General features: G+C 62.4%; 55 protein-coding genes. 28 read left to right on the top strand and 27 right to left on the bottom strand.

Translation table 11 applies throughout. The annotated features are described in order from the left end of the window. Positions 1–59 precede the first annotated feature (59 nt). From A3722_RS10320 to A3722_RS10310, 3 genes are all read right to left on the bottom strand, one after another. Positions 60–704: an SDR family NAD(P)-dependent oxidoreductase gene (locus tag A3722_RS10320; protein ID WP_067626934.1), complete on the bottom strand. Its 645-nt coding sequence runs from the start codon at positions 702–704 to the stop codon at positions 60–62. 58 nt (positions 705–762) lie between these two features. Further along, positions 763–1,221 carry a DUF1178 family protein gene (locus A3722_RS10315; RefSeq protein ID WP_067626936.1) on the bottom strand — a complete coding sequence of 153 codons (459 nt, stop codon included), beginning with the start codon at positions 1,219–1,221 and terminating at the stop codon, positions 763–765. 94 nt (positions 1,222–1,315) lie between these two features. Next, the gene (locus tag A3722_RS10310) at positions 1,316–1,783 is read right to left on the bottom strand and encodes an NUDIX hydrolase (RefSeq protein ID WP_067626937.1); all 468 of its coding nucleotides are present in this window, start codon (positions 1,781–1,783) and stop codon (positions 1,316–1,318) included. Positions 1,784–1,894: 111 nt separating this feature from the next. Between A3722_RS10310 and modA the strand changes: the two genes are divergently transcribed. From modA to modC, 3 genes are read left to right on the top strand one after another with little or no spacing between them, the layout of a single operon-like run. Continuing rightward, on the top strand, positions 1,895–2,632 hold the full coding sequence (gene modA / locus A3722_RS10305) for a molybdate ABC transporter substrate-binding protein (protein WP_067626939.1): 738 nt from the start codon (positions 1,895–1,897) through the stop codon (positions 2,630–2,632). After that, entirely contained in the window at positions 2,622–3,314 is a 693-nt protein-coding gene (gene modB, locus A3722_RS10300) for a molybdate ABC transporter permease subunit (protein WP_067627439.1), read from the top strand. Before modA ends, modB begins: the two co-directional genes overlap by 11 nt. Then, positions 3,314–4,399, top strand: coding sequence for a molybdenum ABC transporter ATP-binding protein (modC, locus tag A3722_RS10295; RefSeq protein ID WP_443068612.1), 1,086 nt, complete (start codon positions 3,314–3,316; stop codon positions 4,397–4,399). The genes modB and modC overlap by 1 nt, the downstream gene beginning before the upstream one ends. On the opposite strand, the gene A3722_RS10290 is transcribed toward modC, so the two are convergent. After that, complete coding sequence (locus A3722_RS10290) at positions 4,400–5,167, bottom strand: EcsC family protein (protein WP_067627437.1); 768 nt, start codon at positions 5,165–5,167, stop codon at positions 4,400–4,402. A gap of 51 nt (positions 5,168–5,218) precedes the next feature. Continuing rightward, the gene (locus A3722_RS10285) at positions 5,219–5,698 is read right to left on the bottom strand and encodes a GNAT family N-acetyltransferase (protein WP_067627435.1); all 480 of its coding nucleotides are present in this window, start codon (positions 5,696–5,698) and stop codon (positions 5,219–5,221) included. 105 nt (positions 5,699–5,803) lie between these two features. Here A3722_RS10285 and A3722_RS10280 point away from each other — a divergent pair, with 105 nt between their 5' ends. Further along, a complete protein-coding gene (locus A3722_RS10280) occupies positions 5,804–6,409 on the top strand; it encodes a flavin reductase family protein (RefSeq protein WP_067627329.1) in 606 nt (201 codons plus the stop codon). 271 nt (positions 6,410–6,680) lie between these two features. Here A3722_RS10280 and A3722_RS10275 read toward each other — a convergent pair whose 3' ends face one another. Next, the gene (locus A3722_RS10275) at positions 6,681–8,312 is read right to left on the bottom strand and encodes a SulP family inorganic anion transporter (protein ID WP_067627330.1); all 1,632 of its coding nucleotides are present in this window, start codon (positions 8,310–8,312) and stop codon (positions 6,681–6,683) included. Positions 8,313–8,600: 288 nt separating this feature from the next. On the opposite strand from A3722_RS10275, the gene A3722_RS10270 reads away from it, so the two are divergent. Both A3722_RS10270 and A3722_RS10265 read left to right on the top strand, forming a co-directional pair. Further along, positions 8,601–9,473, top strand: coding sequence for an S-methyl-5'-thioadenosine phosphorylase (locus A3722_RS10270; RefSeq protein ID WP_067627332.1), 873 nt, complete (start codon positions 8,601–8,603; stop codon positions 9,471–9,473). Between the two features lie 168 nt (positions 9,474–9,641). After that, positions 9,642–10,172 (top strand): adenine phosphoribosyltransferase, encoded by a 531-nt coding sequence (locus tag A3722_RS10265; RefSeq protein ID WP_067621880.1) that lies wholly within the window; start codon positions 9,642–9,644, stop codon positions 10,170–10,172. Here the strand turns inward: A3722_RS10265 and A3722_RS10260 are convergent. The 10 genes from A3722_RS10260 to coxB all read right to left on the bottom strand — a co-directional run bounded on the left by A3722_RS10260 (position 10,169) and on the right by coxB (position 19,235). Continuing rightward, positions 10,169–11,584, bottom strand: a complete 1,416-nt coding sequence (locus A3722_RS10260) for an FAD-binding oxidoreductase (protein ID WP_067621883.1) — start codon at positions 11,582–11,584, stop codon at positions 10,169–10,171. The two genes, A3722_RS10265 and A3722_RS10260, sit on opposite strands and share 4 nt — an antisense overlap. Before the next feature lie 135 nt (positions 11,585–11,719). Then, positions 11,720–12,304 (bottom strand): GNAT family N-acetyltransferase, encoded by a 585-nt coding sequence (locus A3722_RS10255; RefSeq protein WP_067621886.1) that lies wholly within the window; start codon positions 12,302–12,304, stop codon positions 11,720–11,722. Then, positions 12,304–13,566, bottom strand: coding sequence for a M16 family metallopeptidase (locus tag A3722_RS10250; protein ID WP_067621889.1), 1,263 nt, complete (start codon positions 13,564–13,566; stop codon positions 12,304–12,306). The genes A3722_RS10255 and A3722_RS10250 overlap by 1 nt, the downstream gene beginning before the upstream one ends. Continuing rightward, positions 13,563–14,951: a threonine synthase gene (gene thrC / locus A3722_RS10245; protein WP_067621892.1), complete on the bottom strand. Its 1,389-nt coding sequence runs from the start codon at positions 14,949–14,951 to the stop codon at positions 13,563–13,565. Before thrC ends, A3722_RS10250 begins: the two co-directional genes overlap by 4 nt. Before the next feature lie 4 nt (positions 14,952–14,955). Then, positions 14,956–15,642, bottom strand: coding sequence for an SURF1 family protein (locus A3722_RS10240; protein ID WP_067621896.1), 687 nt, complete (start codon positions 15,640–15,642; stop codon positions 14,956–14,958). A 95-nt stretch (positions 15,643–15,737) separates the two neighbouring features. Beyond that, positions 15,738–16,544: a cytochrome c oxidase subunit 3 gene (locus tag A3722_RS10235; protein ID WP_067621899.1), complete on the bottom strand. Its 807-nt coding sequence runs from the start codon at positions 16,542–16,544 to the stop codon at positions 15,738–15,740. Positions 16,545–16,579: 35 nt separating this feature from the next. Continuing rightward, positions 16,580–17,155 carry a cytochrome c oxidase assembly protein gene (locus tag A3722_RS10230; RefSeq protein ID WP_067621902.1) on the bottom strand — a complete coding sequence of 192 codons (576 nt, stop codon included), beginning with the start codon at positions 17,153–17,155 and terminating at the stop codon, positions 16,580–16,582. Then, positions 17,155–17,322, bottom strand: coding sequence for a cytochrome C oxidase assembly protein (locus A3722_RS10225; protein WP_067621905.1), 168 nt, complete (start codon positions 17,320–17,322; stop codon positions 17,155–17,157). Before A3722_RS10225 ends, A3722_RS10230 begins: the two co-directional genes overlap by 1 nt. Further along, entirely contained in the window at positions 17,319–18,257 is a 939-nt protein-coding gene (gene cyoE, locus A3722_RS10220; RefSeq protein WP_067621908.1) for a heme o synthase, read from the bottom strand. Before cyoE ends, A3722_RS10225 begins: the two co-directional genes overlap by 4 nt. A gap of 60 nt (positions 18,258–18,317) precedes the next feature. Continuing rightward, positions 18,318–19,235 carry a cytochrome c oxidase subunit II gene (coxB, locus tag A3722_RS10215; protein ID WP_067621911.1) on the bottom strand — a complete coding sequence of 306 codons (918 nt, stop codon included), beginning with the start codon at positions 19,233–19,235 and terminating at the stop codon, positions 18,318–18,320. Positions 19,236–19,415: 180 nt separating this feature from the next. Here coxB and tldD point away from each other — a divergent pair, with 180 nt between their 5' ends. The 6 genes from tldD to A3722_RS10185 all read left to right on the top strand — a co-directional run bounded on the left by tldD (position 19,416) and on the right by A3722_RS10185 (position 27,171). Then, positions 19,416–20,837, top strand: coding sequence for a metalloprotease TldD (tldD, locus tag A3722_RS10210; protein ID WP_067621914.1), 1,422 nt, complete (start codon positions 19,416–19,418; stop codon positions 20,835–20,837). 96 nt (positions 20,838–20,933) lie between these two features. Then, positions 20,934–22,094 (top strand): DNA-processing protein DprA, encoded by a 1,161-nt coding sequence (gene dprA, locus A3722_RS10205; protein WP_067916108.1) that lies wholly within the window; start codon positions 20,934–20,936, stop codon positions 22,092–22,094. 242 nt (positions 22,095–22,336) lie between these two features. Then, positions 22,337–25,009, top strand: a complete 2,673-nt coding sequence (gene topA / locus A3722_RS10200; protein WP_067916106.1) for a type I DNA topoisomerase — start codon at positions 22,337–22,339, stop codon at positions 25,007–25,009. A gap of 151 nt (positions 25,010–25,160) precedes the next feature. After that, positions 25,161–25,748, top strand: a complete 588-nt coding sequence (locus tag A3722_RS10195; RefSeq protein WP_067622006.1) for a L,D-transpeptidase — start codon at positions 25,161–25,163, stop codon at positions 25,746–25,748. A gap of 95 nt (positions 25,749–25,843) precedes the next feature. Further along, positions 25,844–26,548: a CoA transferase subunit A gene (locus A3722_RS10190; RefSeq protein ID WP_067621994.1), complete on the top strand. Its 705-nt coding sequence runs from the start codon at positions 25,844–25,846 to the stop codon at positions 26,546–26,548. Continuing rightward, positions 26,548–27,171 (top strand): CoA transferase subunit B, encoded by a 624-nt coding sequence (locus A3722_RS10185; protein WP_067621991.1) that lies wholly within the window; start codon positions 26,548–26,550, stop codon positions 27,169–27,171. The genes A3722_RS10190 and A3722_RS10185 overlap by 1 nt, the downstream gene beginning before the upstream one ends. 55 nt (positions 27,172–27,226) lie before the next feature. Here A3722_RS10185 and A3722_RS10180 read toward each other — a convergent pair whose 3' ends face one another. Then, complete coding sequence (locus tag A3722_RS10180; protein WP_201722009.1) at positions 27,227–28,042, bottom strand: lytic transglycosylase domain-containing protein; 816 nt, start codon at positions 28,040–28,042, stop codon at positions 27,227–27,229. Between the two features lie 358 nt (positions 28,043–28,400). Between A3722_RS10180 and A3722_RS10175 the strand changes: the two genes are divergently transcribed. From A3722_RS10175 to A3722_RS10105, 16 genes are all read left to right on the top strand, one after another. After that, positions 28,401–28,604: a Flp family type IVb pilin gene (locus tag A3722_RS10175; protein ID WP_067621986.1), complete on the top strand. Its 204-nt coding sequence runs from the start codon at positions 28,401–28,403 to the stop codon at positions 28,602–28,604. 112 nt (positions 28,605–28,716) lie between these two features. Continuing rightward, positions 28,717–28,884 (top strand): hypothetical protein, encoded by a 168-nt coding sequence (locus tag A3722_RS24555; protein WP_201722008.1) that lies wholly within the window; start codon positions 28,717–28,719, stop codon positions 28,882–28,884. Positions 28,885–29,026: 142 nt separating this feature from the next. Next, on the top strand, positions 29,027–29,887 hold the full coding sequence (cpaB, locus tag A3722_RS10170; protein WP_067621983.1) for a Flp pilus assembly protein CpaB: 861 nt from the start codon (positions 29,027–29,029) through the stop codon (positions 29,885–29,887). A 206-nt stretch (positions 29,888–30,093) separates the two neighbouring features. Continuing rightward, positions 30,094–31,521: a type II and III secretion system protein family protein gene (locus tag A3722_RS10165; protein WP_067621980.1), complete on the top strand. Its 1,428-nt coding sequence runs from the start codon at positions 30,094–30,096 to the stop codon at positions 31,519–31,521. A gap of 4 nt (positions 31,522–31,525) precedes the next feature. Beyond that, entirely contained in the window at positions 31,526–32,200 is a 675-nt protein-coding gene (locus tag A3722_RS10160) for an OmpA family protein (protein WP_236627384.1), read from the top strand. Positions 32,201–32,489: 289 nt separating this feature from the next. Further along, positions 32,490–33,734, top strand: a complete 1,245-nt coding sequence (locus tag A3722_RS10155) for an AAA family ATPase (protein WP_067621975.1) — start codon at positions 32,490–32,492, stop codon at positions 33,732–33,734. A 23-nt stretch (positions 33,735–33,757) separates the two neighbouring features. Further along, positions 33,758–35,236: a CpaF family protein gene (locus A3722_RS10150; protein WP_067621972.1), complete on the top strand. Its 1,479-nt coding sequence runs from the start codon at positions 33,758–33,760 to the stop codon at positions 35,234–35,236. A gap of 11 nt (positions 35,237–35,247) precedes the next feature. Further along, on the top strand, positions 35,248–36,210 hold the full coding sequence (locus tag A3722_RS10145; RefSeq protein ID WP_067621969.1) for a type II secretion system F family protein: 963 nt from the start codon (positions 35,248–35,250) through the stop codon (positions 36,208–36,210). Between the two features lie 10 nt (positions 36,211–36,220). Further along, on the top strand, positions 36,221–37,198 hold the full coding sequence (locus tag A3722_RS10140) for a type II secretion system F family protein (protein ID WP_201722007.1): 978 nt from the start codon (positions 36,221–36,223) through the stop codon (positions 37,196–37,198). Continuing rightward, positions 37,198–37,797 carry a tetratricopeptide repeat protein gene (locus A3722_RS10135; protein ID WP_201722006.1) on the top strand — a complete coding sequence of 200 codons (600 nt, stop codon included), beginning with the start codon at positions 37,198–37,200 and terminating at the stop codon, positions 37,795–37,797. The genes A3722_RS10140 and A3722_RS10135 overlap by 1 nt, the downstream gene beginning before the upstream one ends. A gap of 27 nt (positions 37,798–37,824) precedes the next feature. Next, a complete protein-coding gene (locus A3722_RS10130; RefSeq protein ID WP_067621966.1) occupies positions 37,825–38,676 on the top strand; it encodes a tetratricopeptide repeat protein in 852 nt (283 codons plus the stop codon). Positions 38,677–38,679: 3 nt separating this feature from the next. Next, positions 38,680–39,174, top strand: coding sequence for a prepilin peptidase (locus A3722_RS10125; protein WP_067621963.1), 495 nt, complete (start codon positions 38,680–38,682; stop codon positions 39,172–39,174). Between the two features lie 121 nt (positions 39,175–39,295). Then, the gene (locus tag A3722_RS10120) at positions 39,296–40,603 is read left to right on the top strand and encodes an ATP-binding protein (protein ID WP_067621960.1); all 1,308 of its coding nucleotides are present in this window, start codon (positions 39,296–39,298) and stop codon (positions 40,601–40,603) included. 44 nt (positions 40,604–40,647) lie between these two features. Beyond that, positions 40,648–43,101 carry a ligase-associated DNA damage response DEXH box helicase gene (locus A3722_RS10115; protein WP_067916104.1) on the top strand — a complete coding sequence of 818 codons (2,454 nt, stop codon included), beginning with the start codon at positions 40,648–40,650 and terminating at the stop codon, positions 43,099–43,101. A gap of 285 nt (positions 43,102–43,386) precedes the next feature. Next, positions 43,387–44,058 carry a ligase-associated DNA damage response endonuclease PdeM gene (gene pdeM / locus A3722_RS10110; RefSeq protein ID WP_067624266.1) on the top strand — a complete coding sequence of 224 codons (672 nt, stop codon included), beginning with the start codon at positions 43,387–43,389 and terminating at the stop codon, positions 44,056–44,058. Next, positions 44,058–44,480: a PaaI family thioesterase gene (locus A3722_RS10105; RefSeq protein ID WP_067624263.1), complete on the top strand. Its 423-nt coding sequence runs from the start codon at positions 44,058–44,060 to the stop codon at positions 44,478–44,480. The genes pdeM and A3722_RS10105 overlap by 1 nt, the downstream gene beginning before the upstream one ends. Here the strand turns inward: A3722_RS10105 and folD are convergent. The 10 genes from folD to A3722_RS10055 form a co-directional block, all read right to left on the bottom strand. Further along, complete coding sequence (gene folD / locus A3722_RS10100) at positions 44,477–45,367, bottom strand: bifunctional methylenetetrahydrofolate dehydrogenase/methenyltetrahydrofolate cyclohydrolase FolD (protein ID WP_067624260.1); 891 nt, start codon at positions 45,365–45,367, stop codon at positions 44,477–44,479. The genes A3722_RS10105 and folD overlap by 4 nt on opposite strands. 74 nt (positions 45,368–45,441) lie before the next feature. Continuing rightward, positions 45,442–47,118 (bottom strand): formate--tetrahydrofolate ligase, encoded by a 1,677-nt coding sequence (locus tag A3722_RS10095; protein WP_067624257.1) that lies wholly within the window; start codon positions 47,116–47,118, stop codon positions 45,442–45,444. A 111-nt stretch (positions 47,119–47,229) separates the two neighbouring features. Further along, positions 47,230–47,814 (bottom strand): MOSC domain-containing protein, encoded by a 585-nt coding sequence (locus A3722_RS10090; protein ID WP_067624271.1) that lies wholly within the window; start codon positions 47,812–47,814, stop codon positions 47,230–47,232. A 45-nt stretch (positions 47,815–47,859) separates the two neighbouring features. Continuing rightward, a complete protein-coding gene (locus A3722_RS10085; protein ID WP_067624254.1) occupies positions 47,860–48,513 on the bottom strand; it encodes a hypothetical protein in 654 nt (217 codons plus the stop codon). Between the two features lie 148 nt (positions 48,514–48,661). After that, positions 48,662–50,578: an ATP-dependent zinc metalloprotease FtsH gene (gene ftsH / locus A3722_RS10080; RefSeq protein ID WP_067624252.1), complete on the bottom strand. Its 1,917-nt coding sequence runs from the start codon at positions 50,576–50,578 to the stop codon at positions 48,662–48,664. A gap of 101 nt (positions 50,579–50,679) precedes the next feature. Further along, positions 50,680–51,951 (bottom strand): tRNA lysidine(34) synthetase TilS, encoded by a 1,272-nt coding sequence (gene tilS, locus A3722_RS10075; protein ID WP_067624248.1) that lies wholly within the window; start codon positions 51,949–51,951, stop codon positions 50,680–50,682. A gap of 6 nt (positions 51,952–51,957) precedes the next feature. Next, the gene (gene ybgF / locus A3722_RS10070) at positions 51,958–52,818 is read right to left on the bottom strand and encodes a tol-pal system protein YbgF (protein WP_067624268.1); all 861 of its coding nucleotides are present in this window, start codon (positions 52,816–52,818) and stop codon (positions 51,958–51,960) included. Between the two features lie 73 nt (positions 52,819–52,891). Then, positions 52,892–53,422 carry a peptidoglycan-associated lipoprotein Pal gene (pal, locus tag A3722_RS10065; protein ID WP_067624244.1) on the bottom strand — a complete coding sequence of 177 codons (531 nt, stop codon included), beginning with the start codon at positions 53,420–53,422 and terminating at the stop codon, positions 52,892–52,894. Positions 53,423–53,522: 100 nt separating this feature from the next. Next, complete coding sequence (tolB, locus tag A3722_RS10060) at positions 53,523–54,869, bottom strand: Tol-Pal system beta propeller repeat protein TolB (protein WP_067624240.1); 1,347 nt, start codon at positions 54,867–54,869, stop codon at positions 53,523–53,525. Position 54,870: 1 nt separating this feature from the next. After that, positions 54,871–55,923, bottom strand: a complete 1,053-nt coding sequence (locus A3722_RS10055) for an energy transducer TonB (protein WP_082849441.1) — start codon at positions 55,921–55,923, stop codon at positions 54,871–54,873. Positions 55,924–55,925 lie beyond the last annotated feature (2 nt).

Genomic DNA, 55,925 nt, shown 5'->3' with positions numbered 1-55,925 from the left:
GTCTAAGCCCACGGCACGGCAAGGGCAAGCCTATTTAACATGACGTTATGTCGAGTGCCCTAGAACGGATGCGCCCGGCCATCCCATGTCTCAAACGCGCCCGTCCGCGCCAGATCCAGCGCAGCGATCCGCTGGGCAAGACCTTGGGCAGACTCCGCCACGCTGATTTCGCCCTGATCACCACCCATATCGGTGCGCACCCAGCCGGGGTGGTAAATCCCCACCGCGATACCCTCTGACTTCAGGTCCACCGCCAAATTGCGCCCCAGATTGATCGCCGCCGCCTTGGAGGCGCGGTAGATATAGCTGCCCCCCGGTGCCCGCGTCTGCGACCCCATCTGCGAAGCAATGATCGCGATTTTCGCGCCCTTTGCCGCGCGCAGGTTCGGCATGAGCGATTGCACCGTCAGAAAAACCCCGGTCACATTGGTCGCGAAACTCTGCGCCCAAAGGTCGGGGCCAAAGCCGGTATCCAAGTCATCGCCCTTGTCCAGATAGACGCCCGCATTGCAGATCAGCAGGTCCAGTGGTCGGCCTTGCAGGTTTGCGGCAAAAGCGGCGTGGCTTGCCGGGTCGGTCACATCCAACACGGCCCCTGCCCCCGCGCTGCGGGCGGTGCCGATCACCTCTTCGCCTGCATCTTTATACTGTGCGGCCAGCGTCGCGCCGATGCCGCGGCTCGCGCCGGTGATCACAATGGTCATGGAGGGTCCTTTATCAGAATGGGCCTTTACCAGAATGCGCCTTTGCGAGAACGCGCCTTCAGGAAAGTTGGCGTTTGGGTTTGAACGGCAGGGGCATCAACGGTACGCCTTCTTCGACCAAGGCGCGGGCCTGATCCAGCCGCGCTTCGCCATAGATCGCACGTTCGGGCGTGCGCCCTGCGTGCATGTCGCGCGCTTCCCGAACGAAATTCTTGCCGACATAGTCCGAGGTCGCCTCGACCTTTTTGCGCAGCGCGGTCAGCGCTTTTTCCACATCGCTCACCGGGTTGGACAAAGCCGGCGCGGGCTTCTCCGCAGGCTGCGGTTTCTCGACCGCTTCGGGGGCGCACTCGCCCGACGTCACCCGCGGGGCCATCAGCGATTTGCGCACCTCGGCCGACCCACAGACGGCACAGCTCAGATGGCCCCCGCGGGCGAGGCTGTCAAAGGCTGCCGCCGATTGGAACCAACTGTCGAAACCATGCCCGGCCTCGCATTTCAACGCATAACGGATCATTCGCCCGGTCCTTGAACTCTCAATTCTAAATGGGCTGCCGCAGGAACGAGGTCAAGACAGGCGGGATCGGCCCGCACGTGCCATTGTCGCGCAATCAGCCCGCCAGACCGCCGCTGCGCGGATCGAAATCGCGGATCAACCGCGCCAGATCGGGCGCATCCACCAGCTGCGCAGCTTTCCGGCGCGAGCACCACAGCCGCTTGCGCTGTCCCTTCTCGGGGAACTGTTTCGCCAATGTCTTGACCTTGACCGGGTACAGCATCGCCAAACAGGGCACTGCCCCATCCTCCCCGGTTTTGGCATAGCTATAAACGCCCAGACATTGCCCGCGCACCTGCCCCACAACGCCGCCTTCCTCCCATGCCTCGACCAGAGCCGAGGCGGCGGGGGTTTTACCGTCCATCGGCCAGCCCTTGGGAATGATCCAACGCTTGCTGCCGCGCGAGGTAATCAGCAAGATCTGCAACTTGCCACGTTTACGACGCCAGCAAAGTGCTGAAAATTGAATGCGCAGATCGTCCTTTTGTCCGCCGTTCAGCGATATCGGTGCCTGTGTCGTCATCCGTCGCAGCCGCGCCCTCTGGCTGGTTGTTTTCGCCTTCACCCTAGCGCGGCAATCCTTGTCTGACCATATGCACTTGCCCCCCTTCAATGCATCAAAGATACTACCAAAATGATAAGATTTTGCGCCCTTCTGACCCTGTTCTGCGGCCTTGCCCTCCCCCTTCGGGCCGAGGCACCGCTGACCGTCTTCGCCGCCGCCAGCCTACGCGGCGCGCTGGAGGAGATCGCAGAAGCGTTCCCCGCGCCATTGGCCTTGGCCTACGGCGGGTCGGGCACGATGGCGCGGCAGGTCGCTGCCGGAGCGCCTGCCGATGTCGTCCTTCTCGCGAACACCGATTGGATGGATTGGCTGTCATATCAAGGGGTTAGCACCGCCGAGCAGGCCCAGATCGTCGCCCGCAACCACTTGGTGCTGATCGCCCCCCGTGGCACCGCCGCGCTGTCCCAGCCTGCCGACCTGCCCGCCCGGCTGGGCCGCATGGGGCGGCTCGCCATGGGCCAACGCGATGCGGTGCCCGCAGGCAGCTATGCCCGCGAATGGCTGACCCATGAGGGTCTATGGGAGAGCCTGCAAAGCCAATTGGCCGAGACCGACAATGTCCGCGCCGCACTGGCTTTGGTCGCGCGCGGTGATACGCCTTTTGGCGTGGTTTATGCCAGTGACGCCCATGCTGAGGAGGACGTGCAGATCGTCTATGAGGTGCCTGCCGATACCCATGCCCCCATCACCTATCCCGCCGCTGCCCTGACGCCGGAAGGCACCGCGCTGGTCGATTTCCTGAACACGCAAAAGGCGCAGACGATCCTTGAGAATCATGGTTTCCTTCGGGCCGATCATGGATCTTGACGCTGCCGCTTGGGCCGCGCTCTTGTTGTCGCTGCGGGTGGCGACTGTGGCGATGCTCTGCTCTCTGCCGCTGGCGCTTTGGGTTGCGTGGATCCTCGCCCGGAAGCAGTTTCGTGGCAAAGGCGTGTTAAGCGCGTTGGTCCATCTGCCACTGGTTCTGCCGCCAGTGGTGACGGGCTATCTGCTGCTGTTGAGCTTTGGCCGCAACGCCCCCATGGGTCGTCTGTTGGAGAGTTTCGGCATCGGCCTTGCTTTCCATTGGACCGGCGCAGTGCTGGCCGCTCTGATCATGAGCTTTCCGCTGATGGTCCGCGCCATGCGGCTGGCGATCGAAGCCGTTGACCCACGGATCGAGGCCGCCGCCGCCACGCTTGGCGCGCCGCGCATCAGCGTGTTCTGCCGCGTCACCCTTCCGCTGATCTTTCCCGGCATCCTTGCCGGGGCGGTGATGGGCTTTGCCAAGGCGATGGGCGAATTCGGTGCCACGATCACCTTCGTTGCCAATATCCCCGGCCAGACCCAAACCCTGCCGAGCGCAATTTGGACGGCACTGCAGGTGCCGGGCGGCGAGAGCCGCGCGCTGACCATGGCGGCGCTGGCCGGGCTGGTGGCGCTGGCCGCCGTGCTCCTTTCCGAAGCTTTGGCCCGGCGGGTCGCCAGACGCATCTCGGGGGCGCGCTGATGCTGGAGGTCACGCTGCGCCATCGGTTCGACGGCTTTGATCTGGACCTGTCATTCACCACCGAAGGGGGCATCACCGCGCTTTTTGGCCGCTCGGGTGCAGGCAAGACGACGGTGATCAACGCGCTTGCCGGATTGCTGCGCCCTGATGTCGGCCGCGTGGTGTTGGAGGGTGAGGTGCTCGTGGATACGCAGCGCGGCATCTGGGTGCCGCCACATCGCCGCAGGCTGGGCTATGTCTTTCAGGATGCGCGGCTTTTTCCGCATCTTGATGTGCGCAAGAACCTGACCTTCGGCACGCGCTATGCCCCGCGTGACAGCCTAGGTGCGGGCTTTGAAGATGTCGTGGCACTCTTGGGGATTGAACCCCTGCTCGACCGTGCCCCGGCGACCCTGTCGGGCGGAGAAAAACAGCGTGTTGCCCTTGGCCGGGCGCTGCTGTGCCATCCGCGTATGTTGTTGATGGACGAACCGCTGGCCAGCCTCGATGGGCCGCGCAAGCAAGAGATCCTGCCCTATCTCGAACGCCTGCGCGACGGGGGATTGGGCCTGCCGATCCTCTACGTCAGCCACGCGGTGGATGAGATTGCCCGGCTCGCCGATCGGCTGGTCTTATTGCAAAACGGGCGGCTAAAGGCGCAGGGCGCATTGTTCGACGTCATGGCCGACCTCGCCGCCGTGCCCCTGCTGGGCGTGCGCGAAGCGGGTGCGGTGCTGGAGGCCGATGTCATCGCCCATGCCGAAGACGGGCTTTCGACCCTCGCCGTGCGGGCGGGGCAGCTGGAATTGCCGGGGGTGCAAGCGCCGATAGGCACGCGGGTGCGGCTGCGGGTCTTAGCGCAGGATGTGATCTTGTCGCGCCAGCGGCCCGAGGGGCTGTCTTCGGTTAACATTCTGCCCGTGCGGGTGGATGCGGTGCATCCCGGTGACGGGCCGGGCGCTGCCATTGCGCTGGACGCGGGCGGTGACCGCCTGCTTGCCCGCGTCACGGCGCGGGCAGTGCGCGATCTTGATCTGCGCGAGGGGATGGGGTGCTACGCCATCATCAAGGCCACCACCGTAGCGCCGGGCAGTATCGGGCGCTGATCAGATCTTGGACGGCGTCCGACCCATCTTCTGTCTCAGTCGGGCAACCAGTTCCTCTTGCGGGATATCCGCCTCTATCGCCAGGCTGCGCAGGCCGAAATGCACATGGGCCATGTCTTGGTAATAGCTGGTATAGGCATAGTTCGTCGCCGCCCCGGCCACTGCGCCCAGCACCGGTACCGCCTGCGCGGCGAGCTTTTGCCCCATCACCAATGCCAGCCGTGGGGCCACGCGGGCGATCACTGCGTTCATCGCCCGGCCCGTCAGCGCCATGCGGACCGTCAAAAACCCCAGATCGGCGCTATCGTCATCGGCCAACGGCCCTGCAGCGGTGAAGACATGGACGCAGTCGAACTGCACATTCTCAGCCGCCGGATCAAACCCATGTTCCGCCGCCACGCCTTGGATGACCCGCAACAGCAGCGTTGTGGTCACCGGCAGTTCGGCCAGCGCCGTGGGCAGCCCCCCGGCCCCGCCAGCGGCCCCCATGGCGGTTGAGACCGCTTGGTTCAGCCAACCCTGCTGGTCCTTCACATAGCTGCGGCTGGAATGGGCGGCCTGCATGGCATGGCCAAGCGCCTTCATCGTCGCCCCTTCGAGGTTGCGGCGCACCGCCCCCGGCAAACGGTCGATCAACCCATCCGCGCTGCCGCCGATGAGGTTCAGCACATGAATGCCCACGCCGCCCGCCTGTTTATAGCGGCGGGCGATTTCATCCAGCCGGGCGTCGACATCAATAGTGCTGGGCAGGTTGCTTTCGATCTGCATGGGCGTCCCTCTTTGAGCTTAGGCTCAATGTGGGTCGGGTCTGGGGTAAAATCAATCGTGCCAGCGGCGAACCTTGCCGGTGACCCCGGCCCAAGCCCCCTCGGCTAAGGCGCGGCCCAAGATGCGCGCGGGGTTCGTGGGCGGGGGCATCTCTACGTCTTGCAGCAGGGTAAAGCCGAAGCGGTTATAGTAAGGCGCATCGCCCACCAGCATCACACGTTCCCACCCCAGCGGGGCCGCCTGCGCCAGTGAGGTTTCGATCAGTGCCGCGCCCAGCCCTTCGCCTTGCCTTGTGGGGTGCACCGCCACCGGGCCAAGTAACAGTGCGTTCGCCGCGCCGATGCGCACGGGCCAATAGCGGATCGCGCCCGCCAGAATGCCCGCACTGTCGCGCGCCACATGGCTCAGCCCCGCCACAGGCGGCACGCCGTCGCGTAGCCGGTAAGACGACAGCGCCTCGCGCCCCGGCGCGAAACAGGTGTCGTAAAGCGCTTCGACCTCCCAATGGTCAGCGGGCCCCTCCGGGGTCATCTTGTAGGGCGTCTGATGCAAGGCCGGAGGCTTTCAGGAGCAATTGCGGGTGGCGCTGGACGTAGCATGAGGCTAGCCATGGGTGCAAACCTTCAAGGAGTGTTCATGTTCTATCGTCCCGAAGACGGCCATGGTCTGCCGCATAATCCGTTCAACGCCATCGTCAGCCCCCGCCCCATCGGCTGGATCTCCAGCCGTGACGGTCAGGGCCGCGACAACCTCGCGCCCTATTCTTTCTTTAACGCTGTGGCCTATGTGCCGCCGCAGGTGATGTTCGCCTCGACCAGCGCCAAGGAAGACGTGGACGGCACCAAGGATTCCGTGGCCAACATCCGCGAGACCGGGGTGTTTTGCGTAAACGTGGTGGAATATGCGGCGCGCGACGTGATGAACGTGACCTCGGCCACCCTGCCCCATGGCGAAGACGAATTCGCGCGCGCCGGGATCGACAAAGCCGAATGCGAACAGATCGCCTGCGCGCGGGTGGCCAATGCGCCTGCCAGCCTCGAATGCAAGCTGACACAAATCGTGCAATTGCCGGGCGAGGCGAATTTCGCGGTCTTCGGCGAGGTCGTGGGCGTGCATATGCGCGACGATTGCGTGGTCGATGGGCGGTTCGACGTGACCCGGTTCCAGCCGCTGTCGCGTCTGGGGTATCGTGACTACACGGTGGTGCGGGATGTGTTTGAGTTGAAGCGACCGGATGATTGAATGACGAGGGGTATCGCCTGCCCGCGGGTCGGCGATGAGACAATGCCAGCTGCCACTTTATGGTTCAGTCGTGATGTGCGTTCTCTATGTCGCGCCTAGCCTCGCCGGATCGCCTACCCGGTCGCACCGGAGGTGCGCTCAGAATGATACGGCACGCCTTTGGCGTGACGGGCGGGCAGGCGATGGCCCGGCGCCTTCGGCTTGATTCCGGGCCGGTGGTAACCTCGAACAAAAAACAAAACCCGGCACCTCTTGGCGCCGGGTTTTCTATTCAGTGCCCGCCCAGAACCCCGGTGCGCACGTCGTAATCAACCGCCAGTTCATAATCAGGGTCGTCATCGCTATCGACCATCAGATGCCCCGCCTTGGTCAGCAACCGGTGACAATCGCGGCTCAGGTGACGCAACTGCAGACGCTTGCCCGCCGCCTCGTATTTCGCGGCTATCGCCTCGATCGCCTGTAGCGCGGATTGATCCACCACACGGCTGTCGGCGAAATCGACGATCACCACCTCGGGGTCGTTCTCTACGTCGAAAAGCTCGGCAAAGCCATCGGACGAGCCGAAGAACAGCGGGCCGTGGATCTCATAGACCTTGGCGCCCTCTTCGGTCACTGACCCCCGCGTGGTCGCATGGATACGGCGCGCGTTGTTCCACGCATAGGCCAGCGCCGAGACGATCACACCGACGACCACCGCCACGGCGAGGTCTTCCATCACGGTCACCACCGTCACCAGAATGACAACGAAGGCATCGATCAGCGGCACTTTCCGCAAGATGGTGAGCGAGTTCCAAGCGAAGGTGCCGATCACCACCATGAACATCACGCCAACGAGGGCGGCAAGCGGGATAAGTTCAATCACCGAGGACCCGACGAGGATGAAAAGCAGCAAGAACACCGCCGCCGCGATCCCGGCAACGCGGGTGCGGCCACCGGATTTCACGTTGATCATCGACTGACCGATCATCGCGCAGCCGCCCATGCCACCGAAGAAACCGGTGACCGTGTTGGCCACACCTTGGGCGATGCACTCTTGGCTGGCGCCGCCGCGCTTGCCGGTAAGATCACCCACAAGGTTCAGTGTCAGCAAGCTTTCGATCAGGCCAATGGCGGCGAGGATCACGGCATAGGGCAAGATGATCTCAAAGGTTTCCCAAGTGAGTGGCACCATGGGGATATGCAGGCTCGGCAATCCGCCTTGGATCGAAGCCAGATCGCCCACCCGCGGCACGTCGAGGCCAAAACCAATCACCAAAACGGCGATGATCCCGATGCCTGCAAGCGGCGCGGGGATCAGTTTGGTGATGCGCGGAGTGATCCAGATGATCGCCATGGTCGCCGCCACCAGGGCCAGCATGAGATAGAGCGGCTGGCCCGAAAGCCATTCGCCACCGCCCATGCCGTGGCCGGTATCGACCATGGTGCCGGGCACTTTGAACTGGCTCATCTGGGCCAAGAAAATCACAATCGCCAGACCGTTGACGAAGCCCAACATCACCGGATGCGGCACCAGCCGGATGAATTTGCCCCATTGCATGACGCCTGCGAAGATCTGCAAAAGCCCCATCAGCACCACGGTGGCAAAGAGGTATTCAACCCCATGCTGCGCTACCAAGGCCACCATGACCACTGCCAGCGCGCCTGTGGCGCCCGAGATCATACCCGGCCGACCACCGATCAGCGCGGTGATGAGACCGACGAGGAAGGCAGCATAGAGCCCGACCAGAGGGTGTACCCCGGCGACAAAAGCAAAAGCCACCGCTTCGGGCACCAAGGCCAGCGCCACGGTCAGCCCCGACAGCAATTCGATGCGCAGCCGCCCGATGGAAAAACCATCATCCGGCATCCAACGCAGATCGGTCACATCAAGGTTCTTGGCAAAATTGTGCAGCGTGGCGCGCATGGGGGCGTCCTTTGACTTTCGGAAAACGAATATAGCGCCCTGACCGCGGATGCGGGGCGCTTTTGGCTGCATCTAGAGGAATTTCGCCGCGAAGAAAAGCGTATTGCCTCCCTTCGGGCAGAGTTTGCTGCAATGCAGAAACGCTTTTGCGGGCCGAGTGAGCGGCGCAGGACCGGCATCCCCTGACGCAGACGTGTCGCGTCTCTTGGCAAAAACACTTGATCCCCGTGGCATTCTATGAGGTTCTTTGGGCCTTACCGGCAACCATCCAAGGCACAGGCTCCCTCCATGACAGATACGAAAATCGCCGTGATCGGCGGCTCCGGCATTTACGACATCGACGGGCTTCAGGATGCCGATTGGGTCACGGTTGAGACTCCTTGGGGCGCGCCGTCGGATCAGGTGCTGACCGGAACGCTGAACGGGGTCGCCATGGTCTTTCTGCCGCGCCATGGCCGGGGGCATGTGCATACGCCGACCTCTGTCCCCTACCGCGCGAATATCGACGCGCTTAAGCGATTGGGCTGTACGGATGTGATAAGCGTTTCCGCCTGCGGGTCGTTCCGCGAGGAAATGGCACCGGGGGATTTCGTGGTCGTCGATCAGTTCATCGACCGCACCATGGCCCGCGAGAAAAGCTTTTTCGGCCCCGGCTGCGTGGCGCATGTCTCTGTCGCCCATCCCACCTGCCCGCGGTTAAGCGACGCCTGCGAGACCGCCGCGCGGGAGGCGGGCATCAACGTGCACCGTGGCGGCACTTATCTGGCAATGGAGGGGCCGCAGTTCTCAACATTGGCGGAATCGAAAATGTACCGCGAAAGCTGGGGCGCGGATGTGATCGGCATGACCAATATGCCCGAGGCAAAGCTCGCCCGCGAGGCCGAGCTTTGCTATGCGAGCGTGGCGATGATAACTGATTACGACAGTTGGCACCCCGACCATGGCGAGGTGGATGTGACGCAGATCATCGCCACGCTGATGGGCAATGCCGACAAGGGCCGCGCCATGGTCTCGCGACTGCCCGCGCTTTTAGGTGCCGAGCGCGCGCCCTGCCCGCATGGCTGTGACCGGGCGCTGGAGTTTGCGATCCTAACCCAGCCGGATGCGCGCGATCCTGAGTTGCTGGCCAAACTGGATGCGGTGGCGGGGCGGATGCTTTGAACGCGGGCGGCGGCCCTGCATGGCTGAGTGCGGACGGTATTTAAGAAAGGATGAAGGGAGGGGGTTTGGTGCCCCTTTTCGGATGTTGGGCGGCGGGCGCAGATGGGGGGTTCGCCCGGGCGGCGCGTTGCGCTAAGACGGGTCCGGTCAAACACGCGGAAGGGCGGCATGAAACAGGTTCAGGACTATATTCGCACGATCATAGATTTCCCCCATGAGGGGATCATGTTTCGTGACGTGACAACGCTTTTTGCCGATCCGCGCGGGTTTCGCATGGCGATCGACCAGATGCTGCACCCCTATGCGGGGATCAACATTGACAAGGTGGTGGGGCTCGAAGCGCGTGGCTTTATTCTGGGCGGGGCGATTGCGCATCAGTTGAGCGTGGGTTTCGTGCCGATCCGCAAGAAGGGCAAGCTGCCCGGCACGGTGATCAGTCAGGAATATAAGCTTGAATATGGCGAGGCCATTGTTGAGCTGCATGACGATGCGATCAAGCCGGGTGAGAAGGTTTTGGTTGTGGATGATCTGCTGGCCACCGGCGGCACCGCGGAGGCCGGGATCAAACTGATCGAGCGTTTGGGCGGCGAGATCGTTTCCTGCGCCTTTATCATCGACCTGCCGGAACTTGGCGGGCGCAAGCGTTTGGAAGCGCTTGGCAAAGAGGTGCATGCGCTCTGCGCTTTTGACGGGCTTTAAGGCCTTAGGACGGCACCGGGGTTCATGATGCCCTTGGGATCGAGGGCCGTTTTGATCGCCCGCATGGCGGTGAGTTTGGCGGGGTCGCCGTAGCGTTCGAGGTCATCGACCTTGACGCGGCCCACGCCATGTTCCGCGCTGAACGAACCGCCGAGGTCGTGGACGAGGTCATGGACCACACGTTTCACCGCGTCGCGTTGGCCTTCGTAATCGGCGCGGTTTCTGCCCTTCGCGGGGAAGACGTTGTAGTGCAGGTTGCCGTCCCCGACATGGCCGAAACAGTTGATGCGGAAGTCGCCGAGCGCCGAGAGCGCATCGGTGGCGCGGGTGATGAACTCGGGGATCGCGCCGAGGGGCACTGAGATGTCGTGGCTTGAGACCGAGCCGATCAGGCGGTTGGCCTCGGGAATGGTTTCGCGGATGGTCCAGAAATCTTGGGCCTGCTGGGCGTTCTGCGCGATGAGGCCGTCCGAGACGAGGCCCGCGTCAAGCGCTGCGGCGAAGAGCGCCTCTAGCGCGGCGTCGGTGTCGATCTCTCCGGGGGTGCCGATGTCGATCAGGACGCACCATTGCGGGGTTTCGGCGAAGGGTTGGCGGATGTTGGGCAGGGTTTCGTTAAGGAAATCGAAACCTCTGCGGTGCATCAGTTCGAAAGCGCTGATCATTTCGCCCAAGTGGTCCCGCGCGAGGGAGAGAAGCGTCAGCGCCGCCGCTGGGCTTTCGACGACCATCAACGCGGTGCCACTGCGGGCGGGGCGCGCATAGAGTTTGAGGGCGGCGGCGGTGATCACGCCGAGCGTGCCTTCGGCGCCGATCAGCAGGTTGCGCAGATCGTAGCCGGTGTTGTTTTTGCGCAGGCGGGTGAGGCCGTGCCAAACTTGGCCGTCAGGCAGGACGGCTTCGAGGCCAAGGCAAAGGTCGCGGGCATTGCCATAGCGCAGCACGCCAGTGCCGCCTGCGTTGGTCGAGAGCGTGCCGCCGATCCGCGCGGTCCCTTCGGCAGCGAGGGACAGGGGAAAGAGGCGGTTTGCCTCTTCGGCGGCGGCTTGGACATCGGCGAGGATGACGCCCGCTTCGGCGACCAGTACGTTCTCTTCAGGCAGGACGGCGCGGATGCGGTTCATGCGCTCAAGGGAGAGGATCAGCGGTGCCGGGCCATCGCTGCTGATCTGCCCGCCAACAAGCCCGGTGCCGCCGCCATAGGGCACGACCGGCACGCGGGCGGCATGGGCGGCGCGGATCAGGGAGGCGACCTCTTCGGTGGTGCGCGGCAGGGCCAAGACGCCACCCTGCCCTGCATAACGGCCGCGGGGTTCTTCGAGGTAGCGCTGCTCGGGGTCGCGCAGCACATCGTCTGGCAGTTGTGCGCGCAGGGCGTCGATGAAGGCGGTGTCGGCGGGATTCAGTATCATGGGCCTTTGATCCTGCGCGGGGCGCGCGGATGCAAGGGCAAAGCGCCGGAACGGCTGGGAGAATGCGGGGCGTGAGGCGGGGCAATAATGCCCCGGCGATGCTTGTATCAGCAGCGGAGCGCTCCGCGCAGAGGCTTAGCCTACGTCCGTGCGCCCGCGCCGATCTTTGCGCAGGGAGGCGTAGAGCACATGGGTCCGCCAGCGGCCATCGATTTGCAGATAGCTCTGCGCGACGCCTTCGTATTTAAAGCCCGCCTTTTCAAGCAGGCCGCGGGAGGCTTGGTTTTCTGGCAGGCAAGCGGCCTCGATGCGCGACAGGTCGAGCCGGGTGAAGGCCTGATGCACCGTCGCCTCTATCGCCTCACGCATGTAGCCTTGGCGGGCGAAGGGCTCACCCGTCCAATAGCCGAGCGTGCCGGATTGGGCAGGACCGCGGCGGATGTTGTCGAGGGTGATCGCACCGACGAGATTTTGATCGCTGCGCCGGATCAGGAAGAGCGGCATCGCGTTGCCCGAAGACACCGAGCGCTGCGCCCAGTAGACGCGGTTGGTGAAAGCCTTGCGGGTCAGGTGATCCTCGGCCCATGTCGGCTCCCACGGGCGCAGGTAGTCGTTGCTGGCGCGGCGCAGGGCGGACCAGGCGCGGAAATCGGCATGGATCGGCGGACGCAGGGTCAGCCGTTCCGTTTCGATCCGCAGTTTGCGTCGCCCCAGCAGCATCAGGCGGCGCGTCTGCTGTGAAGCTCGTCGAGCGTTGGTGCGCTGTCGACCGGGCCGTAGAGGGCCAACGCCGCCGGAGCTTGGGTCGCCATGCGCTCGGCGAAATCGCGCACATCGCCGGTGGTGACGGCGTCGATCTGGGCCACGGTCTCTTCGAGGGGCGGAACGCGGTCCCAGATTTGGATGAGGCGGGCCAGACGTTCGGCGCGGTTTGAGGGGCTTTCCAGCCCCATCAGCAGCCCGGCTTTCATCTGGGCGCGGGCGCGGGCGACTTCGGCGGGGGACATGTCAGAGGCCGCGCGTTTCATCTCGTCGATGGTGATGTTTGCCAGTTCGGGCAATTGCTCGGCGCTGGTGCCGGCGTAGATCGTGGTCATGCCCGTATCGGCATAGGCACCGGCTTGGGCAAAGATCGTATAGCAAAGGCCGCGGTTCTCGCGGATCTCTTGGAACAGGCGCGAAGACATGCCGCCGCCCAAGGCAGAGGCGTAGATTTGGGCGATGTAGATGTCATCCGAGCGGTAGCCGGGGCTTTCAAAGCCAAGGGCGAAATGGGCCTGTTCAAGCTGCTTGACCTGCCGGAACTCGCCCCCGCCGAAACGGGCGCTGTCGATCTGGTAGAGCTTTTTCGAGGGCATGTCGCCAAAGAGGCTTTCGGCTAGTTTTACGATCTTGTCGTGGTCCACGGCACCGGCAGCCGAGAGGATCATCTGCTCGGGGCCGTAGTGGTCCGCGATGAAGCGTTGCAGATCGTCGCGCGAGAAGGCCGAGACACGTTCAGACGGGCCGAGGATGGTGCGGCCGATGGGTTGATCTGGATAGGCCTGCTCTTGGAGCCAGTCGAAGATCACATCGTCGGGCGTGTCGAGGGCTTGGCCGATCTCTTGCAGGATCACGCCGCGTTCGACTTCAACCTCAGAAGGGTCCAGCACCGGGTTGCGCAGGATGTCGGCGATCACGTCGAGGCCGAGCGCCACGTCGTTTTCCAGCACGCGGGCGTAATAGGCGGTGACTTCGCGCGAGGTATAGGCGTTGATATAGCCGCCCACGTCTTCGATCGCTTCGGCGATTTGCAGCGACGAACGGGTGGCGGTGCCCTTGAAGGCCATGTGCTCAAGGAAATGCGCGATGCCGTTTTGTTGAGGCGTTTCGTGCCGTGCGCCTGCGTTCACCCAGACGCCGATGGCGGAGGAGGCGAGCCCCTCCATATGTTCGGTGACGATCCGGAAGCCGTTGGGCAATGTGGTCTGTTTGAGGCTCACGCGGGGAGGTTTCCTTTGATATGCGCTTTCAGCGCGTCGAGGTCATTGGGCAGCCGGGTGAAACGTTCTTCCCGGTCGAAAAGGTCCGCCATGCGCGGCGGCAGGGGCGGGCGAATGCCGGTGGCGGCTTCCACCGCGTCGGGGAATTTGGCCGGATGCGCGGTGGCCAGCGTGACCATCGGGGTGGCCGGATCGCGCAGCTCATCTGCGACTTTCACGCCAACGGCGGAATGTGGGCAGAGCAGCTCGCCCGTGGTGCGGCGGCGGTCGGTGATGGTGGCACTGGTTTCTTCTTCCGAGGCGCGGCCCGAGCGGTAGGTGTCTTGCAGCGCCTGCATGGCGCCTTGAGAGACATCGAAACCGCCCTGCCCCAGTTCGTCCATCAGTTGGGCTACGGCACCGGCGTCGCGGTCATAGGCGTCGAAGAGGGCGCGCTCGAAGTTCGAAGAGACCTGAATGTCCATCGAAGGGCTGATCGAGGGGGTCACGCCGCCTTTGTGGTAGCCTTGACCTGAGAGACAGCGGTGCAGGATGTCGTTCTGGTTGGTGGCGACCACCAGATCGGCGATGGGCAAACCCATGCGTTTGGCGATGTAGCCCGCGAAGATGTCACCGAAGTTGCCGGTGGGCACGGTGAAGCTGATTTCGCGGCCCGGTGCGCCGAGGCTGGTAGCGGCTGTGAAGTAGTAAACCACCTGCGCCAGCACCCTGCCCCAGTTGATCGAGTTCACCCCTGCCAGCCGCACGGAATCACGGAAGTCGAAATCGTTGAACATGTCTTTCAGGCGCGCTTGGCAGTCGTCGAAATCGCCATCGATGGCCAGCGCGTGGACGTTGGACTCCGCTGGCGTGGTCATCTGGCGGCGCTGCACGTCAGACACCCGACCATGCGGGTAGAGGATGAAAACATCGACGTTATCAAGCCCCTTGAAGGCTTCGATCGCGGCCGAGCCGGTGTCGCCCGAGGTCGCGCCGACGATGGTCACCCGCTCGCCCTTGCGACCCAGAGCGGCCTGAAACATCTGGCCGATCAACTGCATGGCGAAGTCTTTGAACGCCAATGTCGGGCCGTGGAAGAGTTCCAGCAGGAAGTGGTTCGGAGACAGTTGCACCAGGGGTGCGCGGGCGGTGTGGCCGAAACCCTTGTAGGCGCGGGCGATGATCGCGCGAAATTCGTCATCGGTAAACGTGTCGCCGATGAAGGGGCGCATAACCGTAAAGGCGACCTCTTCGTAGCTTTGGCCCTGCATGGCGTTGATTTGCTCAGGCGTAAGCGTCGGGATGGTTTCGGGTACATAGAGCCCGCCGTCACGGGCAAGGCCGGTCAGCATCGCCTCTTCGAAGGACAGGACAGGGGCGGTGCCACGGGTAGAGATATAGCGCATAGGGTCAGTCGACTTTCGGCGTTGCAGGGGCGCGGCGGCGGCGCAGGAAAAGAACGGTCATCGCCAGCCAGATGGCGGCGAGGGAAAACCAGGTGATCGCATATTGCAAGTGATCGTTGGGGATACGGGTGGTATCCACGGGCAGCGGCGTGATCTTGGGGTCCGGCCCGCTGCCATCGCGGACCACGACGAGGAGCGGCTCGGTGTTAAGCGTGTCAGCCATGACCTCCACATCCCGGGCGAACCAGATGTTGCTTTCGGTGTCGGCTTCGGGCGTGAAACTGTCGACCTCTTGGGGCCATTGCAAGTTGCCGGTCAGGGTGGCGCTGCCCGCGGGGGCGATGGCGTCTTTGTTCGCTGTGGCGGTAAAGCCGAGGTCGACGAGGATGCGGCGGCCATCCTCCAAGGTCATGGGCGCGATGACACGGTAGCCTGCGCCTTTCTGCTTCTGGCTGACCAGCACATGCAGCGCCTCGGCCCCGATCTCTCCGCTGACCGTGACGGGCAGATAGGCGTCGGCTTGTGGGTCAGGATCGCGGGGCAAGGCCACCGGAGCGGCGGTGATCCGGGCGTTGATATCGGCGATGATCGCCTCTTTCCATGCCAGTCGCTGCACCTGCCAGACCCCGAGTGCAACGAGGATGGCTGCCCCGCCAAGGCCGACGATGATGAAGAACAGGCTGCGCCGCATTCGAATCTCTCTGGCTGAAACGACAAACGCGCGAAGAGGGCTTCGCGCGTTTGGGTTTTACGGGTGTGGGGCGCGGATGCAACCCCGCCTTATGTTTAGGGCTGGCCCCACATGTAGACGGCAAAGAAGAGGAACAGCCAGACCACGTCAACGAAGTGCCAGTACCACGCCGCCGCCTCGAAGCCGACGTGGCGTTCGGGGGTGAAGTGGCCGCGCATGGCGCGCAGCAGGCAGACGAAGAGGAAGATCGTGCCGATCACAACGTGGAAGCCGTGGAAGCCGGTCGCCATGAAGAAGCTGGAGAAATACATATCGCCGCCGAAGGTCCAATCGTCATGGACCAGCAGTTCGTAGTATTCGTAAGCCTGCAACGCGGTGAAGAGCACGCCGAGGATCACGGCGATGGTCAGGCCCGAGATCAGGTCCCTGCGGTTGTTCTCATGCGCCAGCGCGTGGTGGGCCCATGTCACGGCACAGCCCGACAGCAGCAGCACCAGCGTGTTGATCAGCGGCAGGTGAAAGGCGTCAACCGCGTGGATTTCGGGCTGGACGTACTCTGAGCCGACATACTCATACATCGGGTAAAGGGCCTGTTTGAAGAAGGACCAGAACCACGCGACGAAGAACATGACTTCGGACATGATGAACAGGATGAAGCCATAGCGCAGGCCGATCCGCACCACACCGGTGTGATCGCCCACTTCGCTTTCAGAGACCACTTCGGACCACCATGCGAACATGACGTAAAGTGTGGCGACCAGCCCGCCCAAGAAGACGAAGGGCGTCATTCCGTGCATCCACAGGACGGCGCCCGCCAGCATGGCAAATCCGCCTACCGACCCCAAAAGCGGCCAGGTCGAGGGGGGGAGAATATGGTAGTCGTGGTTCTTTGCATGGGCCATGGTTGCGGGTCCCTCACCTTTGTTTAATCAGGTCGTTAATTCGTTGTTGTGGCGCTGTCCTGATCGAGGGCGGCATAGCCCTCGGGCAGGTCAATTTCGTAGAATGTATAGGACAGAGTGATGGTATGTACAAACTTCCCATCGCGGTCTTCGACCATTTCCGGATCGACGAAGAAGCTTACCGGCATCTGCACGCGCTCACCCGGTGCCAGCACCTGTTCGGTAAAGCAAAAGCAGTCGATCTTTTCGAAAAACGGCCCGGCGGTATAGGGGGTCACGTTGTAGCTGGCCTGCCCTGCGACCGCATGGTCGGTGGGGTTGTAGGCTTCATAGAAGGCCAGCCCGGTCTCGCCGATCCGCACTTCCATTTCACGCACCACGGGTTTGAACTCCCAAGGCATGCCGTCGTTGAGCGAGCCGTCAAAGCGGACCTTGACGGTCTGGTCCAGCACATCCGCGCTGCCTGCCGATACCTGCCCTGGCGTCCCGCCGAAGCCTGTCACGCGGCAGAACCAATCGTAGAAAGGGACAGATGCCCAAGCCAAACCGCCCATCAGCACCACGACACTCACGGTTTGCATTACTGTTTTCTGAGGACCGGAAAGCGCCATTATTGGGTCACCTCACGCTGATTGGCTGGCAATTCAAAATCCGTTTGCGTGATCTTGACGTAGGTTAACGCCATGATCAGCACCACGAAGGCACCCAGCATCAGGCCCACGCCGATATTGCGGCCACGGCGGCGTTTGTGCAGTTCATGCTCAGGACGAAAGCTCATGCCCAGCCCCCCAATCCAAAGGTGCGCAGGGCGGCTTCGCCCAGAATCGCCCCGAAGTGCAAAAAGAGATAGGCCAGCGACAGACGGAAGAACTTGCGCTCTTCGGCATAATCGTCACCCTCGGCTATGACCTCGTTCCGCTTCCAGATGCGGTAAGCGCCCAGCAGGAAGGCGGCGTTCAAGACCAGCGCCACGGCGAAGTAGAAGATCCCACCGATGGCGGTGAAGGCTGTGCCAATGGCCAGTGCGGCCAGCAGAACCGTGTAGACGAGGATATGCAGCCGCGTCGCCGGGCGGCCGTGGGTCACGGTCAGCATCGGCACTTTGGCATCGTCATAGTCAGAGCGCATGAAGAGCGCCAGCGCCCAGAAATGCGGCGGGGTCCACATGAAGATTAGCGCGAACATCAGCCAAGCCTCGACCGAGAAGCTGCCCGTGGCGGCGACCCAGCCGATCACCGGTGGGAAGGCCCCGGCGGCACCGCCGATGACAATGTTCTGCGGCGTCAAACGCTTGAGCCACATGGTGTAGAACACGGCGTAGAACAGGATGGTAAAGAGCAACATCCCCCCCGCCAGAAGGTTGGTCGCCAGGCCCAGCATCATCACCGACAGACCCGACAGCGCCACGCCGAGGGTCAACGCCTCTCCGGGTTGGACCCGGCCCGAGGGGATGGGACGCCCGCGCGTGCGGCGCATCACCGCGTCGATATCGGCATCCCACCACATGTTGAGCGCGCCCGAGGCGCCGCCGCCGATGGCGATGAACAAGATTGCGCAAAAGCCGATGACGGGATTGACCGAGACCGGCGCGGCCAACAGCCCCACGAAGGCCGTGAAGACGACAAGCGACATGACGCGCGGTTTCAGCAGGGCGAAGTAATCCCCCAGCTGCGCGTCGTATTCACGTGTTGGCGTATTGGTGATGTCAGTCATCCCGAACCCTCCAAGGGTAAACACGGGGCACGGGCCTGCGCCCTGCCCCGTGGCACTGGCTTACTTAGAGGCGACGGTCAGCGGCTGTTCGATGCCCGCATATTCCGCCTTGGCGTTGCCAAGCCATTCCGCATAGGCCTCTTCCGAGACGACTTTGACGGTGATCGGCATATAGGCGTGGGCCTGCCCGCAAAGCTCGGAACACTGACCGAAGTAGACGCCTTCCTGTTCGGCGGTGAACCACAGTTCCGCCAAACGGCCCGGCACGCCATCCTGTTTCACGCCGAAGGCGGGAATGGTCCAAGAGTGGATCACGTCGCTTGCCGTGACCTGCACGACAATGGTCTTGCCCACGGGGATCACCACCGATGTGTCGGTGGCCAGCAGGAAGTCTTCGCGGGCATAGCCTTCGTCTTCGAGCTTGGCGACCATCGCGTCGTTCAACACGAAGGGGGTCACATCTTCGTCGCCGTCACCCAGCGTGGCTGGGGCACCGATCATATAGCTGTCAAAGGCAATCTCTTCGTCGACATATTCATAGGTCCAGTACCACTGGTTGCCGATCGCCTTGATGGTGATGTCCGCTTCGGGGATTTCCTGCTGGCGGAACAGGATCGGCAGCGAATAGGCACCGATCAGCACAAGGACGAGAATCGGCAGGATCGTCCAAGCGATCTCAATCGGGGTGTGGTGCGTGAAGGACGAGGGGTTCGGGTTCCGCTTTTTGTTGTAACGGATCATGACCCAGATGATCAGACCGGTCACGAAAATGGTGATCAGCGTGATGATCACGAGAATCAGGTAATCCAGATCGTGAATATCCTGCGCCAACCGCGTCACAGCGGGTTGAAAGCCTGTCTCGCCGTCAACAGGTCTGCCGATGACATCAAGCCCGTCAATGCGCAGGCTGTCCTGTGCCAATGCAGGCAGGGCGGCAAGGCTGGTCAAAAGACCGGAAAGGGGGAGTAGATGTTTCATATGTCGTCCTGATCTTGTGACCATTAAGAAGCCGATAAGGCACCCCAAACCGCTGCTGCGATCCGGTGCCGTTGTAATCCTGGGTGCTTACAATCATATTCTGCCTACAAGATAAAGTCACATGCTTGCGTCATAGAGCCGCGCGAGACAGTTTTGTGACAGCAAGCAAGGATACCCCCAATGAGCCGCGCGCATTTCACCCCCTTCGAGGCCGATCTGGACCGAGAAACCGCTCTGAGCGTGCTGCGCGAGGCCGTGGCCGGTGCCGATGACGGGGAATTGTTCCTCGAACGGCGCCGCTCCGAGGCACTGGTGTTCGATGACGGACGTCTCAAAACCGCCAGCTACGATGCCGCCGAGGGCTTTGGCCTGCGCGCCGTGCGCGGCGAAGTGGCAGGCTATGCCCATTCGACCGAACTGAGCGAAGCCGCCCTGCGCCGCGCGGCAGAAACGGCGCGGCTGGCGGTGGGCGATGGCGGCGGCACATGGGCCGATGCTCCGCAGGCCAGCAATACGCGGCTCTATACGGACGAAGACCCGATCGCGGGCCATGCCTTTCCGGTCAAGGTCGATACCCTGCGCGAGATCGACGCCTATGCCCGTAGCCTCGATTCCCGCGTGGTACAGGTGAGCGCCACGATCGCGGCCAGCATTCAAGAGGTCGAGATCCTCCGCCCCGAGGGGCATTCGGTGCGCGACGTGCGCCCCATGACACGGGTCAATGTCTCGGTCATTGTCGAGCAGGATGGCCGCCGCGAGAGCGGAGGTGTCGGCGGCGGCGGGCGGATTGGGCTTGATGGCATGCTCGCGCCCGACGACTGGCAGGCCAAGGTCCGCGAAGCCCTGCGCATCGCCTGCGTGAACCTAGAGGCCGTCCCTGCCCCGGCGGGCGTGATGGACGTGGTGCTTGGCCCCGGCTGGCCCGGCATCCTGCTGCACGAAGCCATCGGACACGGGCTTGAGGGCGATTTCAACCGCAAGGGCTCCAGCGCCTTTGCCGGGCTGATGGGCCAGCAGATCGCCGCAAAGGGCGTGACCGTGCTGGACGATGGCACGATCCCCGACCGACGCGGCTCGATCTCGGTCGATGACGAAGGCACCCCCTCGGCGCGCAATGTGTTGATTGAGGACGGCGTGCTGGTGGGCTATATGCAGGACCGTCAGAACGGGCGGCTGATGGGCGGAGCCTCTACCGGGAACGGACGGCGGCAATCCTATGCGCATATCCCGATGCCGCGCATGACCAACACCTATATGCTAGGCGGCGATGCGGCACCGGAGGACATCGTGGCCGACCTCAAAGATGGGATTTATGCCATCGGATTTGGCGGCGGTCAGGTCGATATCACCAACGGCAAGTTCGTATTTTCCTGCACCGAGGCCTACCGCGTGCAAAACGGCAAGATCGGCGCGCCGGTCAAAGGGGCCACGCTGATCGGCGACGGGGCCACGGCGCTGCAGCAGATCCGCGCCATTGGCAATGACCCGACGCTGGACCCCGGAATGGGCAACTGCGGCAAGCAGGGCCAATGGGTGCCGGTGGGCGTGGGCCAGCCGACCCTGATGATCGGCGGGCTGACCGTGGGCGGGGCCGCGACCTGACGACACGTCTGAGTTGAATCGAATGGGTTGGAGAAAATTCATAGGTTGTTAAGCACTAAATCCTATACCTGATTCTGCAACGGACGGAGCTTCGGGATGACTGACAAGGACCTACATCCTTCTTCCACTCACCCCCCACTCCCACCCACCCAGGAAGATGAACAGTTTGCCCGGCTTCGTCTGTTGCGCTCACGCAGGGTGGGCATTTCAACCTACCGGCGTCTGCTGGATGAACATGGCTCTGCGATCAATGCGCTGATCGCCTTGCCCGAAGTGGCGCAGGCCGCAGGCATTTCGGACTATCGCATTTGCCCCGAAGGGGTTGTTCAGGCCGAACTCAATGCCGCCCGCACCGCCGGGGCGCGGCTGCTGGTTCAGGGACAGGCGCCCTACCCCGACCTATTGAATGATCTCGACGATGCCCCGCCCTTTTTGTGGATGATCGGTGACCCATCCCTCCTCACCCGGCCTATGATTTCATTGGTCGGTGCGCGGAATGCCTCCTCGCTTGGGCTTCGCATGGCACGCACCCTCGCGGCGGAGCTTGGGGAGGCTGGGTTTGTCGTCGTCTCCGGCCTTGCGCGGGGCATCGACGCCGCTGCCCATTCCGCCGCGCTTGCCCATGGCACCATCGCCGTGCAGGCGGGCGGGGTCGACATTATATACCCAAGCGAGAATGCAGAACTGGCTGAACAGATCGCGGCGCAGGGGCTGCGCCTGTCAGAGCAACCAATAGGTCTGCAACCGATGGCGCGGCATTTCCCACGCCGCAACCGCATCATCTCTGGCCTGAGCCGGGCAACCGTGGTGGTTGAGGCAGCGGCCCGCTCGGGCAGCTTGATCACCGCACGCGATGCATTGGATCAGGGGCGCGACGTGCTGGCGGTGCCCGGGCACCCGATGGACGCGCGCGCGGCGGGCTGCAACATGCTGATCCGCGATGGCGCAGTGCTGGTCCGCTCCGCCGCTGACGTGCTGGAGGTTTTGCCGGAGTTGGCCACGCAGGGGCCCGAATTACCCCGACGCAAGCCCGCGCCGCCCCCACTTCGGGCAAAAACGCCTCCGCCAAACCGCGGCCCCGTCGCAAAGCTCCACGCGCAGATCCTCGCCCGCCTCGGCCCCGCCCCAGTCGCAGAGGATCAGTTGATCCGCGATCTGCAAGTGCCCAGCAGTGACGTGGCCCCTGCCCTGCTTGATCTTGAGATGGAGGGGGAAATTCAGCGTCAGCCGGGCGGGTTGCTAAGCCGTTCCGCCTGACGGCGTCGCACATTTCGGCCCGCTCAAACCATAGCTGCGCCGTGGCGCCTCCGCGAGGCACAGCCCCGGCCAAGGCGCCGCCGAAAGCCGCCCGTCATTGGCGGCAATACGGCCCATCCGCCCTGCCAAACCGCTGCGCGCCAAACCCCTCATCCGCAGCAGCCGCATTGACAAACACCCCCGCCATCCCACATGAGACAGCGCAAAGCCGCCCTCATTTTTGATCTAAGGTGCCTGTATTTATGCCCGTCGTCGTTGTCGAATCCCCAGCCAAGGCCAAAACGATCAACAAATATCTGGGCGACGATTACACCGTTCTCGCCTCTTACGGCCACGTCCGGGACTTGCCGCCAAAGGACGGATCGGTCGACACCGACGCCGATTTCGACATGAAATGGGAAGTCGCCTCCGACAGCAAGAAACACGTCAAAGCCATCGCCGACGCGCTGGCCAAAGACAACGCACTGATCCTCGCGACTGACCCCGACCGCGAAGGCGAGGCGATCAGCTGGCACCTGCAAGAGGCGCTGACCAAGCGCAAGTCGATCAAGAAAGACACGCCCGTCAGCCGCGTCGTCTTTAACCAGATCACCAAAAAGGCCGTGACCGAGGCGATGCAGAACCCGCGTCAGGTCGACATGCCGCTGGTCGAGGCCTATCTCGCCCGCCGCGCGCTGGACTATCTGGTGGGGTTCAACCTCTCTCCCGTGCTTTGGCGCAAACTGCCCGGCGCGAAATCCGCCGGACGTGTGCAATCGGTCACCCTGCGCCTGATCGTCGAGCGCGAGATGGAGATCGAGGCTTTCCGCGCCCGTGAATACTGGTCGGTAAAAGCTCTGCTCTCTACGCCGCGCGGCCAAGAGTTTGAGACACGCCTTGTTTCGCTTGCAGGCAAAAAGCTGGATCGCTTCGATCTGGCCGACGCCACGCAGGCCGAGATGGCCGTGCAGGCGATCACCAGCCGCGCGCTGAAAGTGATGAACGTCGAGGCGAAACCGGCCAGCCGCAACCCCTCGGCCCCTTTCATGACCTCGACCCTGCAGCAGGAAGCCAGCCGCAAATTCTCCATGGGCGCGCGCCAGACCATGTCGACCGCGCAGCGCCTTTATGAGGCCGGGCACATCACCTACATGCGGACCGACGGCATCGACATGGCGCCCGAAGCGGTGAGCATGGCGCGTGATGCGATCGCTGACCGTTTCGGCGCGGATTACGTGCCGAAAGAGCCGCGTATCTATAAAAACAAAGCGAAAAACGCTCAGGAAGCGCACGAATGTATCCGCCCCACGGATATGACCAAAGACGCGAAGACACTGAAGCTCGATGCCGATCAGGCGAAGCTTTATGACCTGATTTGGAAACGCACGCTGGCCTGCCAGATGGAAAGCGCCCGGCTGGAGCGCACCACGGTTGAGGTCGGCAGCGATGACGGTCAGGTTGGCCTGCGCGCCAATGGTCAGGTCGTGCTGTTCGACGGGTTCTTGCGGGTCTATGAAGAAGGCCGTGATGATGTGGTCGATGAGGACGACAAGCGTCTGCCACAGATCAGCCAAGGCGACGCGATGGACAAACGCGCCGTCACCCCGGAGCAGCATTTCACCCAGCCGCCGCCGCGCTATACCGAAGCCACGCTGGTTAAACGCATGGAAGAGCTCGGCATCGGCCGCCCCTCGACCTATGCCAGCATCGTCACCACGATTCAGGACCGCGAATATGTTCGCAAGGATGGCAACCGTCTGATCCCCGAGGATAAGGGCCGGCTGGTCACCGCATTTCTCGAAAATTACTTCCGCCGCTACATCGGCTATGATTTCACCGCCGATCTCGAAGACCAGCTTGATAAGGTCAGCGCGGGCGATGCCGCCTATAAGGAAGTGCTGCGTCGCTTCTGGCGTGATTTCTCGGCGGCGATTGCAGAAACATCCGAGTTGCGCATCACCGAGGTCTTGGAAAAGATCAATGAGGTGCTCGAGCCCCATCTTTTCCCGCCGACCGAAGACGGTGGCGACCCCCGGCTTTGCCCCAATTGCGAAATTGGCCGCCTGTCGATGCGCACGGCCCGTTCGGGCGGCGCCTTTATCGGCTGCTCGAACTACCCCGAATGCCGTTACACACGCCCCTTTGGCCCGCCCGATCCGGAGGCCGAAGCCAGCGCCATCCCTCCCGACGGGAAGCTGCTGGGCGAAGATCAGGGCGACGAAATCCGTGTCTTCAAGGGCCGTTTCGGGCCTTACGTCCAGCGCGGGCCGGTGACTGAGGAAAACAAAAAACCGCCGCGCCAGTCGATCCCCAAGGATTGGGTGCCCGAGGATCTGACGCTGGAACAGGGCGTGATGCTGCTGTCGCTCCCGCGTGAAATCGGCCCCCACCCCGAGGATGGCGTCATGGTCTGGGCCAATATCGGCCGCTACGGGCCTTACATCAAACACGCCGAAAGCACCTCGGACCGGGGCGGCACCAATGCCAACCTTGAGGGCATCGATGAGGTTTGGACCGTCGGCATGAACCGCGCGGTGCAGCTTTTGGCCGAGAAGGTTGCCAGCCGTGGTGGCCGTGGCAAGGCCGCAAAACCGATCCGCGAGATGGGCGAGCACCCGGATATGGGCGGCGCGGTCAATGTCATGGAAGGCAAATACGGGCCTTACGTGAAGTGGGAAAAGGTCAACGCGACGATCCCGAAAGAGATCGAGCCGGGCGACCTGACCATGGAACGCGCGGTCGAGTTGATCGAAGAGAAGCTCGCCAAGTCCCCCGCCAAACGCAAGGCGGCGACCAAGAAGGCACCGGCCAAGAAAGCCGCGGCCAAAAAACCCGCGGCAAAGAAGGCGGCAGCCAAGAAAGCGCCCGCCAAAAAGGCTCCGGCCAAGAAACCCGCCGCGAAGAAGCCGGCGGCGAAAAAGGCCGACAGCGCGTAATTACGCCGCCAGACCACAGCGGCCGCGCCGGGGATCGGCGCGGTTCCGCCTGTGGGCGGCGTTTACATCCAACATCATGAATATGTGATTTGCCATCTCCCTTCGATTTTCCGATCAGGGAGCCGGCAAGACCAATATGAAAGGCAGATTGATGTCAGGCATTAAATTCACCCGGCGTGGCGTGATCGCCGCGAGCGGTGCGGCGCTAATGACCCCGCAAATCCTGCGCGCGCAGGAATTCGGCCAAGCGGCCCGCGAGTTTTCCAACGAAGCCCCTGTTTCGCGCAATGCGTCGAGCTTTGCCACGCAGCGTTGGCAGGACCACTTTGACAGTCTTGGCAAAGGCGCGATCGTGGCCGACACCATCAGCCGCGCCCTGCATTATTGGAGCGCCGACGGCCAGACCTACAAGGTCTACCCGACCTCCGTGCCCGCCACCGAAGAGCTGACCAAACGCGGCTACACCGAAATCGTGCGCAAGAAAGAGGGCCCCGATTGGACCCCGACCGCGTCGATGATGGAACGCTTCCCGCACTACAAATACATGCCGCCCGGCCCCGATAACCCGCTTGGCACCCATGCGATGTATCTCAGCTGGCCTGCCTATATCATCCACGGCACCCATGACACGCGCAAGATCGGACGCCGCTCCTCGGACGGCTGCATCGGTCTCTATAACGAGAAGATCGAAGAGCTTTTCGGCATGTGCCCCGTCGGCACGCAAGTGCGTATCATCTGACCCTTCTGGGCGGCCTCGCTGCGTAGCACCACGTAATTGACACTGCGACGACGCAGGGTCACATATGGCGCAACGAAACCAGAGGGAGGTCGCCCGTGAACAAAATCTATGGATCCGCCGCCGAAGCGCTGGAAGGCGTTCTGTCGGATGGCATGCTGATCGCCGCGGGGGGCTTTGGCCTTTGTGGCATTCCGGAATTGCTGCTGCAGGCGATAAAGGAAAACGGGGCCAAAGACCTCACCTTTGCGTCGAACAACGCGGGCGTCGATGATTTCGGCATCGGCATTCTGCTGCAATCGCGGCAGGTGAAAAAGATGATCTCCTCCTACGTGGGCGAGAACGCCGAGTTCATGCGCCAGTACCTCTCCGGTGAGTTGGAGTTGGAGTTCAATCCCCAAGGCACTTTGGCCGAACGCATGCGCGCGGGCGGTGCGGGCATCCCGGGTTTCTATACCAAGACCGGCGTCGGCACCCAGATCGCCGAGGGCAAAGAGGTCAAACAATTCCGGGGCGAGGATTACATCCTCGAAGAGGGCATCTTTGCCGATCTGTCGATCGTGAAAGCGTGGAAAGCCGACGACACCGGCAACCTTGTCTTCCGCAAGACCGCGCGCAACTTCAACCCGCCTGCCGCGATGTGCGGTAAGGTCTGCATCGTCGAGGTCGAAGAGATCGTCCCGCGTGGCAGCCTCGACCCCGATAAAATCCACCTGCCGGGCATCTACGTGCATCGCATCATCCAAGGCGATCACGAAAAGCGCATCGAAAAGGTCACGACACGCAAGCGGGAGGAAGCATAATGCCTTGGGATAGAGATCAGATGGCGGCGCGGGCCGCAGAGGAACTCGAAGACGGCATGTATGTGAACCTCGGCATCGGGATTCCGACGCTGGTGGCGAACTACGTTGGCGACAAGGACATCACCCTGCAGTCGGAAAATGGCATGCTGGGCATGGGCCCTTTCCCTTTTGAGGGCGAAGAAGACCCCGACCTTATCAACGCTGGGAAACAGACCATCACCGAGCTCAGCCGCACCGCCTATTTCGACAGCGCCATGTCCTTTGGCATGATCCGCGGCGGCAAGATCGCGGCGGCGATCCTCGGTGCCATGGAAGTGGCCGAGAACGGCGATCTGGCGAACTGGATGATCCCCGGCAAACTAGTCAAAGGCATGGGCGGCGCGATGGACCTTGTCGCCGGCGTCAAACGGGTCATCGTGGTGATGGACCACCAGAACAAAGCGGGTGAGTCGAAGGTGCTGAAGGAATGCACCCTGCCGCTGACCGGCAAGGGCGTGGTTGACCGGATCATCACGAACCTTGGCGTGCTCGACGTGGTCGAAGGCGGTCTGAAGATCGTTGAATGCGCCGATGGCGTGACCGAGGACGAGCTGCGCGCCGCGACCCAAGCGACCATCGTTTAACAACCGCCCCGGCGGCCCCCCTCGGCGGCATCCGCCGGGGGCACAGCTTTCGCGATCAGTTCATCGCGGCAAAGACGCAGCCATCGCTGATCAGTTCCGGCGGTGTCAGGCAAAGCCCCTGCGCGACTTGAAAAGCGGCCAGCACCTTGGGCACATAGTCGCGCGTCTCAGCAAAAGGCGGCACGCCCGCATGTTTGCGTACCGACCCCTCCCCCGCATTATAGCCCGCCAGTACGAGAATCGGATCGCGGTCGAACTCCCCCATCAGCCAATTAAGGTATTTGACCCCGCCTGAGATATTCTCGGCTGCGACCATACTGTCGCCTACGCCAAAGCGGGCAGCGGTATCGGGCATCAATTGCATCAGTCCAGCCGCCCCGGCCCGGCTTACCGCATCGGTACGTCCCGCCGATTCCACGCTGATCACCGCCAGCACGAGCGCCGGAGAGACATTCGTGCCGACCGTGGCGCGCAGGATGTCCACCCCATTGCTGCGCGCGATATCTTGCAGGTGCTGCAGGCGCGGCGCGGGCACCTTACCCGTTGAAAGCGCCGCCATCGCAGGCGCCAACCGCCCCGCCCCGCCGCGGTCTGCTGCGGGAGAGACCTTATCCCAGAACCAATCGAACTGCCCCGCATTCAAAGGCGCAATCGCGCCGCTTGGCGTGGCGGCCACGGCGGGGCCTGTGTCGACCTTTGCCGCGGCAGCTGCGCGTGCGGCCGGGTCAATTTGAACGGTGATGCGTTTGGCCCCCGTCTTGGGCGGGCCGACCCGTTTGGCGGAAAACTCAGGAAAAGGTTTCGGGCCCTCTGCCACAACGGCGGGGCCCATAAGGGCCGTGACCAGCGAGACTGCCAATATACGATACATGCCTGCTCTACCTTGCGTCTGACGCGCCTTTGTTCGGCAATATCTCACGAATCGTGGAATCGGGCCAGCGTTTGAGGCGGGGATCATGGCGATTTCGCCGCAATTACCCTCTCAGACGACGGGAAAGCGCAGCAGGAAGCTGCGGTATAACAAATAAACATAGACTAAACAGAGGGTTAATAAGTTTCTGCAAGAAAAATGAGAACGGTCTGAAAAAGGCGCAGTTGCTGCCAAATTCGCGCCCCAATCTGACGGCTATATAGGGTCATACCAAGTCGGACAGCCTCAATGAGAGAACGAGGCAAACCGGACGGCGAGGTTAAAACCTTTTACTCAGTGATCCTTGGAGGGACATGACATGATGAACTTTATCAAAAACTTCCGCAAAGACGAAGACGGTGCCGTGACAGTTGACTGGGTCGTTCTGACCGCTGCGATCGTTGGTTTGGCTGTTGTTGCTTTCAACACGATTGGTGACAACACTGCCGCTCTGACCACCGAGATTGGCGACGCCATCGGTGACGTTTCGGCAACGCGGACACCCGCTGATCCCGGCACCTAAGTCTACGCCCGAGCGAAACCGATAGGTTCTACGAAGATTTAGGACCGCCTCCCTCTTGGGGCGCGGTCCTTTTTCAATGCCAAGGTAAAGCACATCTATTCATAGGGTACGTATGCGCAGCCATTTCAAGAAATTCTTCTGTGACCAAAACGGCGCCGTCAGCGTTGATTGGGTTGTCCTGACCGCCGCGCTGGTGGGTCTGGCGATCTTGGTGCTGAGCGTATTTTCAGACAGCCTTGACGGGCTTGTCGAATACATCCGGGTCCAGCTGACCGCTTAAGACAACGGCGCCGCAAAAACGCACCACGGCAAGCTTCATCGCATCGCCGCCGTGGCGACCAAATCTCGCCATATTCGGCGGCTATTCTGCCGAGGTGATCAAAGCGGGCCGAGACTCGCTTCCATAGCAAAGAGGTGACGACATGCGAGCCGTATTCGGATTGGTTCTTTTGGTGGGCATAGCGCTTGCCGGCGGGGCCGTTTATCTGGCGAAAGACCGGATTTCACAGTATCAAACCGCGAACGCGCAGGCCCAAGCTGCGCTGGCGCAAGTGGTGCCAACCAAAACCGTTTGGGTGGCCGACAAGCCCCTGAAATACGGTCAGCCCCTCACCCGCGAAGATGTGCGCGCCGTCAAATGGCCCGAGAATGCCATCCCCGAGGGCACATTCTTTGAGGAAACCGTGCTGTTTCCGGAAAACACCAAAGATCAACGCATCGTGCTGCGCAACATCGAGAAAGATGAAGCGATCATGGCCGTGAAGGTGACCGAACCGGGCGAAGATTCCGGTCTGACCTCGCGTCTGGCACGCGGCATGCGTGCCTTTGCTCTTAAAGTCGACGTTTCCAGCGGCGTGTCGGGCTTCCTGCGTCCCGGCGACCGGGTGGATGTCTATTGGACAGGCCGCGTGAACGTGGGCAACCAATCCAGCAACGGCGATGTAACCAAACTGATCGAATCGGCCGTGCAGCTGATCGCCATCGACCAAAGCGCAGATGCGTTGGTGATGGGCGAAGCCTCGATCGCCAAGACCGTGACCGTGGCCGTGAACCCTCAACAGGTCGCCGCCCTTGCCCAAGCGCAATCAACTGGCCGTCTGTCCCTTGCTCTGGTCGGCACGAATGACGACACCGTAGCCGAGGCCATCGAAGTCGACCAACGCTCGCTTCTGGGCATCGAAGCGCAGGAAACCATCGCAGAGGTCGCCAAAGAAAAGGTTTGCACGATCCGCACCCGCCGCGGGGCCGAGGTGGTCGAACTGCCGATCCCCTGCACAAATTGATCCGATAACAACCTCTTGCTAAGCTAAAAAAGACGCCGCAGTCCCCCTGCGGCGTCTTATCCATTTTTCTGTTATGTTGCGAATAGCCCACATGCACAGCACCCCTGAAGAGCTTGATTCTTGCAATAAAATTTGAATTGCCGCAGAGTGCTGCCAAACGAGGGCGAAAAGACCCATCCCGAGGCGTGATCAAAAAGGCAGGTCACATGAAAATCGATAGATTTCTAAAAGCGGCCCTGCTGGGGCTGGCACTGGGCGCGATGCCGATGGCATTGACCCTGCCCAGTTCAGCTGGCGCCGACACGCTGCGCGTCGTAAAACGCGGCACCAATTCCAGCCTCGACGTTCCGATGAACCGCGCTGTGGTGGTGGAAAGCGACATCCCATTCGCGGAGCTTAGCATTGCCAACCCCGGCATCGCGGATATCTCGTCTTTGTCTGACCGCACGATCTATGTGCTGGGCAAATCTCCGGGTCTGACCACGCTAACGCTGCTCGACGCCGGGGGGCAGTTGATTACCAATGTTGATGTCCGCGTCGCAGCGGATGTGTCTGAATTCAAAGAACGTCTGCGCCAAATCCTACCGGGTGAGAGGATCGAAGTGCGCACCGCCAATGACGGCATCGTGCTGTCGGGCATCGTTTCGTCGACGCAGCGGCTACAACGCGCGCTTGATCTGGCCGAACGCTATGCGCCCGAGCGGGTCAGCAATCTGATGAGCGTCGGCGGCATTCAGCAGGTCATGATGAAGGTCCGCTTTGCAGAGATGCAGCGCAACGTGTCGAAATCGCTCGGCTCTTCGCTGGCCATCAATGGCGGGTCCGATTTCAGTGCGGGCACCGGCAGCACGAATACTTCGGGCGGGGTCGCAACCTCGCTTGGCGGCTCGATCCCTGGGTCGAACCAAAACGCAGGCGCGGTGCTTTTCGGCTTCAACGCAGGCTCGACCCAAGTGGGCATCCTGTTGGAGGCACTGGAAGAAAAAGGCGTCGTGCGGTTCTTGGCCGAGCCGAACCTCGTGGCGCTTTCGGGGCAAGAGGCCAAGTTCCTCGCCGGGGGTGAATACCCCGTCCCCGTGGCCCAGACCGGTGACACCATCGCCGTGGAGTTCAAACCCTTCGGCGTAGAGCTCGCCTTTATCCCGCGCGTCGTGGACAAGGATATCATCAACCTTGAAATGAACGCCGCCGTGTCCGCCATTGATGCCAGCAACAGCATCGCTTTGGGCAACGGCATTGAGATTTCCGCCTTCACCCGCCGCGAAACATCGACCACGGTCGAAATGCGCGACGGTGAAAGCTTTGCCATCGCGGGCCTTCTGACCGACGATTTCACCGACAGCACGCGGCAACTGCCGTGGATCGGCGATGTGCCGGTGCTGGGCGCGCTGTTCCGTTCGGCGGATTACCAGCGCAGCCAGACAGAACTGGTCATCATCGTCACCGCCCATCTGGTCACCCCGACCCGCGGCGAAGCGCTGGCCCTGCCCACGGACCGCATCAAGCCACCCTCTGAAAAAGACCTGTTCCTGCACGGGCGCACGGCGGACGGCACGCGCACCCCGAGCCGGGGTGCTGCGGGCGAGGTCGCCAAACAGGACTTCCGCGGCTCCTACGGTTATGTACTGGATTGATCCGATGACACACAGACATATCACGTTGATCGCTGGCACCGCGGCCCTCGCCGGGCTCACCGCCTGCTCTCCCAGCAATGATCCGGTCTATACACAGTTCTACCGCGAGGCAGGGTCGATCGTGGACACGGGCCAGTTCGGTAATGCCACGCTGCACAACCGGCAGGTCATGACAGGCGAAAAGCGTGTAACCTTTGATCTGGCGAATCGCTTTGCCAGCGAAGTCCGCTCTACCGTGACTTTCGCCTTTAACTCCGACCGGTTGGACGCCAATGCGCAGGCGATCCTGCGCCAGCAGGCCGGTTGGATTCGCCAATTCCCCGAGATGCGCTTCCGCGTCTATGGCCACACCGATCTGGTCGGCTCGCAGACCTATAACCGCGCCCTCGGGCTGCGCCGCGCGCAGGCTGTGGTGCGCTATCTCTCGACCTTGGGAATCAGCCCCAGCCGATTGGAAGCCGTTGTTTCCTTTGGCGAAACGCAGCCCCTGATCGTGACCCAAGGCCGCGAGCGCCGCAATCGCCGCACCGTGACCGAGGTCAGCGGCTTTGTGCACGGCCACCCGATGTTGCTGGATGGCAAATATGCGCAGATCATCTACCGCGAGTATGTGGCCAGCGCCGTGCCACCCTCGCAACTGAGCGCCAGTGCCACCGTCGCAGGTGGTGGCGGAGAGTAGGGCAAGCCCTTCTTTCGACAAAAGAATATCCCCCCGCACCTTCGGGCCGCGGGGGTTTTTCGTCCCAGCCCGTCCATGGTCAATCGGGCGTGAATGAGCAGATCGTTTCAAGATACCCAACAATAGAGGCTTTTTGGCCCCAATCTCGCCCCAGTTGGGGGTGATATTCGATACAGAAGGATAAATGTGCCCGGCTCAAGGGCCGCGCATGAGGCAGAGGTCAGAGCGATCGCGGCGACAGAATATTGCCGCCCTCCGGCCAAACCGTTGATGTAAAGGACAAAAGGTCATGAGCAGCACTATGCCCCAACCCGAAGCAGCGCCGATCGTTGCCTGCACAATCAGCCGTGATGTACAGAACTTCGACCTCTTGATCGAAGACATGGAGGCCACTCTGGGCGAAAGCTGGGGTGATCTAGGATTCGCCGAAGCGCTGGCGTTCTTTGGCCAGCCCGAGGCTGAGGCGATGGAATTTGTCGCCCTCGCCATGGATGAGACCGACGAAGACAACCTTGTTCTGATGACTGAGATCATCACGCAGGCCAAGGCCCGCGACATCCGGGTGATTCTGATTGCCGAAGACATGACCCCTGCCGCGCTGCATTCGCTGCTGCGTCAGGGTGCGGATGAATTCGTCCCCTATCCGCTGCCCGAAGGCGAGTTGGCCCAGGCCATCGCCCGCGTCCGCGCCGGAGAGAACGCGCCCCCTGCCCCCGCAGCCGAGGCCAGCGCCCCGCAACTGAAGGCCGGCGCGCAAAAGGATGGCGCCCTGATCGTGGTGCACGGGCTGGCTGGTGGCACCGGGGCCACGACCCTTGCCGTGAACCTTGCGTGGGAGCTGGCCAATGCGGACAAGAAAAATCCGCCCTCGGTCTGCCTGCTGGATTTCGACCTGCAATACGGCTCTGTCGCGACCTTCCTTGATCTGCAACGGCGCGAAGCCGTCTATGAGATGATGTCCGACACGGAATCCATGGACGAGGAAATCTTTGGCCAAGCGTTGCAAACCTTCGAGGACAAGCTGCATGTGCTGACCGCCCCGGCGGAGATGCTGCCGCTCGATATCGTCACCAACGAAGACATCGACCGCATTCTCAACATGGCCCGCAACCAGTTCGACTATGTGATCGTCGACATGCCTTCGACGCTGGTGCAGTGGTCCGAGACCGTGCTGACCAGCGCGCATGTCTACTTTGCGATGCTGGAACTCGACATGCGCTCGGCCCAGAACGCCCTGCGTTTCAAACGGGCGCTGCAATCCGAGGAACTGCCCTTTGAAAAGCTGCGCTATGTGATGAACCGCGCGCCCAAATTCACCGATCTCAGCGCCAAGAGCCGGGTCAAGCGGATGGCCGAATCGCTCAGCATCTCAATCGACGTGCAGCTGCCCGATGGCGGCAAAGCGGTGACGCAGGCCAATGACCACGGGCTGCCGCTGGCCAACTCAGCCCCGAAAAGCCCCCTGCGGCGCGAAATCGCCAAGCTGGCAAGCTCCATCCACGATCTCAAGGGCGAGCAGGCCAAAGCGGCCTAAGCCCCTAGCGAAAGAGCGTACCGATGTTCTCTAAATACAAAAAGCCAGCCTCCGCGACCGCGAAAGCCGCTGCTCCGGTCCGAGAGGCCAAGCCTGTCAAAAAGGTCGAGCCTGCCCCCGCGGCCCCGGCCACCGCGACTGCCGCCCCTGTCGAGGCGGCCAAACCGGTGTCGATGCGCCGGGCGGTCAAACCCGCCGCCGCATCACCTGAGGATCGCGAGGTCAAGCGCAAGCAGCGGATGAGTGAGATCAAGCTCGAACTGCACCGCGCCCTGTTGGACAACCTCAACCTCGCCGCGCTGGAGCATGCCTCTGAGGCCGATTTGCGACAGGAAATCAACGACATCGCCGTCGAGGTTCTCTCGGAAAAGAGCATCGTGCTCAACCGCGAAGACCGCATGACGCTGAACTCCGAACTCTATGATGAGGTGACCGGCCTTGGCCCCCTAGAGACGCTGCTGAAAGATGACAGTGTCAACGATATTCTGGTGAACGGCCCGCAGCAGATTTTCGTCGAGCGGGACGGCAAGCTGCAGTTGACCGACGTGACGTTCAAGGATGAAAAGCACCTGCTGCGGATCATCGACAAGATCGTTTCGGCAGTGGGTCGGCGCGTGGATGAGAGCAACCCCTACGTCGACGCGCGCCTGAAAGACGGCTCGCGTTTCAACGCCATGGTGCCCCCCGTCGCGGTGGACGGCTCCTTGGTGTCCATTCGTAAGTTCAAGAAAGACAAGCTGGGCATCGACGATCTGGTGAATTTCGGGGCCTTCTCGGAAGAGATGGCCGCCTATTTGCAGGCCGCCGTGGCGACACGCCTGAACATCATCGTTTCGGGCGGTACGGGTTCGGGTAAAACCACCACGCTCAACGCGCTGTCGTCGTTCATTGCCAACGACGAACGCATCCTGACCATCGAAGACACCGCCGAACTCCAACTCCAGCAGACCCATGTGGGCCGGATGGAAAGCCGCCCGCCCAACGTTGAAGGCAAGGGCGAAGTCTCTCCCCGCGACTGTCTGAAGAACGCCCTTCGGATGCGTCCGGACCGGATCATCGTTGGCGAGACGCGCGGCGAGGAGGTGATCGACATGCTACAGGCGATGAACACCGGGCACGACGGCTCCATGACCACGATCCACGCCAACTCGGCCCGCGATGGCGTCAGCCGTTTGGAAAACATGATCGCCATGGCCGGGATCGAAATGCCGCTCAAAGCCATGCGCAGCCAGATTTCCTCGGCTGTGAACCTGATCGTGCAGGCCAGCCGCTTGCAAGATGGCTCGCGCCGGATGACCTCGATCACCGAGATCACAGGCATGGAAGGCGAGGTGATCTCGATGCAGGAGATTTTCCGGTTCCAGCGCGTGGGCCTGACGCCCGAGAACAAGATCATCGGCCATTTCACTGCCACCGGCGTGCGCAGCCACTTCTCCGAGCGGTTCCGCATGTGGGGCTATGACCTGCCCGCCTCCATCTATGAACCCGTGTCGGCCCAGTAAGGATTGATGCAATGAGTGCCGAACCAATCATCTATGGTCTGATCTTCATCGGCGTCCTGGTGCTGGTCGAAGGGCTGTACCTTGTCGCATTCGGCAAATCCATCAGCCTCAACAGCCGCGTGAACCGCCGGCTGGAGATGCTGGAGAAAGGGGCCCGCCGCGAAGAGGTGCTCGACAAGCTGCGCAAGGAAATGCAGCAGCATATGAATGCCAAGTCGATCCCACTCTATTCTCTGCTGTCAGAACGTGCGCAGAAGGCCGCGATTGCCTTCACGCCGCAGCAACTTTTGATGATTATGGCCGGTTTGGCCGTCTTGGCCTTTCTGGGGCTGACCATCGGCACCGATACATCGGTGCCGGTGCGGGCCATGATGTCCGTCGGCATGGGCGTCGGCGCGGTGTTCTTTTGGGTGTCCCATAAAGCGGGCAAACGCATGGCGATGATCGAAGAGCAGCTTCCCGATGCAGTGGAACTGATGGTGCGCAGCCTGCGGGTGGGCCACCCGTTCTCCAACGCGATCTCGATCGTGTCGAAGGAAATCCAAGACCCGCTCGCCTCCGAATTCGGGGTGATCGCGGATGAAGCCGCCTATGGCCGTGATCTGGGCGAGGCGCTCAAGGATATGGCCGAACGGCTCGACATGCAGGATTTGCGCTTCCTCGCCGTGGCCGTGACCATCCAACAACAATCGGGCGGCAACCTGGCCGAGATCCTCGCCGGTCTGGCCAAGGTGATCCGCGCCCGCTTCCGTCTATTCCGCCGTGTCAAAGCCATCACGGCCGAGGCGAAATGGTCGGGCAAGTTCCTCTCAGGCTTCCCGCTGGCCGCGCTGGTGGTGATCAACCTTGGCGATCCGCATTACTACGACGAAGTGCGCGATCACCCCTACTTCATTCCTGCCTGTTTCCTTGTGGGCATCTTCCTTGTGCTGAACCTGTTCGTGATGCGCATCCTTACCAATATCAAAGTCTGAGAGGCCGATGATGGAATTTCTCAATCAGCTTAACGATCAGATCAACCAAGCCTTGGGGCCGATGGGCCTGATCATCATCGTCGGTACTTTGGGCGTCACCTTGGTGGCGATCACGCTTGTGCTGATGCTGCGCCAGCCCGAAGACCCGCTGACCAAGCTCAAACGCACCAGCACGGCCCCCACGGGCGATAACGCGCGCGAGAAGCTGCGCCAGTCCGACCAGAACGCGCAGTTGCAGAAATTCGCCAAGTTTCTTGAACCCGAAGACGTGGCCGAACTCAGCGCCAAACAATTGATGCTGCGTCAGGCGGGTTATCGCTCGCGCGATGCGGTGCGGCTCTACTACTTCGCGCAGTTTGCCCTTGGGATGCTCGGGCTGGTGGGCGGCCTGATCTACACCAATGTCTTGGGCGGCGGCGAAGGGATGACCACGCAGCAGACCATGATGTGGGCCATCGGCCCCGGTGCGATTGGGTATTACCTGCCCAAATACTGGGTCAAACGCCGTGTCGATTCCCGCAAAGAAGAAATCACCCGCGGCTTTCCCGACGCGCTCGATATGATGCTGGTCTGCGTCGAGGCGGGGCAATCGCTGGATCAATGTATCGTCCGCGTCGCCCGTGAGCTGCGCGCCTCCTACCGGGCCCTGTCCGAAGAGTTCGAGATGGTCGCCTATGAGATGAAGGCCGGCAAGGACAAGGTGTCGGTGCTCCACGACATGGGCGAGCGTTGCGGCGTGCAGGATGTCTCCTCTTTCGTGACCGTGCTGATCCAATCGGCGGCCTTTGGTACATCCATCGCAGACGCCCTGCGCGTCTATGCCGAAGAGATGCGCGACAAACGTGTGATGCGGGCCGAGGAAGCGGCAAACAAGTTGCCAACCAAGATGACCCTTGCCACTATGGGCCTTACCGTACCGCCGCTGTTGATCATTCTGGTCGGCCCCTCGGCGCATGGCATCTCGAAATTGGGTCAGATGGGGAATTAATGACGGAGAAAATTCGGCGCAGCCTCGCCCGCGCCGTTTTCATCGGGCCGATCTTGGGCCTTGCTCTGGCCGCCTGTTCAACAGGCGGCTTTTCCGCGTTGCGCGGGGATCAGAAGCCTGAAAGCCTCTATGCGCCCGGCGTGAACCCGCGCGCAGAGGCTGTCGACGGCATCGAAGTGGGCCACAGGCTTATCGCGGCGGGACAGTATGAACTGGCCATCAAATCCTTCAACCGCGCCGCGCTGGATCACGGGCTGACGGGGGAAGTCCTCTCGGCTTTGGGCAGTGCCAACCTTGGGCTGGGGCGTTTGGGTCAGGCCGAAACCCTGCTGCGCCGCGCAGTTGAGAAGGACGCCGCCGAGCCGGAAGTCTGGAACAACCTTGGCGTTGTACTGATGGAAAGCGGCCAGACCGCCGAGGCCGAGCAGATTTTCCGCAAAGCCTATGCCCTCGATAATGGCGAAAGTGACGCAATCCGGGACAATCTGCGCTTGGCGCTCGCAAAAACGGAAAAATCTGTTATAACAGAAGTCAATGAAGATAATTACAAATTGGTGCGGCGCGGCAGCGGGGATTACCTGATCCGTCCGACACCATGACCCGGCAGAGCAGTAAAAGGACGCAAAATGCGCCATCCAATCATTCTGGCCGTCTGCATGGCAGGCGTCACCGCCCTTGCTGGCTGCGGTGAAAAAGATGCGAACGCCACCGTTGAGCGGGCCTTCAAGGACGTCAATGTGGTGGATGAAACCAACCTCTCCGACGTGATGCTCACCGTGGCCGACCCCAATGAGGCGGTGAGTTACTTTGCGCGGTCCGTCAAGGAAAGCCCCGACCGGATCGACCACCAGCGCGGGCTTGCCGCATCGCTCGTGCGGGCCAAACGCTCCACCGAAGCTGTGGGCGCATGGGACAAGGTCACCAAGATGAAGGGCGCCACGCCCGAAGACAGTGTGCAATTGGCCGATGCGCTGATCCGCTCGGGCAACTGGGCGCGGGCTGAGACGGTCCTCAACAGCATCCCCCCCACCCATGAGACATTCGCCCGCTACCGGCTCGAAGCCATGGTTGCCGACAGCAAGGAACAGTGGAGCCGCGCCGACAGTTTCTACGAAATCGCCGTTGGCCTGACCACGACCCCTGCCGCCGTGATGAACAACTGGGGCTACTCCAAACTGACCCGTGGCGATTACCCCGAAGCCGAGAGGCTTTTTGGCGAGGCGATCCGTCAGGACAACACGCTTTTCACCGCCAAGAACAACCTCATCATGGCCCGCGCCGCACAGCGCGATTACACCCTGCCCGTCATGCCGATGGAGCAGTCCGAACGTGCCCAGCTTTTACACACGATGGCCCTGTCGGCGATCAAACGCGGCGATGTGGAAACCGGCAAGGGACTGCTGCGCGAAGCGATCGACACCCATCCCCAGCACTTCGAAGCCGCCGTCCGGTCTTTGCGCGCGTTGGAAAACGGCTGAGCCATGGCGATCTCTGCCACGGCGGCCCTGTGGTTTCTGCCCTTCGTCCTGCCGATCTGCCTCTACGTCGCTTTCACCGACATGAAGCAGATGCGCATCACCAATCAGGCGGTCTTGGTACTCATCGCGATCTTCGTGGTGTTGGGTCTGTTTTTGCTGCCGTTTGAGACCTACCTCTGGCGCCTGCTAAGCCTCGTGATTGTCTTGGTCATTGGCATCGTGCTGAACGCCGCTGGCGTCATGGGGGCCGGAGACGCCAAATTCGCCGCCGCTGCCGCGCCCTTTATCGCCATGGGTGATCTGCGCCTGCTGATGATGCTTTTCATGGCCACCCTTCTGGCCGCCGCTGCCACGCACCGCGGGGTGAAATACACCCCCCTGCGCCGCCTCGCGCCCGATTGGCAAAGCTGGCAGGAAACCAAGAAATTCCCCATGGGCCTCGCCCTTGGCACCACGCTGGGGCTCTATCTCATTCTAGGGGCGCGCTACGGGGTCTGATCGCGGACATAGCCGGTACAATCTCCCTCTTCGCGATAGATTGTCCACATTCACGCCATATTCAGGATTTACCCTGCAGTCTGACCGAGCGCCGCCGCCTGCCCTTTCAAGGAACCTGTTGATGAACGCCCCGACCAGCACAGTGCTTGCCCCGCCGCCCCCCAAGCGGCTGGAGGATATGAAACTGCCCATCGTGATGATGCGCGACATCCTTCTGAAAACGATCTTTCGCAAGAACGTAGAAATGGTCAGCGATCTGGCCCAAGCGCTCTGCCTGCCGATCCAAGTCACGCAAGAAATGGTCGATCAAGCCCGCGGCCAGCGCCTGCTAGAGGCGACAGGCACGCTCAGCGCAACCAGCGGCAATGAAATGGGCTATCAACTCACCGATGCTGGTAAGGCCCGGGCGCTGGACGCGCTGGCTCAGTCCGAATATTTCGGCGCCATGCCCGTCCCGCTTGAGGTCTACCGCGAGCAGGTCAAACGCCAATCCGTACGCAATCTGCAAATCACCCGCGATCAGCTCACCGGGGCCATGGGCCATCTGGTGCTGCCCGACAGCCTGCTTGACCACCTTGGCCCCGCCGTCTCTGCCGGGCGGTCGATCCTGATGTACGGCCCGCCGGGAAACGGAAAATCAAGCATTTCCAACGGGATCCGCGACGCGCTTGGTGATAAGGTCTATGTCCCCCGCGCCATTGAATACGCGGGCCAAGTCATCACCGTCTATGATCCGATCGTGCATTCTTCCGCCGAGGCGGAGGTCCAAGACCCAACCTCCCTGCGCCGCATCACCCGCTATGACGCCCGCTATGTCTGCTGTGAACGTCCGACGGTCATCACCGGCGGTGAGCTGACGCTCGACATGCTTGATCTGGTGTACAACCCCACGGCGCGGACCTATCAGGCCCCGCTGCAACTCAAGGCCACGGGCGGTATTTTCATCGTCGACGACCTTGGCCGTCAGCAAGAGCCACCGCAAAGCATCATCAACCGCTGGATCGTGCCGCTTGAGGAAAGCAAAGACATCCTCGCCCTGCAGTCGGGTGAAAAATTCGAGGTGCCCTTCGACACGCTGGTGATCTTCTCCACCAACTTCCACCCGAATGAGATTTTTGATCAAGCAGCCCTGCGGCGTATCTTCTTCAAGATCAAGATCGACGGCCCGAACCAAGAGAACTTCCTCAAGATCTTTGCCATGGTCGCCCGCAAACGCGGCATGCCGCTGGACGAGGCGACGCTGGTCCATCTGCTCAAGGTGAAGTACCCAACCATCGACAACGTCTATGCGAACTATCAGCCGAACTTCCTAATCGACCAGATGATCGCGATCTGTGATTTCGAAGGCATTCCCTATCAGATGAACCCCGATCTGGTGGACCGCGCATGGGCCAATATGTTCGTTCGCGATGAGGTGATCGTTAAATAGCCTCCGCCGCTGGCACCGCGCCCTGCCGATGCTACATTGGGTGCATGCGCGCCCTACCCCCCAAATTCGCCGATTGGTTTGCCCAGAACGGCTGGTCCCTGCACCCGCACCAGCAAGAAATGCTGGACCGTGCCGATGCCCCCGCCCTGCTGCTTATCGCGCCGACAGGCGGCGGTAAAACTCTGGCGGGCTTTCTGCCCACCCTCGTTGATCTGACCGAAGAGGCGCACGAAGGGATGCACACACTTTATATCTCACCGCTCAAAGCGCTGGCTGCGGATATCAAACGCAACCTGACCCGCCCGGTTGAGGAAATGGGCCTGCCCATCCGTATCGAAGACCGCACCGGCGACACCTCGCAATCGCGCCGCCGCCGCCAGCGCGCCGACCCGCCGCATATCCTGCTGACCACGCCGGAAAGCCTCGCTCTGCTGACTTCCTACGAGGACGCGGCCCGCACCTTTCGCGGGCTCAAGCGGGTGGTGATCGATGAAATCCACGCCCTCGCCGAAAGCAAACGCGGCGACCAGCTGATGCTGGCGCTCACCCGGTTGCAGGCCATCTGCCCCGGCCTCAAACGGGTGGGCCTCTCGGCCACGGTCGAAGACCCTTCGGCCATCGCCCACCTCATGGCCCGCCACCCCGACCCTTGCGAAGTGCTGCTCGCCGATCCGGGCCCCGCCCCCGACATCCAGATGCTGCACACCGAGGCAGCCCCGCCTTGGGCCGGGGGCGGTGCTGCCTATTCAATTCCAGCGGTGCTGGAGCAAGTGCGCCAACACAAGACGACGCTGATCTTTCACAACACCCGCGCACAGGCCGAGATTTTCTTTCACAACCTCTGGCTCGCCAATGAAGACGCCCTGCCGATCGCCATCCACCACGGGAGCTTGGATCGCGCCCAACGCGAAAAGGTCGAGGCCGCCATGGTGCGCGGCGATCTGCGCGCCATCGTCTGCACCGGCACGCTTGATCTTGGCATCGACTGGGGCGACGTCGATCTCATCATCCAGATCGGCGCCCCCAAAAACGTAAAGCGGCTGGTCCAACGCATCGGCCGCGCCAACCACCGCTACAACGCGCCCTCCAAGGCGCTTTTGGTGCCTGCCAACCGCTTTGAGGTGGTCGAATGCGTGGCCGCGCTGGAGGCTGTCCTCGAAGGCGCGCTCGACGGCGACCCGCGCGGCCCCGGCCCGCGCGATGTGCTGTGCCAACATATCCTCATCGCCGCCTGCGCAGGCCCCTTTGACGCTGACGACCTCTTCGCACAGGTCCGTTCCGCCGGGGCCTACGCCGCCCTGTCCCGCGCCGACTTCGACGCCTGCCTCGACTTCTGTGCCACCGGCGGCTACGCCCTGCGCGCCTACGACCGCTGGCAACGCCTGCTGCAACGCCCCGACGGCCAGTGGCAACTGCGTGACCCGCGCGCCGCCCAACGCATCCGCATGAACATCGGTACGATCCAAGATACCGATAAGCTGAAGGTCCGCATGAAACGCAACCGCGGCGGCAAACCCTTAGGGGAGATCGAAGAAGGCTTTGCCGCTACGCTGACCAAGGGCGACACCTTTCTAATCGGCGGTCAGATCGTCCGCTACGAAGGCCTGCGCGAAACCGTTGTCGAAGTCAGCCGCAACGCCGCAAAAAAGCCCAAGGTGGCCACCTTTGGAGGCACGAAATTCGCCACCTCCACCCAGCTTTCGGCCCGCGTGCAACAGATGTTCACCCAAGACAGTTGGCCCGAACTGCCGCGCCACACCGCCGAATGGCTGACCTTGCAACGTGAGGTCAGCCAGTTGCCACAACCCGGCACGCTGCTGGTCGAAAGTTTTCCCCATGACTTTGCCGAACAAACGGTCTTCTACGGTTTTGCCGGCCGCAACGGTCAGCAAACGCTGGGCCTTCTGCTGACCAAACGCATGGAAGACCTCGGCCTGCGCCCCTTGGGCTTCGTAGCAACAGACTATGCCACGCTCATCTGGGGCCTCTCCCCCGTCGACGACCCCGCGCCGCTGCTCGACCCCAGCGTGCTGCACGAGGGTCTCGACAGTTGGCTTGCGGGCAATGCCGTGATGAAACGCACCTTCCGGGCCGCGGCGACCATCGCAGGGCTAATCGAACGCAACAGCCCCCAAACACGCAAATCCGGACGACAAACGACCTTTTCCAGCGATATCCTCTACGACACGTTGCAGCGTTATGAGCCGGATCATCTGATGCTCGACATCACCCGCGAGGAAGCCTTGAGTGGTCTGGTGGATTTCGGCAGGATCGAAGAGATGCTGGACCGCATCGCCGGGCGCATCACCCACCGCAAACTGACCCGCGTAAGCCCGCTCGCTGCACCGCTGTTTCTGGAAATGGGCCGTGTGCCTGTCGAAGGCGCTGGACAGGAACGCATGCTGGCGGAAGAAGCCGAACGACTGATGGAAGCCTCCGGCCTCGCGCAGCTCACCCCGCCGTCCTCGGATCAGCCGCCTTGGCGAGATAGGCGTTGAACACCGAGGTTTCGCGGGCGGAAAGGGTCTGCAAGGTATTTAAAAAAGGATGAAGATATTAAGAGTTCTTTAACCCACGCCGCGCATGTTGATCCCGCGGTACAGGCTGAGGAGCCGATGACCGCAAAGGATGAAGGCGCGTCTCCGGTCAGGTTAACGCCCGGCTGCGGGGCGCGTTTTCTACCTTTCATCCTTTCTTAAATACCACTGCGCTGCCGTTTCCGGTCTTCTGACAATCGCGTTTGACCCCTTGCCAAATCAGCAGCGATCTCCGATGAACAAAGGATGAACGGACTTAAGTTTTCATTCGCCGGGGCGGGGCTGACTGCGCTTGGTTCTGGCGCGCTTTGGTGGCGCGAAAGAGATTTGCTTTGTGTGAGCGACCTTCATTTGGGCAAGTCGGAAAGGATCGCGCGGCGCGGCGGGTCGGCATTGCCGCCTTATGAGACCCGCGATACGTTGAACCGTCTGGCAGCGGATCTGTCCTTTACGCAGGCGCGGCATGTGATCTGCCTTGGCGATAGTTTCGACGACCTTGGCGCGGCGCAGGCGCTGCCGGAGGAAGAACGGTTGTGGATACTGGGCCTCCAAGCCGGACGGCGGTGGGATTGGATTGAGGGCAATCATGATCCCGGCCCCGTAGGCTTGGGCGGCACGCATTTGGGAGAGATAGCGCTCGGCCCGCTGACCTTTCGGCATATCGCCGCGAGCGAGGGCCGGGGCGAGGTGTCGGGGCATTATCATCCTAAGGCATCGATCCGTGCGCGGGGCCGCAGCATCTCGCGTCCGGCCTTTCTGTTTGACAGCAAGCGGCTGATCCTGCCTGCATATGGCACCTATACCGGCGGGCTGCGCAGCCAGTCGCGGGTGCTTTGTGATTTGATGGGGCCGGAAGCCTGCGCAGTGCTGACAGGCGCGCAACCAGTGGCGATCCCCATGCCTGGAAAGATGCGATGATGGATGATCAGATTGAACGCCGGGTGCGGGAGAGTTTTGCCAAGCAGACCATGATGCAGACCTTGGGCGCCGAGATCATCGAAGTGCAGTCGGGTCTGGTTAAGGTCGGAGCGCCGGTCCTGGCTGGCGCGATGCAGCAGCAGGGTTTTGGCCATGCGGGGCTGACCTTTTCCATCGGCGATTCCGCGGCGGGCTATGCGGCCCTGAGCATGTTGCCGCCGGAGGTTGATGTCGTCACGTCTGAGATCAAGATCAACCTGCTGGCCCCCGCCCGTGGGGACCGGCTGATGGCCACGGGCCGGGTGGTGAAACCGGGCCGGCGGCTTTGCGTGGTGACCGCAGAGGTTCATGCGGAAACGGATGGCGCGGCCAAGCTCATCGCCATCCTGCAGGGCACCATCGTGCCTGTGCCTGCCGCTTAGGCGGTCAGCCCTTCGGGTTCTTCCAACCCGTTGGCGCGGCAGCAGGCGGTGACCGTATTGGCCAGCAGGCAAGCGATGGTCATTGGCCCGACGCCGCCCGGCACGGGGGTGATGGCCCCGGCGCGTTGGCTGGCACTGTCGAAATCCACGTCGCCGACCAGTTTGGTCTTTTCGCCAGTCTCAATCCGGTTGATGCCCACGTCGATCACCGTGGCGCCCTCTTTGATCCAATCGCCCGGCACCATTTCGGGGCGCCCCACGGCGGCGACGACGATATCGGCGCGGCGCACCACCTCTGGCAAGTCGCGGGTGCGGCTATGCGCGATGGTCACGGTGCAGCTATCCCCCAAGAGCAACTGCGCCATCGGTTTGCCGACGATGTTGGAACGGCCAATGACCACCGCGTTCATCCCCGACAGATCCCCATGGTGGTCCCGCAGCATCATCAGGCAGCCAAGCGGGGTGCAGGGCACCATGCTTTTCTGCCCCGTGCCCAGCAGCCCAACGTTGGAAATGTGAAAGCCGTCCACATCCTTGGCGGGCGAGACGGCATTGACCACGCGGGCTTCATCAAGATGATCCGGAAGCGGAAGCTGTACGAGAATGCCGTGTATCTCGGGGTCGTTGTTCAGCGCGTCGATCAGCTTGAGCAGGTCGTCCTGATCCACAGTCGCGGGCAGCTTGTGTTCGACCGATTTCATGCCGACCTCGCGGGTCATTTTGCCCTTGGAGCGGACGTAGACCTGGCTTGCCGGGTCTTCCCCCACCAGCACCACGGCAAGGCCCGGCGTGATGCCGTGATCCGTCGTCAGCCGGGCGACATGGCCCGCCACCTTGTCACGCACCGTTGCTGCAAAGGCTTTGCCGTCGATGATTGTCGCTGCCATATCCGTCTCACTTTCGCTCGCTGCAGGTTGAACACGCCCTACATCACCGCGACGGCGGGTCATTGCAACCCGCCTTAGAACAATCCCTCCACATCGCCATCGGCGTTGAGCTTGATTGCCTCCGCAGATGGCACCCGAGGCAGGCCTGGCATGGTCATGATCTCTCCGCAAATCACGACAACGAACCCGGCCCCCGCCGAGAGCCGAACCTCGCGGATGGGCACGCCGAAGCCTGTGGGCGCGCCGCGCAGATCGGGGTCGGTCGAGAAGCTGTATTGGGTCTTGGCCATGCAGACTGGCAGGTCGCCATAGCCCTGTGCCTCCCAGTCTTTCAACTGATTGCGCACCTTCTGATCGGCCAGCACCTCGTCGGCGCGGTAGATGCGTTTGGCGATGGTCTCGATCTTTTCGAAAAGCGGCATCTCGTCGGCATAGAGCGGGGCAAAGTTCGCGTGATCACCATCGGCAATCTCGGCCACGCGGGTGGCAAGATCGGCAGAGCCTTCGGAACCCAACTCCCAATGGCGCGACAGGATCGCCTCCGCCCCTTGGGCCGCGACATAGTCTTTGACCGTGGCCACTTCGGCGTCGGTGTCGGTGACGAAATGGTTGATCGCCACGACGACGGGCACGCCAAAGGATTTTACGTTCTCGATATGGCGGCCAAGGTTGGCGCAGCCTTTTTGCACCGCCTCTACATTTTCCGCCCCAAGGTCCGCCTTCGCCACGCCGCCGTTCATCTTCATCGCCCGCACCGTGGCCACAACCACGACCACCGATGGCGCGAGCCCCGCCTTGCGGCACTTGATGTTCATGAATTTTTCGGCCCCGAGATCGGCACCAAAGCCCGCCTCTGTCACCACGTAATCCGCCAGTTTCAGCGCTGTGGTCGTGGCGATGACCGAGTTGCAGCCGTGCGCGATATTGGCAAATGGGCCGCCATGTACGAAGGCCGGGTTATTCTCCAGCGTTTGGACGAGGTTGGGCTGCATCGCGTCTTTCAAAAGCACCGTCATGGCCCCATCCGCCTTGATGTCGCGGGCATAGACCGGGCTGCGGTCGCGGCGGTAGGCCACGATCATCGCGCCGAGGCGCTCTTGCAGATCGCTGAGGTTCTTGGACAGGCAGAGGATCGCCATGACCTCGGAAGCGACGGTGATGTCGAACCCCGTCTCGCGCGGGAAACCGTTGGGCACGCCGCCCAAGGATGCGGTGATCTGGCGCAGGGCGCGGTCGTTCATGTCGACCACGCGCCGCCAGACGACGCGGCGGGTGTCGATCTCAAGCTCGTTGCCCCAGTAGATGTGGTTGTCGATCATCGCCGCCAGCAGGTTATGAGCGCTGGTGATGGCATGAAAGTCGCCGGTGAAATGCAGGTTCATCTCTTCCATCGGCACGATCTGGGCATAGCCGCCGCCTGCCGCCCCGCCCTTCATCCCAAAGTTCGGCCCGAGGGAGGCTTCGCGGATGCAGACCGCCGCATTTTTGCCGATCCGGTTCAATCCATCGCCGAGCCCAACAGTGGTGGTGGTCTTGCCCTCTCCCGCTGGCGTGGGGTTGATCGCGGTGACGAGGATCAGCTTGCCGTTCGCCCGGTCTTGGACGGAATCGATGAACGTCTGGCTTACCTTTGCCTTGTCATGGCCATAGGGCAGCAGGTCGTCGCTGGAGATGCCCAGCTTTTCGCCGATCGCTTGGATAGGGCGTTTCGCCGCTTCGCGGGCGATTTGAATGTCGGTTTTGAAAGCCATGAGATTCCCCTGTTGCCGTTGGTGGCGATTTTTATTCCTTAGCCATAGCGCGACAAGACCCCGACGGGGGGCCGTGTTTCCGACACTCAAGCATCGCGAAACGGCGCGCGGTCAGCCGAGGTGGGGCCAGACGGGCTGGTTCGGCACGAAAAGCGTCAACCTGTCGCCCACGGCAAGCGGCCCTTCCCGCTCGACCCAAGCGGTCACGCCGCGTTTGTCCTGCGCGGCGGGTTTGAAGGCCTTGCCATGGCCGGGGGCGTCAGCCTCGATCTCACGCGCGGGCAGATTGCAGGGGCCATTTTCGATATCCACCACCAAGGTGGCGCCATGGGCGTTTTGCAGCCGCGATCCAGGCGGGACGAGGGTAAAGCCCGGGATGCCTTTGAGGATGATCGACGCGCCCAGGAGGGTTGGGTCAAGCTCAGGGAGGTCCATGGCGGCGGCAATCTGCGCCATCTCTTCGGCCGAAAGGATAGACAGTTGGCGGGTATTGCGAATTTCCGTGCCCTTAGGATGCAGGTTGCGCACGCGGACGCAGGCCGGACGGGTCAGCCCAGCGTGGAAATCCCCCTCAAAGCCTGCATAGGTCGCACGCGCCTGATCCATCGCGACCGAGCGGATGTTTTCGCGATCCTGAGGGACCATGCCCAGCCAAGTGATTTCAGCGACATGGTCTGTCTTGCGTAGCTCGGGCATCATGCGGTCCTTCGGGGTGGTTTGGGTGACTGCTGAACCCTAGGCTCACTGTCGGATCAAATGCACCTTAAATCCACCACCGCTTAATGAGGCCTTAGTGAGGGTGCCCGCGGTATAGACAAGCGCCATCCCGAAGGATTTTAGATAAAAGGGAGAGACATAGCCCGGCCCCATGACAACGCGGTAAGACATATCGCAATGCACGGCAGGGCCTTCCTCACGGACCTCTTGGGTCGCGACTTGGACCACGCGGCGGCCATCGTAGAGCGCCAGCGGAGAGGGGCAGCTATTGCCAGTGGCAAGGGCGGCAAAAAGCTCAGGCGGGAAAAGGACGCCGGGCGGCACCGCTTTGGCATCCGACAGTTCCGTCATTTCCGAAGACGGCGTGATTTCAACCGAAGTGACCCGCCCCGCCGTTCGGTCAAGCGCGATATCGCGCGTCTCGCTGCCCCGGTTCGCACCCAGATAGCTGGCCGTGTTCCCGTTAGATTGGGTGACCGCGTTGAAGCTGCCGTTCTTGATGCCGAAAGGAGCGTTGTTGAGAGACAACAAAAACGCGGCGTTCCGGCTTTGACCGTTGAACTGCAACGTGCCCAACTGACGCCCGCCCAATGCCACGGCGTAGGTCTGCGGATCGGCCCAAGCCGGACCGCCAGTAACCGCAAAGAGAACGGCAAGGGCAGAAAGGATGCGGCGCATAAGACCCCCGGCAGGTTAGGAATTCCACCCCTGTCTAACGCGCTGGCGGCTGTGAAGCGATAGGGGAAATTCCGCCCATTGCCCAAGGGTCAGCCCAAAACGAAAAAACCCCGCCGAAGCGGGGTTTTTCATAGGGTCGCAGGCCGGATCACACCGAAGGTTCAGGCTCCATTCCGCCATCCTTCGGCGGGGTTTTCTTGCCCTTCGCCTTGGGGATCGCGGTGACGCTGGGTGCGCTGCCCGCGTCGGAGTTGTCGTCATCGGAGTCTTCGGCAGGCGGCAGACCATCCATGACACGTTTGATCTCATCGCCGGTGAGGGTCTCATATTCCAGCAGACCTTGGGCCAGACGCTCGAACTCCACCTCTTTCTCCGAGATGATTTTCATCGCATGGTCATAGCCGTCTTGGATGAACTGCTGCACCTCTTTTTCAACCAACTCCTTGGTGTTGGCCGAGACGGAGAACCCAGCGGTATTGCCCTGATAGCCCTGCGCGGCTTCGGAATAGTCGATGTTGCCGACCTTATCGGACATGCCCCATTGCAGCACCATCGCGCGCGCCAGCGCAGAAGCCTGCTGGATGTCGCCCGCCGGACCATTCGACACGGAATCGGGGCCGTATTTATGGATTTCCGCCGCCTTGCCGGCCATGGCCATGGCCAAGCGCTGGTGGCATTCGTCCTTGAACATGTTCAGCCGGTCGATCTCAGGCAGGCTCATCACCATGCCAAGCGCGCCGCCGCGCGGGATGATCGTGGCTTTGTAGACCGGGTCGCATTTCGGCAGCGTCATGCCGACCAGCGCGTGACCGGCTTCATGATAGGCGGTCATCTCCTTCTGCTCGGCGGTCATCACCATCGAGCGGCGCTCTGGTCCCATCATCACCTTGTCCTTGGCCTGTTCGAAATCGACCATGGTGACGAAACGGCGACCGACACGGGCAGCCATCAGCGCAGCCTCATTCACGAGGTTCGCCAAGTCCGCGCCCGAAAAGCCCGGCGTGCCGCGCGCGATAATGCGCAGGTCAACATCCGGCCCCAGCGGGGTCTTGCGCGCGTGAACCGAGAGGATCTTTTCGCGGCCCTTGATGTCGGGGTTGGGCACCGTGACCTGACGGTCAAAGCGGCCCGGACGCAGCAGCGCGGGGTCAAGTACGTCACGGCGGTTGGTCGCGGCGAGGATGATGACACCTTCGTTGCTCTCAAAACCGTCCATCTCGACTAGAAGCTGGTTCAAGGTCTGCTCACGCTCGTCATTGCCGCCGCCATAGCCTGCACCCCTGTGACGACCGACGGCGTCAATCTCGTCGATGAAGACGATACAGGGGGCGTTTTTCTTGGCCTGTTCGAACATGTCGCGCACACGGGACGCGCCGACGCCTACGAACATCTCGACAAAGTCGGAGCCGGAGATGGTGAAGAAGGGCACGCCCGCCTCGCCCGCGATGGCGCGGGCCAGCAGCGTTTTACCAGTGCCCGGAGGGCCCACCAGCAGCGCACCTTTGGGGATCTTGCCGCCAAGGCGCGAAAACTTCTGTGGGTTGCGCAGGAATTCAACGATTTCCTCAAGCTCTTCCTTGGCCTCATCGATGCCCGCCACGTCGTCAAAAGTCACGCGGCCCTGCTTTTCGGTCAGCATCTTGGCCTTGGATTTGCCAAAGCCCATCGCCCCGCCTTTGCCGCCGCCCTGCATGCGGTTCATGAAGTAGATCCACACACCGATCAGCAACGCGATGGGCAGAAGCGACATCAGGAAAGTCTGGAAACCAGACTGTTGCTGCGGCCGAGCTTTGACCGGAATATCGTTGGAGATCAAAAGCTGGGTCAGCTCGGCATCGCCGGGTTTGATCGTCAGGTAGTCGGAGCCATCCGCCTTGCGGAACCGAACCTGCTCGCCATCCAATGTCACATTACGGACATCACCATCCTGTACGGAAGTAACGAACTCTGAATAGCTGACCTCGTTGTTTTGCAGCGACCCGCTGGATCCGCTGAACAGGTTGAACAGCGCCAGTACCAGCAACATCAGGACAACCCAGAAGGCGAGGTTACGAACATTTCCCAAGGGAATTCTCCTAAATTCACACGGCCGCGGGCAAGTCCCGCGACCCAAGGGGCGCCCGTTCGGGCAACCACCATACTAAGATAGACATGATGCGCTCATGTTCAATGCGATAATGGCGCGGTTTCGTTGCATTCCGCGCCGCTTTCGCGCTGGACATGCCATTTCTCGACCAGCCCGGCAAGGGGCGCTGCAAGCAGGCGCGCGCCCTGCCAGATCGCCGGGGTCGACAACAGCATAGCACGGGGCCGCCCAAGGCGGCGCCAATCGGGGCATTGGGCAAGTCCCTCGGCCCCCAAGGCCCGCAATTCAGCGCCCTGCGGCAGCCCCTCTGGGGGCGTCGCACGCCAGCGCCCATCCCACAGCTGATCCGCAGGCACCCGCAGGTCACGCACCGCGTTATATTCCCGAAAGACCCAGATTTCACCGCGCCGAAGCAGCGCCTGACAGCCCCCCAGCGTGGCCGCCTGCCCCTCGGCCAACCCCGCGATCAGGGCCGCCACGGGGCCGCGGCGCGGGGGGTAGGTGCCGCCGTTGACCTGCCCAAGCGCATGAATCATCAAGCGGCGGCGGATCTCTTCGGGCGCGGCAAAAAAGCCCTCGGCCTGCATCACCTGTGCGCCCGCCTCCATGCGCAGAATATCGCCTGCCGTTCTGTCGGTCTGGCTTTTCAGCGCCTCCCGGGCGGTGGCCATGTTGCGCGCCACCTCGGCCAAGGCCTCTACGTCGATGCCAAGCGGCGCGAGGGCGGCAAGACTTTGACGGGTTTGAATGCGGGCGAAACGCGGGTCATCGTTGCTGGGGTCGTCGACCCACTCAACGGCCGCGCGCCTCAGATGCCCTCGCAATGCCTCACGTCGGGCAAAAAGCAGCGGGCGCAGCCATGTGATGCCGTGCCGCTTGCTGCGCGGCGCCATGGCCGACAGGCCGTCCACCCCCGACCGGCGGGCCAATCGCATCAGCACCGTTTCGGCCTGATCGTCCGCCGTATGGCCAAGCGCCACGCAGGGCAGCCCGCGCCGCTCTGCCCAATCGGCCATCAGCCGATACCGCGCCTCACGCGCCGCGTTTTGCAGGTTGCCTTGACCGTCCCACCCCCGCCAGCGCAGTGTTTCATGCGACAGGCCCAGAGTGCTGGCACACCGCGCGACGAAGGCGGCCTCTCCGGCGGCTTCGGGGCGCAGACCATGGTCGACAGTCACGGTTTCAAGATGTGTGCCCGCCGCCGCCGAAAGCCCATGCAGCAACGATAGCAACGCCATTGAATCGCCCCCGCCCGAGACAGCAACGCCAAGGCGGGGGGGCAGCGCACCGCCCAGCCCCGCCAGCAGCCCCTTGGCCAGCGCTGCATCAGCCGTCGCGGCAGGCGCAGTCATCAGCGGTTAGGAACAACCCAGCGTCTGGCGCTGCGCTTCGGCTTGGCTCACCTGCGGGGCGCCCGGGAAACGCACGGCAACCTCCGCGAGGGTCACGCAGGCCTCTTGTGTTTGCTCCAACACGCCAAGCGCGCGCCCCAACTCAAACAGCGACTGCGGTGCCACCGGCCCTTCGGGATCGGTGCTGAAGGCTGCAAGAAAGGCACGGGCCGCTTCGCGGTTGTCGCCCAATCCGGTCAGGGCTTCGCCGCGGCGCATCTCGGCTTCGGCGGCTAGCGGACCACCGGGGTAGGTCTGACTGAAGGTCGCAAAGAGATCGGCGGCGCTGCGAAAGTCACCGGAGGCGAGCGCCCCCTGCGCCCGCTCGAAATCGGTCTTTTCGCTGACCGCCAGCTCTGCCTCGTTGATGGGGGTGATGATGCCGTTTGAAGGTGCCGCGCCACCGCTGCCGGGGGTCATCTCGACCACCTCGCGGTCGGCTTCGGGGGCGGGTGCGACCACGGTTGGAGCCTCCCCTCCGCCGAGGGTCGAGGTCTCTCCAAGCGCGCCCAGATCGCCGCCTTCAAGCTCGACCAAACGGTATTCCAGATCCCCGATCCGGTTGGTGCCATCGGCCACGATCCGGTTGATCCGGTTCTCCATCTCCTCGGTCTTGGAGGTGAGGCGTTGCAATTCGCTTTCCATGGTGCCGACACGCTCAAGCACAGAGCTCCCGCCGGTCTCAACCGAGCCGCCGCCCGTGGTCGAAAGTTCGCGGCGCAGCTTTTGCACCTCGACACTGAGCACGGTCAACTGCTGGCGGATGTCCGCCAGCGTCTGATCGTTGTCCTGCGCCATAAGCGCGGCGGGGGCGGTCATCAGCCCCATCACCGCCACGAAGATATATCGCTTCAGCACATCGGCCTCCTTGGATTGGTCATTGCTTGGGCTGGCGCCGCAATTAGCTGGTCAGTGCGCCACCGGCCAGAACGGTCACGGCACGGCGGTTTTTGGCATAGCAGGCCTCTTCCGAGCAGATCTCGATCGGGCGCTCTTTGCCATAGCTGATGGTCTTGAGGCGCGATGCCGCAACACCGCGGGAAATCATATACTCGCGCACGGCATTGGCACGACGACCGCCAAGCGCGATGTTGTATTCACGGGTGCCCTGCTCATCCGCGTGACCTTCGATCACGGCTTGATAATCCGTATTGGTCTGCAGCCAAGCCACCTGCCCGTCGAGCGTGGCACGGCCTTGGTCGGTCAGCGTGGATTGGTCCACGAGGAACAGCACCCGGTCGCCGACAGCCTGCTGGAAATAGGCGGTGGAGGTGGGGTCGTTCGCGCTGCCCGGCACCACGCCGGCGTTGACCCCTGCGCCTGCATTGGCCCCGGCGCCGCCCATGCCATCGGCACCAAAACGGTCGGGGTTTGTACAGGCCGACACGGCCAATGCGGAAATCAAAAGCGTGCTGGTCAAAATGCGTTTCATGGGGGTCTGCCTTCTCTGTGGTGGCGTTGTTGTTGCTGGTGTTAACACAGGCGCGAGATCATTGGAATTGCCCGCGCCCGTATGGGAGGTGTGGAATACGTTACTGCTGCAGCGGTGACCAAGAGGGGTCAGAGCCGCCTTCGGGCGTGCGCACCGGCTTGAGGTTGCGCCCCGAAATATCGACCGAATAGAGCGAGGACGACCCGCCTGCCCCTTGGGTTTCGCGGGCGAACATGATCACCCGGCCATTGGGCGCCCAAGTCGGACCCTCATCAAGGAAAGAGGCGGTCAGCAGGCGCTCTTCGGAGCCATCAAGACGCATCACGCCGATGTGGAAACGGCCCTTGTTCTGCTTGGTGAACGCAACCAAGTCTCCGCGCGGCGACCAAACAGGCGTGCCATAACGCCCTTCGCCGAAGGAAATCCGCGTCGCCTCTCCGCCGGTGGCGGGCATGACGTAAAGCTGCGGACTGCCGGAACGGTCGCTCTCAAAGACGATTCTGCTGCCATCGGGCGAGAAGCTAGGTGCCGTCTCGATCGCGGGGGTGTTGGTCAGGCGTACCGACTGGCCGCTGTTGATATCCATCGAAAAGATGTCGGTATTGCCGCCTTGGCTCAGCGAATAGACAACCGTTTGGCCACTGGGCGAGAAGCGCGGGGCAAAGGCCATGGAGCCTTCGGCGCTTTGCAGCGCGCGGCGTTGGACGGTGCCGATGTCCAGCACATAGATGCGCGGAAAACCGCTTTCATAGCTGGTGTAGAGCACCCGGTCACCGCTGGGAGAGAATCGCGGGGCAAGCACGATGGAGCCGGAATCGGTCAGGTACTTCAGGTTGGCCCCGTCGTAGTCCATTACCGCCAAACGCTTCTGGCGGTCGTCCTTCGGCCCGGTTTCGGAAACAAAGACAACACGGCTGTCGAAATAGCCACCCTCGCCGGTGATCCGGCTGTAAACCGCATCGGCCACCTTATGCGCCATGCGGCGCCAGCCATCGACGGTGCCGCTGAATTGCAGACCGCCCTGCCCACTGCTGTCGAGCAATTCCTCGCCCGAGAAGACATCGTAGACGCGGAACTTCACATTCACGCTGTTGCCGGTGACATTGACCGCCCCGGTGATCAGCGCCTGCGCGTTGATCGCTTTCCAGTCGGCGTATTCCACCGGCGCGTTAAAGTCGCTGACGGTCGAGATATAGGCGCTGGCCGGGATTTCACGGAAAAGGCCCGTGCCGGTCAGGTCTTCTGAGACGACGCGCGCCAGATCGACGGCCAGTTGCCCGGCCTCACCGCTTTCAGGCTGAAAGCTGGGCACGGCAAAGGGCAAAGGCTCAATCGTCGGGTCGTCGATCACGATGCGCAGCGGTTGGGCCTGCGACGCATTGGGGGCCAGGGTGAACGTGGCCGCCGTGGCGCAGAGCGCCAGTAGTCCCAGAAGTCTAGTCAGCATGTTATCGGCTCCTCATTGGGTCGAATGTCATCTCGATGTCTTGCCATTGACTGTATTTTTCCTGCGGCAGTTTGTAACCGCTGCTGCCGCAACGAATGACCGCGCGTTTCGCGGCTTCAAAGGCTTGCCGCGCGGCGGTGTCGCTGCCACCGCTGGAACTCAGCAGGCGGATCGAACTGGCCACGGGCGTGCCGTCGGTGTTCATCTGCATGCCGACAACGACCGTGGTACGCGCCGCTTCGGTCGACAGCGCGCCGATGTTCCAGCAGGCCGAGACCGCGACGCGCAGAGACTCGCGCTCACCCGATGACAGCGGCGGGCCGCTTGGCACGGGCGCGGTTGTCTCAGGCTGGCCCAAGACTTCGCTCAGCGCATCCGCGATGGCATCCTCGGTCGAACTGGAGGTCGTGGGTTCCTCAACGGGCTCCGGGGTTGGCTCAGGCTCGGGCGTCGGGGCGGGCGCTGGCGTCTCGGCGGGTTCTTCCGGTGCCTCGGCCACCTCGACAGGGGGCGGCGGTGTCGGGCGGCGGCCGGGCGGACGCGCAGACGCCGCCGGTGCCTTGTCGGCTTCGGTGACGATCTCGGTCGTGCTGTCCTCGGGCGTGCGGGCCTCTTGCGGCTCTTCCACGACGGTTTCCGCCTCGGCTTCGGCATCGGGCGCGACGGCGGGCTGCTCGTCCAGATCGGGGCGCAGTTCGGGGTCGGGCTGCTCTACCGGTTCGGGGGCCACGCGGGGCGCTTCGCGCGGGCGGGCTTCGGGCGCGATTTCGGGCACCAGCACGGCGGTATCGCCCACCGGCTCGTTCATTTCGGGCGGCGTGTCATCCACCTGGGTCTGCGGCGGCAACTCCAGTTCCGTCACCTCGGGGGGGAGGTCTTCGGGCGGGGTTTCGGTCTGCACCGGCTCTGGCTGTTCGATCTGCGTGTCCGGCTCCGCCGTCACTTCGGGGGTCTCTTCGCTTACCTCGGGCGGCGCGGGCTGGGCCACCTCGGTGGCCGAGGCAGGCGGCTGCTGGGCCGCGACCAGCGCGTCATATTCGGCGGCCGAGATCACCG

The sequence above is a fragment of the Sulfitobacter sp. HI0027 genome, from assembly GCF_001634775.1.
GTDB lineage: Bacteria > Pseudomonadota > Alphaproteobacteria > Rhodobacterales > Rhodobacteraceae > Sulfitobacter.
This window is presented reverse-complemented; position numbering and strand designations above follow the sequence as displayed.

What these genes read in the sequence shown, in the direction of transcription:
- A3722_RS10320 (WP_067626934.1), bottom strand. Translation starts at nt 704, where the DNA reads ATGACCATTGTGATCACCGGCGCGAGCCGCGGCATCGGCGCGACGCTG.
- A3722_RS10315 (WP_067626936.1), bottom strand. Translation starts at nt 1,221, where the DNA reads ATGATCCGTTATGCGTTGAAATGCGAGGCCGGGCATGGTTTCGACAGT.
- A3722_RS10310 (WP_067626937.1), bottom strand. Translation starts at nt 1,783, where the DNA reads ATGACGACACAGGCACCGATATCGCTGAACGGCGGACAAAAGGACGAT.
- modA (WP_067626939.1), top strand. Translation starts at nt 1,895, where the DNA reads ATGATAAGATTTTGCGCCCTTCTGACCCTGTTCTGCGGCCTTGCCCTC.
- modB (WP_067627439.1), top strand. Translation starts at nt 2,622, where the DNA reads ATGGATCTTGACGCTGCCGCTTGGGCCGCGCTCTTGTTGTCGCTGCGG.
- modC (WP_443068612.1), top strand. Translation starts at nt 3,314, where the DNA reads ATGCTGGAGGTCACGCTGCGCCATCGGTTCGACGGCTTTGATCTGGAC.
- A3722_RS10290 (WP_067627437.1), bottom strand. Translation starts at nt 5,167, where the DNA reads ATGCAGATCGAAAGCAACCTGCCCAGCACTATTGATGTCGACGCCCGG.
- A3722_RS10285 (WP_067627435.1), bottom strand. Translation starts at nt 5,698, where the DNA reads ATGACCCCGGAGGGGCCCGCTGACCATTGGGAGGTCGAAGCGCTTTAC.
- A3722_RS10280 (WP_067627329.1), top strand. Translation starts at nt 5,804, where the DNA reads ATGTTCTATCGTCCCGAAGACGGCCATGGTCTGCCGCATAATCCGTTC.
- A3722_RS10275 (WP_067627330.1), bottom strand. Translation starts at nt 8,312, where the DNA reads ATGCGCGCCACGCTGCACAATTTTGCCAAGAACCTTGATGTGACCGAT.
- A3722_RS10270 (WP_067627332.1), top strand. Translation starts at nt 8,601, where the DNA reads ATGACAGATACGAAAATCGCCGTGATCGGCGGCTCCGGCATTTACGAC.
- A3722_RS10265 (WP_067621880.1), top strand. Translation starts at nt 9,642, where the DNA reads ATGAAACAGGTTCAGGACTATATTCGCACGATCATAGATTTCCCCCAT.
- A3722_RS10260 (WP_067621883.1), bottom strand. Translation starts at nt 11,584, where the DNA reads ATGATACTGAATCCCGCCGACACCGCCTTCATCGACGCCCTGCGCGCA.
- A3722_RS10255 (WP_067621886.1), bottom strand. Translation starts at nt 12,304, where the DNA reads ATGCTGCTGGGGCGACGCAAACTGCGGATCGAAACGGAACGGCTGACC.
- thrC (WP_067621892.1), bottom strand. Translation starts at nt 14,951, where the DNA reads ATGCGCTATATCTCTACCCGTGGCACCGCCCCTGTCCTGTCCTTCGAA.
- A3722_RS10240 (WP_067621896.1), bottom strand. Translation starts at nt 15,642, where the DNA reads ATGCGGCGCAGCCTGTTCTTCATCATCGTCGGCCTTGGCGGGGCAGCC.
- A3722_RS10235 (WP_067621899.1), bottom strand. Translation starts at nt 16,544, where the DNA reads ATGGCCCATGCAAAGAACCACGACTACCATATTCTCCCCCCCTCGACC.
- A3722_RS10230 (WP_067621902.1), bottom strand. Translation starts at nt 17,155, where the DNA reads ATGGCGCTTTCCGGTCCTCAGAAAACAGTAATGCAAACCGTGAGTGTC.
- A3722_RS10225 (WP_067621905.1), bottom strand. Translation starts at nt 17,322, where the DNA reads ATGAGCTTTCGTCCTGAGCATGAACTGCACAAACGCCGCCGTGGCCGC.
- cyoE (WP_067621908.1), bottom strand. Translation starts at nt 18,257, where the DNA reads ATGACTGACATCACCAATACGCCAACACGTGAATACGACGCGCAGCTG.
- coxB (WP_067621911.1), bottom strand. Translation starts at nt 19,235, where the DNA reads ATGAAACATCTACTCCCCCTTTCCGGTCTTTTGACCAGCCTTGCCGCC.
- tldD (WP_067621914.1), top strand. Translation starts at nt 19,416, where the DNA reads ATGAGCCGCGCGCATTTCACCCCCTTCGAGGCCGATCTGGACCGAGAA.
- dprA (WP_067916108.1), top strand. Translation starts at nt 20,934, where the DNA reads ATGACTGACAAGGACCTACATCCTTCTTCCACTCACCCCCCACTCCCA.
- topA (WP_067916106.1), top strand. Translation starts at nt 22,337, where the DNA reads ATGCCCGTCGTCGTTGTCGAATCCCCAGCCAAGGCCAAAACGATCAAC.
- A3722_RS10195 (WP_067622006.1), top strand. Translation starts at nt 25,161, where the DNA reads ATGTCAGGCATTAAATTCACCCGGCGTGGCGTGATCGCCGCGAGCGGT.
- A3722_RS10185 (WP_067621991.1), top strand. Translation starts at nt 26,548, where the DNA reads ATGCCTTGGGATAGAGATCAGATGGCGGCGCGGGCCGCAGAGGAACTC.
- A3722_RS10180 (WP_201722009.1), bottom strand. Translation starts at nt 28,042, where the DNA reads ATGTATCGTATATTGGCAGTCTCGCTGGTCACGGCCCTTATGGGCCCC.
- A3722_RS10175 (WP_067621986.1), top strand. Translation starts at nt 28,401, where the DNA reads ATGATGAACTTTATCAAAAACTTCCGCAAAGACGAAGACGGTGCCGTG.
- A3722_RS24555 (WP_201722008.1), top strand. Translation starts at nt 28,717, where the DNA reads ATGCGCAGCCATTTCAAGAAATTCTTCTGTGACCAAAACGGCGCCGTC.
- cpaB (WP_067621983.1), top strand. Translation starts at nt 29,027, where the DNA reads ATGCGAGCCGTATTCGGATTGGTTCTTTTGGTGGGCATAGCGCTTGCC.
- A3722_RS10165 (WP_067621980.1), top strand. Translation starts at nt 30,094, where the DNA reads ATGAAAATCGATAGATTTCTAAAAGCGGCCCTGCTGGGGCTGGCACTG.
- A3722_RS10160 (WP_236627384.1), top strand. Translation starts at nt 31,526, where the DNA reads ATGACACACAGACATATCACGTTGATCGCTGGCACCGCGGCCCTCGCC.
- A3722_RS10155 (WP_067621975.1), top strand. Translation starts at nt 32,490, where the DNA reads ATGAGCAGCACTATGCCCCAACCCGAAGCAGCGCCGATCGTTGCCTGC.
- A3722_RS10150 (WP_067621972.1), top strand. Translation starts at nt 33,758, where the DNA reads ATGTTCTCTAAATACAAAAAGCCAGCCTCCGCGACCGCGAAAGCCGCT.
- A3722_RS10145 (WP_067621969.1), top strand. Translation starts at nt 35,248, where the DNA reads ATGAGTGCCGAACCAATCATCTATGGTCTGATCTTCATCGGCGTCCTG.
- A3722_RS10140 (WP_201722007.1), top strand. Translation starts at nt 36,221, where the DNA reads ATGGAATTTCTCAATCAGCTTAACGATCAGATCAACCAAGCCTTGGGG.
- A3722_RS10135 (WP_201722006.1), top strand. Translation starts at nt 37,198, where the DNA reads ATGACGGAGAAAATTCGGCGCAGCCTCGCCCGCGCCGTTTTCATCGGG.
- A3722_RS10130 (WP_067621966.1), top strand. Translation starts at nt 37,825, where the DNA reads ATGCGCCATCCAATCATTCTGGCCGTCTGCATGGCAGGCGTCACCGCC.
- A3722_RS10125 (WP_067621963.1), top strand. Translation starts at nt 38,680, where the DNA reads ATGGCGATCTCTGCCACGGCGGCCCTGTGGTTTCTGCCCTTCGTCCTG.
- A3722_RS10120 (WP_067621960.1), top strand. Translation starts at nt 39,296, where the DNA reads ATGAACGCCCCGACCAGCACAGTGCTTGCCCCGCCGCCCCCCAAGCGG.
- A3722_RS10115 (WP_067916104.1), top strand. Translation starts at nt 40,648, where the DNA reads ATGCGCGCCCTACCCCCCAAATTCGCCGATTGGTTTGCCCAGAACGGC.
- pdeM (WP_067624266.1), top strand. Translation starts at nt 43,387, where the DNA reads ATGAACGGACTTAAGTTTTCATTCGCCGGGGCGGGGCTGACTGCGCTT.
- A3722_RS10105 (WP_067624263.1), top strand. Translation starts at nt 44,058, where the DNA reads ATGGATGATCAGATTGAACGCCGGGTGCGGGAGAGTTTTGCCAAGCAG.
- folD (WP_067624260.1), bottom strand. Translation starts at nt 45,367, where the DNA reads ATGGCAGCGACAATCATCGACGGCAAAGCCTTTGCAGCAACGGTGCGT.
- A3722_RS10095 (WP_067624257.1), bottom strand. Translation starts at nt 47,118, where the DNA reads ATGGCTTTCAAAACCGACATTCAAATCGCCCGCGAAGCGGCGAAACGC.
- A3722_RS10090 (WP_067624271.1), bottom strand. Translation starts at nt 47,814, where the DNA reads ATGCCCGAGCTACGCAAGACAGACCATGTCGCTGAAATCACTTGGCTG.
- A3722_RS10085 (WP_067624254.1), bottom strand. Translation starts at nt 48,513, where the DNA reads ATGCGCCGCATCCTTTCTGCCCTTGCCGTTCTCTTTGCGGTTACTGGC.
- tilS (WP_067624248.1), bottom strand. Translation starts at nt 51,951, where the DNA reads ATGACTGCGCCTGCCGCGACGGCTGATGCAGCGCTGGCCAAGGGGCTG.
- ybgF (WP_067624268.1), bottom strand. Translation starts at nt 52,818, where the DNA reads ATGGGGCTGATGACCGCCCCCGCCGCGCTTATGGCGCAGGACAACGAT.
- pal (WP_067624244.1), bottom strand. Translation starts at nt 53,422, where the DNA reads ATGAAACGCATTTTGACCAGCACGCTTTTGATTTCCGCATTGGCCGTG.
- tolB (WP_067624240.1), bottom strand. Translation starts at nt 54,869, where the DNA reads ATGCTGACTAGACTTCTGGGACTACTGGCGCTCTGCGCCACGGCGGCC.